Genomic DNA, 57523 nt, shown 5'->3' on the forward strand with positions numbered 1-57523 from the left:
GCCAAGACCATCGGCGATCGCAGCCTGACGGTGTTCGAGGGCGGCACGCTGTCGCCGCTGGCGCTTGCGGGCGCCGAGAACGCAGCGGCCAAGATGACCGTGAAGGTGCTGCGGGCCGATCTCTCCGTTCCGGGCGGCATCGTCCGCGCGCTCGATGCCAAGGGCTCACCGCTCGGCGAGGCGTCATTCAGCTTCGCCGCCGGCGCGCATGACGCGGAGGCGAGCTTCGACCTTCCGGTCGAGCTGCGCAACGACATCACCCGGCTCGAGATTGCGGGCGAGCACTCGGCCGGCGCCGTGCAGCTGCTCGACAAGCGCTGGCGCCGCCGCGCGGTCGGCATCGTCACCGGCGCCACCAGCGACACCGCACAGCCCCTGCTCGCGCCGACCTTCTATCTGACTCGCGCGCTGTCGCCGTTCGCCGATCTCCGGCTCGGTGACCGCGGCGCGCCGCAGCAGGTCATCACGCAGTTCCTCGATCAGAAAGTGCCGATGATCGTGATGGCCGACGTCGGCACCTTGTCGCCGGAGCTGCGCGACCGCCTCAATGGCTGGATCGAGAATGGCGGCGTACTGGTACGGTTCGCCGGTCCCCGGCTCGCCCAGGGCGATGACGACCTCGTGCCGGTGAAGCTGCGCCGGGGCGGCCGCACGCTCGGCGGCAGCCTGACCTGGGAGAAGCCGCAGCATCTGGCCGCTTTCGCGGCCGACGGTCCGTTCGCCGGCATCAGCGTGCCGAAGGACGTCACCGTCAATCGCCAGGTCCTCGCCGAGCCCGACGCCGTGCTGGCGACCAAGAGCTGGGCCTCGCTCGAGGACGGCACGCCGCTCGTCACCGGCGAGCATCGCGGCAAGGGCCTGATCGCGCTGTTCCATGTGAGCGCCGACATGCGCTGGTCCGATCTGCCGATGTCGGGCGCCATGGTCGAGATGCTCCGCCGCATCGTCGACATGTCCGGCTACACCTCGACGCCGGGGCCGGGCGCAGCGGGCGAGACCGCCAAGGCCACCTTGGCGCCGCTGCACATCCTCGACGGCTTCGGCGCCTTCGGACCGCCGCCTTCGACGGCCAAGCCACTGCCGGCCGACTACAACGACCGGGCATCGCTGGATCATCCACCCGGATTTTACGGCCCTGCCGAGGGACCCACCGCAGTGAACACGCTCAGCCCCGCCGATCGCATTCTGCAGCTCGACACATCCGCCCTGGTCGCCAAGCGCGCCAGCTACACGACGGCGGAGCCGCGCGATCTCCGGGGCATCCTGCTGTCGACTGCGCTGCTGCTGTTCCTGATCGACGCGGTCATCGTCGCCCTGCTCGGCGGCGCGCTGGCCGCGCTGGTGCGGCGGCGGCGTGCAGCATCTGCGGCGATCGCGATTGCCATGCTCGCCACCGGCGCCCTGCTCGCGATCGCGATGCCGACCGCCGCGCGCGCTGATGCGGCCAGCGATGATTTCGCGATGCGCGCGGTCTCGCAGACGCGGCTCGCCTACGTCGTGACCGGCAATGCCGACGTCGATTCCATCGTCAAGGCCGGCCTGACCGGGCTGACCTTGTTCCTGGCGCAGCGCACGGCGCTCGAGGCCGGCGATCCCGTCGGCATCGATCCCACCCATGACGAGCTGGCCTTCTTCCCGCTGATCTACTGGCCGATCGTGCCGGGTGCGCCGAAGCCGCCCCAGGACGCGATCAACAAGATCGACGCCTACATGAAGCAGGGCGGCACGGTCATTTTCGACACACGCGACGCCGTCGAGGCGCCGCCGGGCGACAATGGTGCCCAGCAGACCCCGGGCATGCAGTCGCTGCGCGAGATCCTGTCGTCGCTGGATGTGCCCGAGCTCGAGCCGGTGCCGCGCGAGCATGTGCTGACCAAGACGTTCTATCTGCTGCGCGACTTCCCCGGCCGCTTCACCGCGGGCCAGACCTGGGTCGAGGCGCTGCCGAAAGATGAGGACGAAGACAGCGCCTCGCGCCCGGCGCGCGGCGGCGACGGCGTGTCGCCGATCATCATCACCTCCAACGACTTGGCCGGTGCATGGGCGATCCGCCCCGATGGCCAGGCCATGCTGCCGATGGTCCCGGGCGAGCCACGCCAGCGCGAATTCGCCTTCCGCGCCGGCGTCAACATCGTGATGTACACGCTGACCGGCAACTACAAGGCCGACCAGGTGCACGCGCCGGCGCTGATCGAACGGCTCGGACAGTGATGATGCGCGTCGTCGGTCTCGATATCGCAACAACAATGGTCGTCATGGCCGGGCTTGACCCCTCTGCGCGGCCGAAGCCGCTTCGGCGCGGCGAAGGCCCGGCCATCCACGAGCAGCGACGCACGCCGTGCGACATGGATGCCCGGCACGAGGCCGGGCATGACGACAACTGCGAGTTTGCCTCATGAACTACGGCATCGCGTTCACGCCTCTGGTCCCGACGGTCGTGCTGTGGCTCGCGATCGGCGCCATCGTCGTCATCGCCGCATTGCTGCTGATCGGCCGCTCGCGCTCGGCCTGGATCCGCGTCACCGCGCTGGCTCTGATCGCGCTCGCACTCGCCAATCCGCAGTTCACGCGCGAGGACCGCGAGCCCCTGACCTCGGTCGCCGCCGTCGTCGTCGACAAGAGCCCGAGCCAGAATTTCGGCGACCGCAACAAGCAGACCCAGGCGGCCCAGGAGGCGCTGGTCGACGGCTTGAAGAAGATCAAGGGCCTCGAGGTCCGCGTGGTCGATGCCGGCCAGGCCGATGGCGAGACCGACGGCACGCATTTGTTCGGCGCGCTGACTTCGGCGCTGTCGGATGTCCCGGTCGACCGCGTTGCCGGTGCCTTCCTGATCACCGACGGCCGCGTGCACGACATTCCCGGCAACGTCGCCGCGCTCGGTTTCCAGGCACCGCTGCAGGCCCTGATCACCGGGCAGAAGGCCGAGCGCGACCGCCGTGTCGCAATCACCGCAGCCCCGCGCTTCGGCATCGTCGGCCAGCCGCAGACGATCAGCTTCCGCCTCGACGACCAGGGCGTCAGCGGCGCCAGCGCCAAGGTCGTGATCCGCCGCGACGGCGAGGTCATCAGCGAACGCACGCTGACCAGCGGTCAGGCCGCCAATGTCGACGTCGACATCAAGCACGAAGGCCAGAACATCGTCGAGATCGAGGCCTCGCCGCTCGACAACGAGCTGACCCTCGTCAACAACCGTGCCGTGGTCTCGATCGACGGCGTGCGCGACAAGCTGCGCGTGCTCTTGGTGTCGGGCGAGCCGCATTCCGGCGAGCGCACCTGGCGCAACCTCTTGAAGTCCGATGCCAGCATCGATCTCGTCCACTTCACCATCCTGCGTCCGCCGGAGAAGCAGGACGGCACGCCGATCAACGAGCTGTCGCTGATCGCGTTTCCGACCCGTGAGCTGTTCCAGCAGAAGATCAACGAATTCCAGCTGATCATCTTCGACCGCTATGCCCGCCAGGGCGTGCTGCCGATCGCCTATTTCGACAACATCGCGCGCTATGTCCGGAATGGCGGCGCGGTGCTGGTCTCGGCCGGGCCGGACTACGCCTCCAACACCAGCATCTGGCGCACCCCGCTCGACTCGGTGCTGCCCGCCGAGCCGGTCGGCGTCACCGAGAAACCGTTCTATGCGCACCTGTCGGACGCCGGCAAACGCCATCCGGTCACACGCGGGCTCGAAGGCTCGGCGTCGGAGCCGCCGCATTGGAGCCGCTTCTTCCGCACCGTCGAGACCCGCAATGCGGTCAGCCCGCCGGTGATGACCGGCGCCGACGGCAAGCCACTGCTGCTGCTGTCGCGCTTCGGCGCCGGCCGGGTCGCGCTGCTGCTGTCCGACCATATCTGGCTATGGGCGCGCGGCTATGAAGGCGGCGGCCCGCATCTCGACCTGCTCCGGCGGATGTCGCACTGGCTGATGCAGCAGCCTGATCTGGACGAGGAAGCGCTGCGGCTGCAGATCCAGGGCAAGGATCTCGCCGTCATCCGCCAGACCATGGGCGACACCGTGCCGCCGGTGACCGTCACCTCTCCGTCCGGCACCACGCGCGAGCTCACCCTCGCTCAAGGCGATCCCGGCGAATGGCGCGCGACCTTGCCGGCGAGCGAACTCGGCCTGTGGCAGGCCACCGACGGCACCTTGAAGGCGCTGATCAATGTCGGGCCGACAAATCCGAAGGAGTTCTCCGAGGTCACCTCGACCACCGAGACGCTGAAGCCGCTGGCGCAGGCGACCGGCGGCGACGCCCGCCGCATCGCGGACGGATCAAGTATCGACATGCCCCGCATCGTCCCTGTCCGGTCATCGACGCTGTTCAGCGGCGACGGCTGGATGGGCGTGCGGATGCGCGACGCCAGCGTCGTCAAGGGCGTCGGCGTGCTGCCGATGTTCGCCGGCGTGATCGGCCTGCTGCTGCTGCTCGGCGCGCTCGCCGCGACCTGGGTGCGCGAGGGGCGCTGAGCCGCACGACACGGACTCGCACCATACGGTGCGAGCGACGTGGCGCGAAGGGCACAACGGTCCTGATTTCACACGCTGCCGCAGCGCACTGATTGACAGCAGCGAAGCCCCCCTGCGATGTTACATTGTAACAAAGGCTGAGCCTCTCAGCCGAACGGGGTGGCCGATCGACATGAGCCAAAGCTGGCCATGAGCTGGTTTCGCGCGAACATCAAGGATGGCTCGCGGCTGGCGCTGTTCGCGCTGCTGCTGCAGTTCGCGCTCGCCTTCGGCCATGTGCATTGGCTCGCAGCGCAGCCTCAAGACGCCGCCGGTGTCACGGCGCAGCAGCTTAGCACCAGATCCTCACCCGCTGATCAGGATGGGGATCAGCAGCCGGCAGCGGATTATTGCGCCATCTGCGCCGTCATGGCGATGGCGCAATCGCTGCTGCTGTCGCCCGCGCCGGTTCTCACTCTTCCCGACGCGGTCGCATTTCGCCTGCCCGATGCGATCGCCGTCACCATGGCGGCTGTCGCCGTCAGCACGGCGTTCCAGCCGCGCGCCCCTCCCCTCGCCTGATCTGAGCCGCTCGACATGCTGAACCGCTGTGCTCACGCGCGCAGCGGCAGCGTTCAGGAATGGATCCGTCGCGAGCCGACGGCAGGCGCATCCCACCAGCAACGAAAGACGTGGGACGCCTGATCAGGATCAGGAATGGAATGATGTTGGCGAGAGCTTTGATGTCGGGCTGCAGCGTCGCAGCCATGTTGTGCGTTTTCAGCGCGTCCGCGCGCGCTGATGATCCGAAGCCGGCCGCGGAACTGCCCGAGGTCAACGTCACCGCGCCGAGCCCGATCCGCGCCCGCAAGCCGGTGGTGCCGCGGCCCAACCCCGGCCCGCGCGTCGCGCGCAGCGGGCCCCGTGCGCCGGCGCCGGCGCGCGAGGCGCAATCAGCACCGCCGCCCCCGCAGCAGGGCGTGACGCCGATCGTCACCGATCAGTTCGCGACCGTCACCGTGGTCCCGAACGAGGAGATCCGCCGCGCAGGCGCCGCCACGCTCGGCGACCTTCTGAATTCGAAGCCCGGCATCACCGGATCGAGCTTCGCGCCGGGCGCCTCGAGCCGGCCGATCATTCGCGGCCTCGACGTCAACCGCGTCGGCATCGTCGAGAACGGCATCGGCGGCGGCGGCGCCTCCGATCTCGGCGAGGATCACTTCGTGCCGATCGATCCGCTGACGAGCGACCAGATCGAGGTCGTCCGCGGCCCGGCGGCGCTGCGCTACGGCTCGACGTCGATCGGCGGCGTCGTCAGCGCCACCAACAATCGCATTCCGCAGGCGCTGCCAACCTGCTCGACCGCGCCGTTCCAGACCTATGGCTTGCCGGCGAGCGCGCCCGCCGCAGGCGGCGCGCCCTGCGTCACCGCGGAGACGCGCACCTCGTTCAACTCGGTCGATAGCGGCGTCGAAGGCGGCGTGCTGCTCGATGCCGGCGGCGGCAATTTTGCGCTTCACGCCGATGCCTATGGCCGCAAGACCGGCGACTATGCGATCCCCGGTTATCCCTATCTGTTCGATCAGACCCGCCCGGTGAATGGCCGCCAGCCCAACTCGGCGGTGCAGAATGATGGCGCCTCGATCGGCGGCAGCTATTTCTTCTCAGGCGGCTTCATCGGCGCTGCGATCACGCAGACCGACGCGCTCTACCACATCCCCGGCATCGACGGCGCCGACAGTCGGACGCGGATCGACGCGCACCAGACCAAGATCACCGCCAAAGGCGAGTATCGTCCTGACTCCGCGGCGATCGACGCCATCCGGTTCTGGGCCGGCGCCACCGACTATCGTCACAACGAGATCGGCCTTGCCGACACGGCCGATCCGACCACGGACGGCGTACGCCAGACCTTCACCAACCGCGAGCAGGAAGCGCGCGTCGAAATGCAGATGATGCCGGTCAATCTGCGCTTCGCGACGCTGACGACCGCCTACGGCGTGCAGGCCGGGCACCAGGAGCTGAATGCGCCGAGCCCCGATAATCCCGGCTCGGTGTTCAACGGCCTGTTCGGCCCCAACACCAACAACCGGGTCGCGGGCTACGTGTTCAACGAGTTCGCCTTCACACCGACGACCAAGGCGCAGATCGCCGGCCGCATCGAGCACGTGTCGCTGAATGGCTCGACGCCGAACTTCCCGGTCGACTACCTGCCGGACGGCACGCCGCAGGCGAACATCGCACGCAATCCGTCGTACACGCCGAAGAGCGCCAGCGTTGGCCTGTTGCAGAACCTGCCGGGCGACCTCGTTGCGAGCGTCACGGCGCAATATGTCGAGCGCGCCCCGAAGGCGGCCGAGCTGTTCTCGCGCGGCGGCCATGATGCGACGGCGACCTTCGACATCGGCAATCCGAACTTGACGCTCGAGACGGCCAAGACGGTGGAGGCCGGCCTGCGCAAGGCCACCGGTCCATTCCGCTTCGAGGCCACCGCCTACTACACGCAGTTCAGCAACTTCATCTATCGGCGGCTGACCGGCGTGATGTGCGATGGCGACTTCGCCTCTTGCGGCACCACCGGCACTGAGCTGAACCAGGCGGTCTACTCGCAGCGCAACGCGCTGTTCCGCGGCTTCGAGTTCCAGAGCCAGTACGACGTTGCCCAGCTCGGCAGCGGCATCTGGGGCATCGAGAACCAGTTCGACGTCGTGCGCGCCACCTTCCCCGACGGCACCAACGTGCCGCGCATTCCGCCGATGCGCGTCGGCGGCGGCCTGTTCTGGCGCGACGCCAACTGGCTCACCCGCATCAACCTGCTGCACGCCTTCGCGCAGAACGACATCGCACCGATCGCGGAGACGCCGACGCCGGGCTACAATCTGCTGAAGGCGGAGGTCAGCTACCGGACCAAGCTCGATCCGAACATGTTCGGCGCGCACGAGATGCTGGTCGGCATGGTCGGCAACAATCTGCTGAACGAGAAGATCCGCAACTCGGTATCCTATACCAAGGACGAGGTGCTGCTGCCCGGCATCGGCGTGCGGATCTTTGCCAACCTGAAGTTCTGATCGGAAACTCAGGACGCAGGAGGCCTCCTGCCTGCGTCCCCTCCTCAGTCGTTGCGAGGAGCGAAGCGACGAAGCAATCCAGACCTCCATCGGGACTCTGGATTGCTTCGCTTCGCTCGCAATGACGGAGAACTCTTAGGCCATGTAGCCCGGATGAGCGCAGCGACATCCGGGTTCACCGACACATCGCGTGAGACCCCGGATATCGCTGCGCTCATCCGGGCTACAAATCCGCAGTGACGGATGAGGTCAGCGCGCGTAATCCCAATCGGGCCGGATCTCACCCGAGACGCCTTCGAACGCGCCCTCGACCAGATCGTTCACCAGCAGGCGATTGTAATCGACCGGGCCCGGCATGGTCGCCCTGCCCTTCGGCACCGGCTTGAAGCCGACGCGCGCATAATAAGCGGCATCGCCGACCAGCAGGACGAAGCGGTGGCCTTGCGCCTTCGCATCCGCGACCGAGCGCTCCATCAGCATGCGGCCGATGCCGTGCTTGCGGAACGGCGGCTCGACGGTCAGCGGTCCCAGCATCAGCGCCTTGGTGTCGCCGACGCAGATCGGCAGTTGCCGCACCGAGCCGACCAGCAAGGTGCCGATATGCGCCGTGAACGACAATTCGAGCAGATGGTGGACGTGCTCGCGCAGCCGGTAGGCGCTCAGCACGAATCGGCCAGGGCCGAAGGTGCGCTCATGCAGCCGCTCGATCGCCTGCGCGTCGCCCGGCTTTTCCGCGGATATCGTAATGGAGAGGTCACTCATGTGGGGTGGCGGGATAGCATCCTGGAGCGGCGCGGTCCATGGCATGGCTCGCCCCGGTTCAAGAACCTCGTTCGCCCGTTTTGCCATGCTGAAATAATGAGCATCAGCCCGGCTTGACCGAAGATTGTGCTGAGATGTCAAGTTTCCCGAACTGACCTGAATTAACCTGCCCCCAGGTCACGAGCGCTGCAGTCGCCACCGCAGCCTTGCGGACCGCCCATAGGCAGCACGAGTGGCTAGGTCGAGCATGACGGGTGCGTTCAGGTCGCGCCATCGCGGCGAAACTCATGTATTCGGCGATCTCAAGACGCTGATGGCCTGTGCCTCCCCACGCCGCTCAGGCGATGAGCTGGCAGGTGTTGCAGCCGCCAGCGCGACACGGCGAGTGGCGGCGCGGATGGCGCTGGCCGACGTGCCGCTGCGGCGCTTTCTCGACGAGCCGCTGATTCCCTATGAGAGCGACGAGGTCACGCGCCTCATCCTCGACAGCCACGATGCTGCCGCATTCGCACCCGTCGCCGCGCTGACGGTCGGTGAGCTGCGCGAATGGCTGATGTCGTGGGAGGCCGATGCCGAGCGGCTGGCCGCGCTCGCCCCTGGCCTCACGCCGGAAATGGTGGCCGCGGTATCCAAGCTCTGCGGCAATGGCGACCTCATTGCGATTGCCGCCAAATGCCGGGTCGTGACGCGTTTCCGCTCCACCATCGGCCTGCACGGGCGGCTGGCGTCGCGGCTGCAGCCGAACGATCCGACCGACGATCCGCTGGCGATTGCGGCCGGCACGCTCGACGGGCTGCTGTACGGCATGGGCGATGCCGTGATCGGCATCAACCCGGCGACCGACAATGTCGACGCCTGCATCCGCCTGCTCACGATGCTCGATCAGCTCAGGCTGAAATTCGAGGTACCAACGCAGTCCTGCGTGCTGAGCCATGTCACGACCTCGATCCAGGCCATCGAGAAGGGCGCGCCACTCGATCTCGTGTTCCAGTCGATCGCCGGTACCGAGGCTGCCAATGCCGGCTTCGGCGTGACGCTCGCGGTGCTGGCGGAGGCGCAGGACGCTGCCTTGTCGCTGAAGCGCGGCACGGTCGGCAACAACGTGATGTATTTCGAGACCGGCCAGGGCGCGGCGCTGTCCGCGGACGCCCATCACGGCCTCGATCAGCAGACGGTCGAGGCGCGGGCCTATGCGGTGGCGCGCGCCTTCTCCCCGCTGCTGGTCAACACCGTGGTCGGATTCATCGGTCCGGAATATCTCTACGACGCGAAGGAGATCATCCGTGCGGGCCTCGAGGATCATTTCTGCGCCAAGCTGCTCGGCGTGCCCATGGGCTGCGACGTCTGCTACACCAACCACGCCGAGGCCGATCAGGACGACATGGACGATCTGGCGCTGCTGCTGGCAGTGGCCAACGTCAACTTCCTGATCGCGGTGCCCGGCGCCGACGACATCATGCTCAATTATCAGAGCCTGTCGCATCACGACGTGATGCGGCTGCGGCATGTACTCGGCCGCCGGCCCGCGCCGGAGTTCGAGGCCTGGCTGGCAGGCATGGGCCTGCTCGACGACAGCGGCCGCGTGCCGCCGCTGCCCGGCAGCGCACCGGCCGTGGCCCGGCTGATCGGCCAGGGAGCGCGCCCATGAGGGACGATGCGCTCGAGATGCTGCGCCGGATGACGCGCGCCCGCGTCGCGCTCGGCCGCTCCGGCGACGGGCTGCCGACCGCAGCGAAGCTCGAATTCCAGATGGCGCATGCGCTGGCGCGCGATGCCGTATGGGGCAAAGTCGATTTCGACGGCATCGCAGCCGCGCTCACGCCGCGCGAGGTGATCAAGGTCGCGAGCGCAGCGCCGGACCGTGCCAGCTATCTGCGCCGGCCCGACCTTGGCCGCCGCCTTGCCGCGGGCGAAGCGTCCAGGTTGCCACCGGGTCCGTTCGATCTCGTCTTCGTCATTGCCGACGGGCTCTCCGCCGATGCGGTCGAAGGCCATGCGGCTGACGTGGTGATCGCGACCGAGGCGCGGCTGTCGGGCCTGACGATCGGCCCGGTCGTGCTCGCCTCGCAGGCGCGCGTGGCGCTGGGCGACGATGTCGGTGCCGCCATGGGAGCCGGGCTGGTCGCGGTCATGATCGGCGAGCGTCCGGGGCTGTCGGCGGCCGACTCGCTTGGCGTCTATCTCTCGCTCGATCCAGCTCCCGGCCTGCGCGACAGCGCCCGCAACTGCATCTCCAACATTCACGGTCACGGCCTGTCCGCGGAGCGCGCCGCCGACAAGCTGGCCTGGCTGGTGCGCGAAGCGCTGCGCACCGGCGTCACCGGCATCGGACTCAAGGAGGCGGCGCCGGACGCCGCGCTCGCGACGACACAAGCGACGACACAGATCACCCATCACAAACCGACAGGAGCGCGTGACCATGAGTAGCGAGACCAAACCGACGCTTTCGAAGAGCCTGACCGGACTCCATCTCTGGGGCATCGCGGTCGGGCTCGTGATCTCCGGCGAGTATTTCGGCTGGAGCTATGGCTGGGACAAGGCCGGCACGCTCGGCTTCCTCGTCACCACGATCTTCATCGCGGTGATGTACACCACCTTCATCTTCTCCTTCACCGAGCTCACCACCGCGATCCCGCATGCCGGTGGTCCGTTCGCCTATTCCTATCGCGCCTTCGGTCCGCTCGGCGGCTTCGTCGCCGGCTTCGCGACGCTGATCGAGTTCGTATTCGCACCGCCCGCCATCGCACTCGCGATCGGCGCCTATCTCAACGTCCAGTTTCCAGCGCTGTCGCCGAAGACCGCCGCACTCGGCGCCTACCTGGTATTCATGGCCCTCAATATCGCCGGCGTGACCATCGCGGCGACCTTCGAGCTGTTCGTGACGATCCTGGCGATCATCGAGCTCTTCGTGTTCATGGGCGTGGTGACACCCGGCTTCTCCTTTGCCAACTTCGCCGCGAATGGCTGGGCCGGAGAGAATTCGTTTTCGATGGCGAGCATCGGCGGAATCATCGCGGCGATCCCGTTCGCGATCTGGTTCTTCCTGGCCATCGAGGGCGCTGCGATGGCGGCGGAAGAGACCAAGAATCCGACCCGAACCATTCCGCTCGCCTACATTGCCGGCATCCTGACTCTCGTCGTGCTCGCCTTCGGCACCATGATCATGGCCGGCGGCGTCGGCGACTGGTCGAAGCTGTCCAACATCAACGATCCCTTGCCACAGGCGATGAAGATCGTGGTCGGCGAGAATTCGGGTTGGCTGCACATGCTGGTGTGGATCGGCCTGTTCGGCCTGATCGCCTCGTTCCACGGCATCATCATGGGCTATTCGCGGCAGATCTTCGCGCTGTCGCGGGCCGGCTTCCTGCCGGCGAAGCTCGCCGCGCTGCATCCGACCTGCCGCACGCCACATTGGGCGATCCTTGCCGGCGGCGTGATCGGCATCGCCGCGATCTATTCCGACGAGCTGATCCAGTTCGCCGGGCAGACACTGACGGCCAACATCGTCACGATGAGCGTGTTCGGCGCGCTCGTGATGTACATCATGAGCATGGCCGCGCTGTTCCGCCTGCGCGCCACCGAGCCCAATCTTATCAGGCCGTTCAAGGCGCCACTCTACCCGGTGCTTCCGGCCGTGGCGCTGGTATGCGCGACGCTGTCGCTGCTCACGATGATCTGGTACAACCTGCAGGTGTTCGCAGCGTTCGTGGTGCTGTTCGCCGCCGGCCTGCTGCTCTATCGTCTGACGGCAGGCAAGCGCGGCAATGCAGCGAATGACAGTCTGCTCGATATCGCATTGACCGAGGCCCGCGCCATGGCCGACTGATCGGCCGGACCCGCGATACCAGATCGAGGCGAGCCCTCCGCGTCCCAACGCGGAGGGCTTCATCGATAGCCCGCTTCGCCAGGCACGTGACTTGCATAACTACGAGGTGTCAACCGACGGCATACGTCCTCAAAGGCGAGGATTTCATGGCACAGCCTCTTGCAGCCGAACGCGAGCATCCGCGAGACCGCAGCCGCAACATCCTGGCCGCTGCTGCGACCGGCGTCGCCGATTTCATCGCCCAGACGGGAGGGCGCCCCGAGGCGGTGTTCGAGCGGATCGGCATCGACGCAGACTGCCTCGGCCAGACCCGCCGCGCGCTCGACCTCGCCGACTATGTCGCGATGATGGAAGACGCCGCGCAGGAGACCGGCAACGACAATTTCGGCCTGTGGTTCGGCCAGCGCTACCAGCCGCAGATGCTTGGCCTGATCGGCGAGATCGCGCTGTCGGCGCCGACGCTCGGCTCGGCGATCGAACACCTCGCGCTGTGGTTTCCCTGGCATCAGCAGGCGACCGAGACCCGGCTCACACGCCGCGACGGTTTTCTCCGGCTCGAATATCGCATCCTCGATGGCTCGATCGTCGATCGCAGGCAGGATGCCGAGCTGACGATGGGCATGTTCGCCAACGTCTTCCGGGCCTGTCTCCCGTCAGGCTGGGCGCCGGAGATGGTGATATTCGAGCATGCGCGGCCCGCCACCTGGCGTGATCATGAAGCCGCGTTCGACGCCGACGTGGGATGGTCGCAGGGCACCAACGCGCTGGTGTTTCGCGATCAAGGCCTGGACCGCGCCATGCCAGGGGCCGATCTGTCACGCCTTCAGCGGCTGACGACCGATCTTGCCGGTGTCGCCGGCTCCTGCGGCACGCCGGCGTTCCTCGATCTCGTCCGCGGCGAGATCAGGCGACGGCTGTCGGCCGGCGCGCAGCATCTCGAGGAGGTTGCCGAGGCGCTGTCGATGACGCCCTGGACCCTGCAACGCCGCCTCGCCGAGCTTGGCGTCACCTTCTCCGATCTCGTCGAGACGACGCGTCTCGATCTCGCTCGCCACTATCTGCGCCAAACTCATCTGCCGCTCGGCGACGTCACCTTCCTGCTCGGCTATTCCGAAGCCTCGGCCTTCTCCCGCGCCTTCTCGCGCTGGACCGGCTGTAGCCCGCGTCAGTGGCGCCAACTCTCGCTGCGACCGACGGCCCGCGGCTGACGGCGCGAGGCCAAAGTCAGCCTGCCGGCATCGTCTTCTCGACCAGCCGCACCCAATAGGAGGCGCCGTGGCCGAGAATGTTGTCGTTGAAGCGATAGGCCGGATGGTGGCAGTCCTTGCCGTCGCCCATGCCGAGGAACACGAACGCGCCCGGGCGTGCCTGCAGCATGAAGGCGAAATCCTCGGCCCCCATCAGCGGCGGCGCGTTATCGACGACGCGCTCCACACCAACGACGTCGCGCGCGACATCGGCTGCGATCACGGCTTCCCGCGCGTGGTTCGTCGTGATCGGATAGAGCCGTGTGTATTTCGTCGTCGCGGTTCCGCCATAGGTGCGGGCGATGCCGTCGGCGACCTCGGCGATGCGGCGCTCGACCAGGTCCTGCACGTCGGCATCAAGCGTGCGCACGGTGCCCTTCAATTCGACGGTCTCGGGAATGACGTTCAAGGCCTTGCCGGCCTCGACCACGCAGATCGAAATGACCGCGGACTTGATCGGATCGACGTTGCGCGACACGATCGACTGCAGCGCGGTGATGATGTGCGCGGCGATCAGCACGCTGTCGACCGCCTTGTGAACGCCGGCGCCGGCGTGACCACCCTTGCCATGCACGGTGATCTCGAGCTCATCGGAAGCGGCCAGCATCGGGCCCGGCCGCAAGGCGAACACGCCTTCGGGCACGCCCGGTGCGTTGTGCAGGCCGTAGACCTCCTGGATGTCCCAGCGGCTCATCAGGCCGTCATCGACCATCGCCTTGCCGCCGGCACCCCCCTCCTCCGCCGGCTGGAAGATCAGAACCGCGGTGCCATCGAAATTGCGGGTCTCGGAGAGATGTTTTGCTGCCCCGAGCAGCATGGCGGTGTGGCCGTCATGGCCGCAGGCATGCATCAGCCCCGGCGTTTTCGACGCATAGGGGACGCCGGAGGCCTCCTCGATCGGCAGTGCATCCATGTCGGCGCGCAGGCCGATGGTGCGGCCGGAACTCGTCTGGCGGCCACGAATGACTCCGACCACTCCGGTGCGCCCGATGCCCGTCACGACCTCGTCGCAGCCGAAGTCGCGCAGCCGCTCGGCGACGATGCCGGCGGTGCGATGCACCTCGTACATCAGTTCGGGATGTTCGTGGAAATCGTGACGCCAGGCGGCCATGTCGTCCGCGAGCGCGGCGATGCTGTTGAGGATGGGCATGGAGGTGGTGTTCTCGTTCAGGACGTTGAGGCTTGGACCATGGCTGGAACGGCGGGCGGACACAAGCTTCGACCGGACGATGGCGGCATCTCGATCCGCAGGTCAGCTTCCGACGGGTGCCTGTGACAGATACGCCAGCAGCTTCATCTCGCGCCGGCCGCGGGTGACGGTGTCGAGCACCAGGCCCGAGGAGGCCGACAGCAGCGCCATGATCATCAGGCCCATCGACAGCACCGCGGTCGGCAGCCGCGGCACCAGCCCGGTCTCGATATAGGTGACCAGGATCGGAATCGCGAAGCCGATCGAGATCAACGCGAGGAAGATGCCGATCGCGGAGAAGAATCGCAGCGGCTTCTCCGAGCGGTAGAGCTTCAGGATCGTGCCCAGGATGCGGAAGCCGTCGCGCCAGGTGTTGAGCTTGGACACCGAGCCCTCCGGCCGTGCGTAGTACGGCGTCGCGATTTCGGCGACCGGCAATGCCAGCTCCAGTGCATGCACGGTGAGTTCGGTCTCGATCTCGAAGCCGTCGGAGAGGACGGGGAAGGATTTGACGAAGCGGCGCGAGAACACGCGGTAGCCGGACAGGATGTCCTTGAAGGCCTGGCCGAACACCTCGGCGAGGAAGCTCGTCAGCATCCAGTTGCCGGTGCGATGGCCCATGCGGTAGGCGGCCTGCTCCTGGTCGACCCGCAGCCCGACCACCATGTCGAGATGCTCGGTGACGAGACGCTCGATCATGCCAGGCACGCTCGGCGCGTCGTAGGTCGCATCGCCGTCGACCAGGACGTAGATGTCGGCATCGATATCGGCGAACATGCGCCGGACCACGTGACCCTTGCCCTGCCGCCGCTCGCTGCGCACCTCGGCGCCGGCGGCGCGCGCGACCTCGACCGTGCGATCCCTCGAATTGTTATCGTAGACGTAGACGACAGCCGTCGGCAGCGCCTGTTTGAAGTCCCTGACGACGGCGGCGACCGCTGCCTCCTCGTTGTAGCAGGGCACCAGCACCGCGATCCGCATCGATGGTGAATTCATTGACCCTTCTCCCACGGCCGGGAGACTGCCCTCTTTCGGTGCAGAATCTCATAATGCGCCGGCCCCAACGGGCTGTTCGGGCCGCCAGGTGGGAATGATCTTAACGCCGTCTAGCACCTCGCGCAGGCGCGACAGCGTGCCCAGCGTCGTCCCCTCCGGCAGCGCATCGGCAGCGAAGAATCCGGTCTCGACGATCTCGTGGTTGGGCTCCGGCGGCCGGTCCTGCGTGAACCTTTTGATAACGAACACCGCGACGTGGTCGCGCGGCGAGACGTGGCTGTTGAGGAAGATGCCGTGCAGCTCCGGCTCGCCGGAGAGCGCAATCCGCCCCTCCTCGAACAGCTCCCGGGTCAAGGCCTCCATGAAGGTCTCGCCGACCTCGACCCCGCCGCCCGGCAGGTGCCAGCCCGACACATAGCCATGCCGGACCAGGAACACGCGGTTGTCGCCGTCCAGCACCACGCCGCGGACGCCGAGGGTCATGCCGCGGGCGAAGCGCCAGTACATGTGGAAGCCGCGCCGGAGCACCGGCTCGAGCCGGATCCGCAATCTGCTGAGATGTGCCGCCATGAACTCCTTCGTCCCGGTTGTTCTTGCGCTCGACCGCCGGGCTTGCCATGAGAGCCTCCAGCATGAGGGATAGCACGACATGACCGCTTGGCGCGCTCGCATCCACCTTCGGCGCAGGGACGCCTGATGGCCGCCTTCACGCTCGCTCATCTGTCCGATCCGCATCTCGCCCCGCTGTCGCGGCCGCGTCTGGCCGAGCTCGCCGGCAAGCGGGCGCTCGCTTATCTCAACTGGACGCGGAACCGTTACAAGTATCACCGCCGTGACATTCTCGACCTGCTCATCTCCGACCTGCACACGCAGATGCCGGACCAGATTGCGGTCACCGGCGACCTGGTCAATTTCGCGCTCGAGGCCGAATTCCCCCTCGCTTTGGCCTGGCTGCGGACGGTGGGTCCGCCCGACAAGGTCACCGCGATCCCCGGCAATCACGACGCCTATGTGCGGTCGACGCGGCTGCGCTTCGCCGAGAGCTTTGCCGAGTATTTCGGCGGCGACGCCGAGGGACCGGCAACGTTTCCCTCGCTGCGCCGGAGGGGGCCGCTGGCGCTGATCAGCCTGTCGTCGGCCGTGCCCTCGGCACCCTTCATGGCGACCGGTCGGCTCGGCAGCGCACAGCTCGCCGCGCTGGAGCGGCTACTCGAATCGCTCGCGCACGAACAGCTGTTTCGCGTGCTGCTCGTGCATCATCCGCTGCGCTCGGCGCATCGGATGAAGCGGCTGACCGACGCCCGCGACCTGATCGCGCTGCTCGCCCGCCATGGCGTCGAGCTGGTCCTGCACGGCCACGACCACGTGCATTCGACGATCTGGATCGACGGTCCCGAGCGCAAGATCCCGGTGGTCGGCGTGCCCTCGGCGTCCTCGATCGCGCACGGCCATTATCCGGCCGCGGCCTACAACATCTTCGCCGTCAGCAGCGACGGCAATCACTGGCGCTGCGAGATGACCGTGCGCGCCGTCAACGAGGCGCTGCGCGTGCGCGAGATCCGCCAGATCCGGCTGCTCTGACGTCGCGGTCAGAAATACATCGGCTTCAGGCTCTCATAGAGCGCGACGCCGAACAGCGACAGCGCCCCGAGCACGAAGCCGAGCACGAACGGCCACACGCCGCCGCGCCGCCGCGGCGGCTCGATCACCTGGGCCTGCGCCTGCGCCACGCTGAAGGCGCGCTCGCGCTCGACCATGCGGCGCGCGACGTAGTCGGTGACGGCCTTCACGATGGCCGCGAGATCGTGCGACTCGGCGAGCACGATGCGACCATTGCGAGTATCCTGCACGAAGCGATACTGCCGCTTGTCGCGTCCCATCACGACGTGGGCGACGACGTCGATCCACAGCCGCGGCGTCTCGCCCTGGCTGATGCCGCGATCGAACAGGTCGATCTGACCAGGAATCTCGTCGAACAGCGGATCGAGCGCGTCGCTGAGGATTTCGAGCCGCGCCACCTCGGCATCGCGCAGATCGACCACCACGCCCGTTCGGTCTGCGGCCTCGATCCGGGCCTGGCGCAGCGCTTCGCGCAGGCGCACGGGGCGGGATTCTGTGCTGCTGTCGGCGGCCTCGGACATCGGTCACGCTTTCACGGTTTGGCCCTGGTTTCGCCAGGTTCCCACCCATTAACGTAGCAGTAACCCAGTATTCCGCAAACCCCTTTCATCTTCAATGGGTTATAAGCACGCTGCCGTAACCACGAAACGGACGTGGGCGGCCCCCTCCGGAATGACCCGGCTGAGACCGCCCCGTCCTTGGGCTCGTTCCTCGAGCTTATTCAAATACCCGGCAATGCATTCCTTGTCGGCGGTCAGGCCGCCGGAGCGCGTTGCGGCTCCTCGACGATCGAGAACCGCACGCCGGCCTTGTGGCGGTTCTCCTCGGAGACCTCGCGCCAGCAATCCTCGGCTTCCTTGCGCGACTTGAACGGACCCTTCACCTGGGCCGAGCCCTCCACCAGCTTGTGGAAATTCATCGAGCCGAATTCGCCGCCGATCACCCAGAAATTGCTGGTCATGAGACCCTCCTTCAACCGTCACAACTTTGACAGTGCATTGCGATTTGCGTGACAGGAGATAAACGCGAAACCGGCCACTTCGTATAGAGGCCTTGTTTTCGAATGGTGATGTTATGTAACATCATCACTTGTCATAAATGTCATTTTGTAAATTTTGTCACAAAAAGGCCCTTCGAGGAGATCGCTATGCGTGGTGAATCCGGAAAGAAGCTGTTCGTCGGCCCGCGCTTCCGCCGGATCCGCCAGCAACTGGGGCTGTCGCAGACCCAGCTCGCCGAGGGCCTCGGCATCTCGCCGAGCTACGTCAACCTGATCGAGCGCAACCAGCGTCCGGTCTCTGCCCAGATCCTGCTGCGGCTGGCGGAGACCTACGACCTCGATTTGCGCGACCTCGCCACAGCCGACGAGGACCGCTTCTTCGCCGAACTCAACGAGATCTTCTCCGATCCGCTGTTCCGGCAGATCGAGCTCCCCAAGCAGGAGATGCGCGACCTCGCCGAGCTGTGTCCCGGCGTCACCCATGCGCTGCAGCGGCTGTACGCGGCCTACACTGAGGCGCGCCGCGGCGAGACCCTCGTCGCCGCGCAGATGGCCGACCGCAACGAAGGCGCGCGCTTCGAGGCCAACCCGATCGAGCGGGTGCGCGACCTGATCGAGGCCAACCGCAATTATTTCGCCGAGCTCGAGCAGCAGGCCGAAGCCTTGCGCGACGCGCTCGACGTGCCCGCCGAAGGGCTGTACGCGGCGCTCGCAACGCGGTTGCGCGAAAAACATTCGGTGCAGACCCGGGTCATGCCGGTCGACGTCATGCGCGAGACGTTGCGCCGCTACGATCGCCACCGCCGCCAATTGCTGATTTCCGAACTCGTCGACGGGCCCGGCCGCACCTTCCAGCTCGCCGTCCAGCTCGGCATGGCCGAATGCCAGCAGCAGTTCGAGATCATCATCGGCCGCGCCGGCGCGCTCGACGACACCGCGCGCCGGCTCTATCGGATGACCCTGGCGAGCTACTTCGCCGCCGCCGTCATCATGCCCTATCCGGCGTTCCTCGCGGCCGCCGAAGCGCTGAGCTACGACATCAATGTGCTGGCGCAGCGCTTCAACGCCGGCTTCGAGCAGATCTGCCACCGTCTGACGACGCTGTCGCGCCCGAACGCGCGCGGCATTCCGTTCTTCATGCTGCGCGTCGACAATGCCGGCAACGTCTCCAAGCGCTTCTCGTCCGGCACCTTCCCGTTCTCCAAATTCGGCGGCACCTGCCCGTTGTGGAACGTGCACTCGACCTTCGACACGCCCGACCGGCTGCTAAAGCAGGTCATCGAGCTGCCGGATGGGTCGCGTTATTTCTCGATCGCTCAGATGGTGCGCCGCCCGGTGGCGCCGCATCCGCTGCCGCAGCCGCGCTTCGCCATCGGCCTGGGCTGCGAGATCCGCCACGCCTCGCGTTTGGTCTATGCCGCCGGCATGGACCTTGAGAAGACGGAGGGCACCCCGATCGGCGTCAACTGCCGGCTGTGCGAGCGCGAGAACTGCGCCCAGCGCGCCGAGCCGCCGATCACGCGGACGCTGATCTTGGATGAGACCACGCGGCGCGTCAGCTCGTTCGCGTTCAGCAATGCGAGGGAGTTGTAGGGCCACTACTCTCTCCCCCGTCATTCCGGGGCGCGCGCATCGCGAGCCCGGAATCCATCGCCCCGCGGGTTATGCTGCGAAATGGATTCCGGGCTCGCGCTGCGCGCGCCCCGGAATGACACTGAGTTTGTGACGACCACCCATCCACCGTCATTGCGAGCGAAGCGAAGCAATCCAGAGTCCAGCACGCGACTCTGGATTGCTTCGCTTCGCTCGCAATGACGGTGTGGAAGCATGCGCGATTCCCTTCTCGCGGCGCCTTCGCGTCCGAGCTTTGCTGATAGCCCGCCCCTTTGAACACAGAGGGCGCAGGGAAGACCGGGAGCTCGCCGCCCCCATGGCCCCCGTGCGAAAAAATGCACGGGGCAGGAACCACAGGTTCGGCTGGGACATCCCGGCCCTCCCTGCGCAATGGCTTTACGGCGTACTCCGCGCTCTCCCCAGGGACCGGCTGTCTTGCCCCTGTCATCAGCGCCATCATCGGCGCGAACTTGATCTCAGCACCGGGAGATCAGGACCACACGGCTTGGCCGTGCGCATCAAACTGTTCGTCGGCATGATCACTCACGCTGCAGCCCGACGCGCCCATCGCATCCCGCATCAACGCTCGTGACGACCGCGAAACGCCCCTCAGATCGAGGCGGGATGGGCGGAAGGATGGGATTGATTTGCCCGACACGACAAGCGGAAAATTTTTCCGAACACATCTGGACAGAGGTGATCGATTTGAAAGGACTACAAATTTCAGTTTTTCGGAGCAGACCATAGCCTCCCGACCATGCACACCAGGTCGGTGACGCATGCGCTCATTGATCCGGGGTGCCGTCGCCCTTCTCCGGCGGTAGCCGCGAGAAGCGGAAGTTGCAATGGCTCGCGCCGCCGGCGAGGGTTTGCGTCCGTTCCAGGTGGATGCCGCGCGTGGCGTAGGCGTCGAAATCGAGTCCACAGATATTCGGCAATATGTCCTGGTCACCGTGGCGGGCCGCGAATTTGCAGAAGCCGCACGCTTTGTAGTTGATGCCGAATTCGAATGGATCGCCTGGGCCGGGCTCGACGAAATCGTAGACGAAATCGTCCGGAAACGTCGTCTGATGGCTTTCGGACGAGCTCATCATCGCCTGCTCACGCAGCAAGGCCCGGTTCTCCGCGGACATGAATTGACGCCCCGCGGCAAGACGTTCGGCCTCGGGCTCGGTGAGCAGTTGGGCCTTGTAGGTGTGTCGCTCGATCTCGCCGATCACGGCCGTCGGCACGCCGTGTCGCCGCAGCACCCGGCTGATGGCCATGAAGCCGATCAGGCGCATGAAGAAGTCGCTCATGCGGCTGGCCGCGCCTCCGACATAGGGCATCTGGGTGAGCACGCGTTCGAATTCGTCCATCACCTCCTGCCTGATCCCATCGATATCGGAAAGGTTCGCACGATCGTTCAGCATCGGTTCTGCAAGGTCGAGGCGCTGCCGCATCGCCGCCTCCATTGCTCCGCGATGCTTCTCGTAGAACGGATGGACAATCTCAGACATGGTCACACCTCTCCAATCCTGCCGCATCAATAGTGACCGCAGGCTCGACGCACTCGAACTAACAAGCCTGGTTCGCGAACTTTTTCGGCGTGAGAAAGCACTGAACCAGCGAAAGCTGCGAACCGACCGTAGCCGGTCACGCCAAGTCCGCGCAAAGCAGACTTCCTTCGGTCGAGCACAAGAAAATCTATTGCAAGGGGGCCGCCTGACCGTGTCAAACTGAGCGCGATGACCTACGCCCTTCCACCCCTCAACGCGCTCCGCGCATTCGAAGCCGCCGCGCGGCATCTCAGCTTCAAGCTGGCTGCGCACGAATTGCACGTGACGCCCGCCGCTATTGGCCAGCAGGTGAAAGCACTGGAAGCGCGCCTCGGCGTCCGCCTGTTCGAGCGGCTGCATAAGCAGCTCATACTGACCCCGGCGGGCCAAGCCTATCTGCCCGGGATATCCGATGGCTTTCGGCGCATCGCAGACGCGACCTCACAATTGAAGCCGGCAGGCGCGGTCCTGCTGCAGTTGGGGCTCCATGGCGGCGTCGACCTGCGCCGCCTCGAACTGGCCGGGTTTCGCAGCGCGCATGCTGAGATCGGCCTGCGGGTGCTGCAGCCGGCGGGCCTGCACGAGCTGATCGAGGGCAAGGTCGACCTGCTGATCGAACGTAGCCTTGGCCACCATCCGGGCTATCGCTGCGACCGGATCGATGAGGGATCCGGCCTGGGGGATTGGCTGATCGGGCCTGAAGGCACCGCGGATTGCCCCGAGGTCGTCAGCCTTCGCGACTGGCTGCGCACCCGGGCCGTCAAGACCACGCAGGCCAACCATCGCCGCCCTCGCCTCGTCGGCACAGTCCAAAGCTGAGGCACGCTGCGGACGCCAAGGCTTCCCACAGCAAGGCTTCCCTCACATCGCGAGATGAACCTTAGTTCATCAATCTACGGCTGAGATCCAGGCACCATCTCGTCGGAAGGCTCCTGATCGGACGTCGCTCACCGAGCGTTCATGCCGCTTCGGACACGATGAACTCGCAGCACCGATTCGAATGGAACCGCACGGCTCCAGGATGGTTGCTTCGCAGTTCCACGCAGAAAAGTGAGAGTCAGTTGAACCGCCGTCAGTTCATTCAATCTGCGGCTGCAATCCCGGTCGCCGCATCGCTGGTGCGCAGCGCGGGAGCCGCAGCGCCTGCGAGCCAGCCGTTCAATGCGGCCTATGTGCGCGATCTCGCGCGCAATCTGGCTGCCAAGCCGTACGCCGCGCCGGACAACCAGCTGCCGGACGCGCTGGCGAAGCTCGATTACGACGCCTATCGTTCGATCCGCTTCCTGCCGGAGCATGCGCTGTGGCGCGACGAGAAGCTGCCGTTTCAGGCGCAGTTCTTCCACCGCGGCTCCATCTACAAGGACCGCGTCGACATCTACGAGGTGCTCGACGGACAGGCCAAGCCCGTGGCGTATCGTCCCGAGGAGTTCGCCTTCGGTCCGCAGGTCCCTGCGTTCCCGGCGGCCGATCTCGGCTTCGCTGGCTTTCGCATTCATGCGCCGATGAACCGGCCTGACTATTACGACGAGGTCTGCGTGTTTCTCGGCGCGAGCTATTTCCGCGCCGTTGCCAAGGGCGAGATCTACGGGCTCTCCGCGCGCGGACTTTCGATCGACACCGGCGAAGCGAAGGGCGAGGAGTTTCCCGTCTTCAAGGCGTTCTGGCTGGAGAAGCCGACGGGCGGTGCGACGGCGATGGTCGTGCATGCGCTGCTCGACAGCAAGAGCGCGACCGGCTCCTACCGCTTCACCATCCGTCCCGGCGACACCACGGTGTTCGACGTCGAGGCCTCGCTGTATCCGCGTGTCGAGATCGGCCATGCCGGGCTGGCGCCGATGACCAGCATGTTCTTCTTCGGGCCGAACGATCGCAACGAAACTGACGACTTCCGACCGGCGGTGCACGATTCCGACGGGCTCGCGATGTTCAACGGCAAGGGCGAGCAGCTCTGGCGGCCCCTGAGCAATCCGCGCGACCTGCAGGTCAGCGTGTTCAACGATCTCAACCCGCGCGGCTTCGGCCTGATGCAGCGCGAGCGGCAGTTCGCGGCCTATCAGGACCTCGAGTCGCGCTTCGAGCGGCGGCCGAGCCTGTGGATCGAGCCGATCGGCGATTGGGGTGAAGGCGCCGTGGTGCTGTTCGAGATTCCGACCAAGCAGGAGATCCACGACAACATCGCCGCATTCTGGCGGCCGAAGACGCCGCTCGCCGCCAAGGGCGAGCACAACATGACTTATCGCCTGCATTGGGGCCCGGACATGCCGAAGCCGCATGCGCTGGCGCGCTTCACCCGCACCGGCGTCGGCGCCCGCGGCGAGGCACGGCTGTTCGTCCTCGAACTCGCGGGCGACGTGCTGAAGGGCCTGGATCCGGGCACACTGAAGGGCGTGGTCAGTGCCGACAAGTCCGACGTGACCGACGTCGTCGCACAGCCCAATCCCGAGACCGGAGGATGGCGGCTGAGCTTCCAGTGTGCCGCCAAGGATGCGCCGGTCGAGCTGAGGGCCGAGCTGTTCGCCAGTGACAAGCTGATCTCAGAGACCTGGATCTACCGATGGACGCCATGACCGCAAGGCTGCCGCGCCCGCCTCACGAGGGACCGGGCTCGGACTTTCTCCCCGCCGAGGCGCCGCGTGAGATGGTGCCCGCGCCGCTCGGTCAGCCCGTGCCGGCCAGGCGCGCGCTCAGCAGCGGGATCGGCATCACGCTCCGGCGCGGTCTCATCCTGGTCGCCACCGCAGCGCTGACGCTCGCGGGCTGCGCCAAGATGTACCAGGTCGTCGAAGTCGGCGGCGTGACCGTGCTGGAAGGCATGGTGCTCGTGCTATTTTCGATTCTGCTGGCCTGGATCGCCTTTGCGTTCGTCACGGCGCTGGCCGGCTTCGGCGTGATGCTGGCGCGGCCCAGGGAGGCGATTCCGATCGCGGTGGACGGTCCGCTGCCGACGCTCTCCAGCCGTACGGCCATGCTGCTGCCGACCTACAATGAAGACCCCGACGCGGTGATGATCCGGCTGCGCGCGATGATCGAGTCGATTGCGGACACTGGCCAGGCGGCGCAGTTCGACTGGTTCCTGCTCAGCGATACCACCGATCCCGACATCTGGATCGGCGAGGAGGCTGCATTTCTCGCGCTGCGCCAGGCCTGCGGCGGCGCCCGCGTGTTCTACCGGCACCGCACCGACAATGTCGCGCGCAAGTCCGGCAACATCGCCGAGTGGGTGCGACGCTTCGGCGCCGCCTATGAGCACATGATCATCCTCGATGCCGACAGCCTGATGAGCGGCACCACCGTGGTGCGGCTGGCGCATGCCATGGAGCAGGCGCCGCAGGCCGGCCTGATCCAGACGCTTCCCGTGATCGTCAACGGCACCAGCCTGTTCGCGCGGCTGCAGCAATTCGCCGGCCGGCTCTACGGGCCCGTCATCGCGGCCGGCAATGCCTGGTGGTACGGCTCGGAAGGCAACTACTGGGGCCACAATGCCATCATTCGCGTGGCGGCGTTCGCGCAGGACGCTGCGCTCCCCGAGCTGCGCGGGCGAAAGCCGTTCGGCGGACATATCCTCAGCCACGATTTCATCGAGGCCGCGCTGATGCGCCGCGCCGGCTGGGGGATCTACATGACGGTGAATCTCGGCGGCAGCTTCGAGGAGGTGCCGCCCTCGCTGATCGACTACGCCGCGCGCGACCGCCGCTGGTGCCAGGGCAATCTGCAGCATCTGGCCGTGCTGCCGGCGCGCGGTCTGCACTGGGCGTCGCGGCTGCATCTGTTGATCGGGATCGGCGCCTATGTCACCGCACCGCTGTGGCTCGCCTTCCTCGTGCTCGGCATCCTGATCTCGCTGCAGGCCAACTTCGTTCGGCCCGAATATTTTCCCAAGGGCTTTGCGCTGTTTCCGAGCTGGCCGGCGCAGGATCCGGTGCTCGCCGCCCAGGTGTTCGGCGCGACCATCGGCCTGCTGATGATTCCGAAGCTGCTCGCCTGTCTGGCGACGTTGGTGACGGCAACCAGGCGACGCGGCTTTGGTGGCGGCGTGCGGCTCTGCGCCGCGGTGCTGACCGAGACGTTGCTCTCTGCGCTGATCGCGCCGTCGATGATGATCTTCCAGTCGGTCGCGGTGATCGAAATCCTGCTCGGCCGCGATGCCGGCTGGCAGGTGCAGCGCCGCAGCGACGGCGGCGTGAGCCGGCAGGAGATCGTCAGCAAGTTCGCGCTGCCGACCGTGTGCGGTCTGGTCATGGCCGCCAGCGCCACTGCGGTGTCGGTCCCGCTGCTGGCCTGGATGTCGCCCGTCATTGCCGGCCTCGTGCTCGCCATTCCGATCGGCCTGCTCACCGCCAGCCCTCGGGGCGGCGCCCGCCTGTTCACGACTCCGGAGGACCGCGTCCCGCCGCCGGTGCTGGTTCGTGCCAAAGAGCTCGCAGAGGAGAAGCGGCCCGCGCGCGGGCCTGCGCTGGCCGAGCTGCTACAGAACCGCGAACTCCGCCGCCGGCACGTCGAGGCGCTGCCGGCGCCGCAACGGCGCCAGCCCGGCGATATCGATGTCGACCTCGCCACCGCGAGAGCGCGGATCACCGAGGCCGGCTCGTTCGCGCAGGCGACCGGCTTCCTCTCACGCCGTGAAACGCTCGCCGTGCTCAAGGACGGCACGACCCTCGAGCAGCTCGTCGCGCTGCCTGCATAGGACGTGGACGACCTGCCCTACTTCGTCAGATGCGCCGAGGCGATGGCCTGCTGGAACAGCGCCGTCAGGGCCGAGCCGATGCTGCCGCTGGAGTCGACCTCGTAGTAGTAGCCGGGGCTGGCGCAGGACTTCATGATGTCGCCGATCGAGCTGCGCCACGGCGCGATGTAGGTCGTGTACCAGCTGTTGTTGGTGATCGCGAGATAGGTGGTGTAGAGCACCGCGATCTTGATGCCGCGCGCCTTCAAGGCGGTGCAGGTCGTCGTGTTCAAGGGCTCCTGGCAGCGGCCGCCGGAGAGCACGGTCTTGCTGCAGGTCGTCGGATAGGAGTAGTCGGCGACGCCGTCGGCGACGAAGAACAGCCATTTCTGCGGGCTCGTCGACGATCCGTTGCCCTGCGTGGGGATCACGCCGTTCATGGCGGAGAGGGTGCCGTCGTAATCGGTACACATGTCGTTGTTGTAGCCGCTATAGGGGATCGTCATCAGGTCGAGCGATCCGACCGACGACTTCACCGACGACATGCTCGACGACAGGCTGGCGATGGTGCTCAATCCCAGCGAGCCGCAGTCGCTGCCCAGGCTGTAGACCGCCATGCGGTACTGGTTGCTGACGACCTGGCTGGCGGTCGCGGTGTCCGTCAGCGACTGCGTCGCGGACCTGACGACGTCGATCCGCATCGTCACGCCCTTGTTCTTGGCGATCTGATAGTAGCTGTTGGTCTGCAGCGTCTTCTTCGAGCTCGACGTGTAGGTGTCGTGGCAGGCGAACGCGCATTTGTCGGAGGTCGCATTCTGCAGCAGCGTCATGTCGGCCGTGGTCGCGCCGAGGCCCTGCGACGGCGAATTGTCGACCAGAACGTAGAAATCCATGTAGGTCGGGAACGATGCCGAGGCCGACGAGGAGGCCTGGACCGTCATGGTCGGATAGCCGAACATGTACATGAACGCGGTCTTGACCACCACGGTGGCGGTGCCCGTCACGGTTCGTGCGGTCACACTGTCGGCGATGTCGATGTTCAGCGAGTTCGATGCCAGATTGTGCGCCGACATCTGACCATTGAACATGTTGGTCGCGGCCGTCTTGGCATCCGATGCAGTTCCGCGCATCGCGGTGTAGCCGGTCGCGGCCAGCATCGCGGCGTCGATCGACGCGGACAGCTTGGACTTGGCGCGCACCGCCAACGAATAGTCGATGGCCGAGCCGACGAAAGTGAGGATCGGCAACAAGGCGAGCGCGAAGATGATCGCGATATTACCGCTCTCGTCGCGCCGGAACCGAGATGAAAGCCCGAGGTATTTGTTTCCGGCGGACACGTCCAGAACTCCAATCAAATGAGGTTGCTGGAGTGATGTTGCCGACCAACCCTTTCGTTGGAATTGATGCGATTGCAGAGATTAGGTTACGACGTGTTTCTGATTGCCGTAAGCGCCCATCGAGCGGTGCCGCTGCACCATTGACCGTCGCATGACTGATATGCGGACGGTCCCGCTGCCCCATCGGGCTGGCCGGCGGGCGGCGCGGCCGGCCGTTTACCGGCATGGCGCCCCTCCTCTGGTACCCCAATTGCAAAGCGCAGGCTGCGATAGCATAGTCCGCGCGCTTCAGGGCGCCAGGGGCGCTGATTCTCGGGGAGTTTGGGGACGACGATGGCGGATGCCGATCTTGATGCCGTGATCCGGCAACTGGCCAAGCAGCAGAACAAGGCGATCCTTTCGGCCGCGAAGAAGCGGCGCGACCGCTTCAACGGCATGGCCGTCAAGGCCAAGGACAAGGACGCCAAGGAACGCTTCAAGATGCTCGCGCGCGAAGCGGTCGAGCAGGCCAATGCGGCTGCGCGCCGGCTGCTGATCTCGGCCGACAACGTCGCCGACAGCTACGCCCGCGCGATGCGGCAGGCCGCCGCGGCCGAGTTGCCCAAGGCGCCCGAGAAGAAGGCGGAGAAAAAGGACGAGGCGGCGCCCGCCAAGGCGGCCAAGAAGCCGGTCAAGAAGGCGGCAACGAAGGCCGGCGCGAAGTCCAAGAAGGCGGGCTGACGCGACACGGTGAGCGATCCCGAAATCGAGCATGAGCGGGACGCGATCATCCGAGTCACGAGCTGCGCGATCTGCGGCTCCGACCTGCATCTGTTCCACAACTACATCCCGGCGATGATGCCAGGCGACATCATGGGCCACGAGACCATGGGCGAGGTCGTCGAGGTCGGTTCCGGCGTCAACGGCAAGCTCAAGAAGGGCGACCGCATCGTCGTCCCCTTCACGATCATCTGCGGCGAATGCGAGCAGTGCCGGCGCGGCAATTTCTCGGTCTGCGAGACCACCAACCGCAACCGGCATCTGGCCGAGAAGGTGTTCGGGCACACCACGGCAGGCCTGTTCGGCTACACGCATCTGACCGGCGGCTATCCCGGCGGCCAGGCGGATTATCTGCGCGTGCCGTTCGCGGATGCGACCCACATCAAGGTCCCCGACAGCCTGACCGACGAGCAGGCGCTGTTTCTCAGCGACATCTTCCCGACCGGATGGCAGGCGGCGGCGCAATGCGACATCGAGCCTGACGATACGGTCGCGGTGTGGGGCTGCGGACCGGTCGGACAGATGGCGATCCGCAGCGCCATCCTGCTGGGAGCCAAGCAGGTGATCGCGATCGACCGCATTCCCGAACGGCTGGCGATGGCGGAGGCCGGCGGCGCCATCACCATCAATTTCGACAGTGAGAGCGTGGTCGGACGGCTGAACGAGCTGACCGACAACAAGGGTCCGGAGAAGTGCATCGATTGCGTCGGGTTCGAGAGCCATGTCAGCATGGCGCAGCCCGACAGCGTGCTCGACCGCGCCAAGCAGATGTTCATGCTCGAGAACGACCGGCCGCATGCGCTGCGTGAGATCATCTATGCCTGCCGTCCCGGCGGCATCGTCTCGATCCCCGGCGTCTATAGCGGCTTCTCCGACATGGTGCCGATGGGCGCGCTGATGAACAAGGGGCTGACGATCCGCACCGGCCAGACCCACGTCAACCGCTGGACCGACGAGCTGGTCCGGCGCATCGAGGACGGCCAGATCGACCCGTCCTTCGTGATCACCCACACCGTTCCGCTGGCGCAGGGACCTGAGATGTATCGCGCATTCCGCGACAAGCAGGACAGCTGCGTCAAGGTCGTGTTGAAGCCATAAGGGATCCCCGCATGTTTCATTTCTCGAACCTCGTCAGGTCCAAGAGCGACCCGAAGATCATCTCGACCGGCCCGAGCTCGCTGACCTCGGCCGACCGGCTGGCGCGCGGCCTCGGCTGGTTCTCGATCGCGCTCGGTACGCTCGAGCTGCTGGCGCCGCATCGTGTCACGTACGCGCTTGGCATGGACGGCCGCGAGGGACTGGTGCGGGCCTATGGCGTGCGCGAGCTGCTCGCGGGCGTGCTGACGCTGTCGGTGGAAAAGCGCGCGGGTCTGTTGAGCCGCGTGGCGGGCGACGGGCTCGACATGGCGACGCTGCTCGGTGAGCTCAGGCCGAGCAATCCGCGCGCGGGCACCGTGCTGGCAGCGCTCGTGATGGTCGGCGGCATCGCATTGCTGGACTATACGGCGGCCCAGGACGTGGCGGCGCAGCATGACGCGAGGCGCGGGCGCAAGCGGCTCTACAATGACCGCAGCGGCTTCCCCAAGGGCATCGCCGCCGCCCGGGGCGCGGCGCTGCCGCGGCCGGCGCGCAGCACGGCGCTGAGTTGAGCCCGCTGCTGACTCAGCTCGCCGTTACGGCTTCGGCAGCATGACCGAGAACAGGCGGAAGCCCTCGATCTTCGGGAACGCTTCCGCAGCCTCGGGCGACGCCAAGGCGACGACAGCGGCCACCACCTCGCCATTGGTGAGCCGGGTGATCGCGGTCGCCTGTCCCTCCAGCAGCAGCACCTCGGAGGCGCCGGCCGCGGACATGGCGGCGGTGATCTTGGAATTGGATTTGGCGTAGCGCTCGTCGATGGCGATCACCTTGCCGCTGAGATCGGAGATCGCGCGCACCGCAGGGCGCGCCAGAACCACCGCGACCAGATGCGTGTCGGCCGGTGCCTGCGGGACGCGCAGCGCGGTCATGCGCTCGGCCAGCTCGGCTGCCACCGTGACCGCCGCCACCATGACCTCGCGCTGGACCTTGGCGGGGTTGGGAGGCGTGTCCGTCGACGTGGACGGGATCTTGCCCGCCAGCGCAGGCGGTGCGGCAGGCGACGGAGCCGGATCCGGCCGCGAGGTTTGCACCGGCGGCATCTCGCTCGGCTTGGCAACCGGCTTCTCGATCGGCTTTTCGGTCGGCTTCATGGCGGCACGTTGAGCCGCGGCCCGCCGCCTTGCCTCGCGGGCGTGCTTGCGCTGCAGGGCCGCGCGACGCGCAACCGCGGCGGCTTTGCGGCTCTCCTTGACGGCCTGCTCGGAGGAGGCCGGCGGCGTGGGCTGGGCCGCGGATGGATTGTCCGCGCAGGGCCTTCCGCTCAGATCCACACAGGGCACCGCGACTTGCGGCACGACCGGACGGCTGCAGCCCGCCAACCCCAAAGCTGACACCAGGGCCAATGCGCCGAAACTAAGCGCTCTCACTGTTCCGCTCCTGACGGCTCTCCTGCGCGATACGCGCGTGTTCAATGCCCGCCCATCTCAACGGCCATGCGTTAAACTCAGACTTAAATGCCGCTCCCGAACGGTCGTCGCAGCGTGGCGTGGTTAATGTCCCGCGCATGAAGCGGCAGATCGTGCCGGGCACAGCAGCTCTGGCCGCGATCGACGACCTGATCCAACTCAACTGGCGAGAAAGGGCGAGACAGGCGCGCCCTTTCCGGTAGTAATGTCACATTCATCATTGGGCTGGGGACACGCCGATGAAACCATCACGTCGCGCCTGCGCTGCAGGGCTTGCGCTCGGCCTGCTGACGGCCTCCGGCACGGCGCGCGCCGACACCATCGCCCGCTACGACTGCACGATCGTCGGCACTGTTGGCATTGAGCCGATCGGCGACCGTCCCGGTCACATGCTGGTCAGCCTGCAATATTCCTGCATCGGCATCGACGGGCTGATGAAGGGCGCGACCTACACCGCCAACGTCTCCTCGGAATGGGAGAACCAGAAGGGGACCTATCTGTACGGCGCCGGCATTCATCGCATGACGGACGGCTATGCCGTCGCCGTGCTGAGCGACGGCACCGGCTCGGTCGTGATGAAGGACGGAGCGCCCGCCATTTCGGAAGCCACCGGCAAGGTCGTGTTCAAGCTGGCGTCCGGACGGTTCGCGGCGCTGGCCGGCAGGACGGCGAATTTCACCGCCAGGCTGGTCGGCCCCGGGCACCTCGTTTACGAGCTGACGGATTGAGATCGCGAGCGAGGCAACGCTTCCAGCGCCGGCACGAATTCCGTTGATCGGATCACCGCACGCCGCCATGTTGGGCAGCATGTCCGTCGCGACGCCCCCTCCTCCGCCCCCTTCGCCGGGGCGGAACGAACCGCCGCCGCCGATGTTTTTCGAACTTGCGAAGGATGCTCCATGGCCAAGACAGACCCCGCCGCCGGCAAGCCGATCGCCAATGCCGCGCTCGCCAACATTCCGCGGCTGATCACGGCCTATTATGCGCTGAAGCCTGACCCGCACGTGCCGACCCAGCGCGTCGCGTTCGGCACCTCGGGCCATCGCGGCTCGTCGCTGAAGACCGGCTTCAACGAGAATCACATTCTCGCCACCACCCAGGCGCTCTGCGACTACCGGCGCCAGCAGGGACTCGACGGCCCGCTGTTCGTCGGCATCGACACCCATGCCCTGGCCGAGCCGGCGCTCGCCAGCGCGCTGGAGGTGTTCGGCGCCAACGGCGTCGAGGTGATGGTCGACAAGGACGGCGGCTACACGCCGACGCCGGTGATCTCGCACGCGATCATTTCCTACAACAAGGGCCGCACCGCCCACCTCGCCGACGGCATCGTCATCACGCCGTCGCACAATCCGCCTGACGATGGCGGCTACAAATACAATCCGCCGCATGGCGGCCCGGCCGATACCGACGCGACCGCCGAGATCGAGCGGCAGGCCAACGTCTATCTCGCCAACGACCTCGATGGCGTGTCGCGCATCAGCTACAGTCAAGCCAGACAGCGCGGCTCGGTTCATCCCTACGACTACATCACGCCTTACGTCGCCGATCTCGCCAACACCGTCGACCTCGATGCAGTGAAGTCGGCGGGGATCAAGATCGGTATCGATCCGCTCGGCGGCGCGGCCGTCGCCTATTGGGCGCCGATCATCGAGCGCTACGGCCTCAACGCCGAGATCGTCAACGACGTCGTCGATCCGACCTTCCGCTTCATGACCGCGGACTGGGACGGCAAGATCCGCATGGACTGCTCGTCGCCCTACGCGATGGCGAGCCTGATCGGCATGCGCGAGCGCTTCGACGTCGCCTTCGCCAACGACACCGACGCCGACCGCCACGGCATCGTCACCCGCTCGGGCGGACTGATGAATCCGAACCACTATCTCGCGACCGCGATTTCCTATCTGTTCGCGCACCGGCCCGACTGGCGGGCGGACGCCGCCATCGGCAAGACCATCGTGTCGAGCTCCATGATCGACCGCGTCGCGCGCAAGCTCGGCCGCAAGCTGGTCGAGACCCCCGTCGGGTTCAAATGGTTCGTCGAGGGGTTGAGCTCCGGCGGCTTCGGCTTCGCCGGCGAGGAGAGCGCCGGCGCCTCCTTCCTCAAGCGCGACGGCACGGTGTGGACCACCGACAAGGACGGCCTGATCCTCGGCCTGCTCGCCGCCGAGATCATGGCCAGGCGTGGCCGCGATCCGAGCGAGCTCTACAAGGAGCTGACGGCAGAGCTCGGCGCGCCGGTCTATGAGCGCATCGACGTTCCGGCGAGCCCGCCGGCCAAGGCCGCGTTGAAGGCGCTGACGCCGGAGACCCTGAACCTCAAGGAACTCGCCGGCGATCCCGTCCGTGTCGTGCACACGAAGGCGCCGGGCAACGGCCAGTCGTTCGGCGGCATCAAGGTCGAGACCGACTACGGCTGGTTCGCGGCGCGCCCTTCCGGCACCGAAGACGTCAACAAGCTCTATGCGGAAAGTTTTCGCGATGCCGAGCATCTCAAGCGCATCCAGAGCGAGGCCCAGGCGGCGCTGGCGAAGGTGGGGTGAGGAGGGCGAGCAGCGAATCGCAAATAGCGAGTAGCAAGGCCTTCATTCGCTACTCGCCATTCGCCCCCTTCCCTCCCTGCCCCATCATCGGATATCGATGGTCCTACAAGCCATTAGCCAACCATCGGTGAGACCGGATGCGAAGCTCTTCGACTGCCTTGCGCGTCACCTTCAGCGTGCTCGCAACCTCGTTCATGCTGGTTGTCAGCGCGTCGGCGCAAATGGCCCCGGAGGCCGCCGCACCGCGGCCAAAGCCGGCGCCATCGATGCGCGCCGCGGCCTGCCATAACGGCCAGAGCTTCGACCGCTTTCTCGCCGAGCTGAAGCAGCGCGCCGTCGCAGACGGCGTGTCGCAGCGCGCGATCGCGGCCGCCTCGCCCTACCTCACCTATGACCAGGGCATCGTCAACCGCGACCGCGGCCAGCGGGTGTTCGGCCAGCTGTTCACCGAGTTCGCCGGCCGCATGGCAGCAAGCTACCGGATGCAGAACGGCCAGCAGCACATCAAGGCACATGCGGCCGCCTTTGCGCGCGCCGAGAAGGAGTATGGCGTGCCGCCGGCGGTGATCGCCGCATTCTGGGGCCTGGAGAGCGACTTCGGCGCCAACATGGGCAATTTGCCGGTGCTGCCCTCGCTGGTGTCGCTGGCCTATGACTGCCGCCGCAGCGAGCGCTTCCAGAACGAGACCATCGCCGCCTTGAAGGTCATCGACCGCGGCGACCTCGCGCCGGACGAGATGATCGGCTCCTGGGCGGGCGAGCTCGGCCAGACCCAGTTCCTGCCGACGCATTACGTCACCTACGCCGTCGACTATGACGGCGACGGCCGCCGCAACCTGCTGCGCAGCGCCCCGGACGTCATCGGCTCGACCGCGAACTACATCGCGACGGGGCTGAAATGGCGCCGCGGCGAGCCGTGGCTGGAGGAGATCCGCGTGCCGCAGAGCTTCCCCTGGGAGCAGGCCGATCTCACGGTCAAGGCGCCGCGCAGCAAATGGGCGGGCCTCGGCGTCAGCTACGCCGACGGCCGGCCACTGCCGAACGATGCGCTCGAAGCCTCGGTGCTGCTGCCGATGGGGCGCAACGGCCCGGCGTTCCTGGCCTATGCCAATTTCGCCGCCTACACCGAGTGGAACAATTCGCTGATCTATTCGACCACGGCCGGCTATCTGGCCACCCGCATAGCCGGCGCGCCGCCGATGCGCAAGGCCAGCGGCCCGGTCGCGCAGCTGCCATTCAACGAGATCAAGGAGCTGCAGCAGCTGCTGGTGAAGGCCGGCTTCGACGTCGGCAAGGTCGACGGCGTGCTGGGACAACAGAGCCGGATCGCGGTCAAGACCATGCAGCTGCGGCTGGGGCTGCCGGCCGACTCCTGGCCGACTGCGGAGTTGCTCGTGCGCATGCGCGGTACGCCGCGGGCGCAGGCCGCGCCGGCTTCAGCAACCGCGACACGCTAGCTGAGCCCCCATCGACGCGACGCCCGCGCGTCGCTCAAGAAGAGCCGAAGCGCCGGACATCAGTCGTGCCGCAGAAGGTCCTTGCGGACGGCTTATTGCGCTCCGGTGCGCAGACGGGTCGGCCAGCCGACACGGACCAGCGTTTCATCCGGATCAGATAACGCAAATTCGTACATCCCCCACGGCTTGTCTTCTGGCGATTGCTGAAATTCGCGCGCCGCAGCGTCGACGTTCTCGAGATAAAGATAAAGTCCAAACGGATTTCGGCCCGGCGTCAGCCAGCCTTCGACCGCGTCCGTCAGGTGCAAACATCCACGTTCTGGGTTCGACAGCATGCGATAGGTGTCGGGTTCACCTGGAGCAGGCTTTTCGCTATCGGGGCGCCTGAAGCCTAGTAGATTGTAGAACCGCTCCGACGCATCGAGGTCACTACACGGCAGGATGGCTATCAAAGATCCGGAAGGAACCATTCGCGCACCCCGACATCAGGCAAGCATCTCATCCGTCTTCTCGAGCCAAGATGTTTGACCTTGAAATTAGCACAGCCAGATGATCGCTCCGGACCAAAGCGGACAATTGGAGATCCGCAGCACCATGTGGATGTCGATCTTAGCAGCGCGTATTGGGACCTGCCCACGGGGAACCTGATGGCTGCGCTTTTTTCTCCGCGAGACGCGCCTGCTCCTTCTTTCTAAAATACGATGGAGCGGCCCATGCTGCGATGATCGACACCAAGCCCGCCGCTAGAACGAGCAAGTTCTTCAAAACTGCGGCCACAAACAGTCCCGGCGCTTGGTCGTACGACGTGTAAACGCCATCGCTGTACTTGGCTGGAAAATAGAGGTTACCGGTCGAGTACCAATGGTAAAAATTGGAGCCAGCGATGACAAGGAGGAACACGCCGAGCAGGCTGAACACCAACACGAACGGGATCGTACCTTTAGCCAGGGAGACATTTTGAATCATATCGAGCGGTCCTCAACGACATTTCAGATAGCTATGCTCCCACCGTTGCAGTTGGATCATATGCAACGATCCGATCGCCTCGTAATACGGAAGTACTCAATTCCAGATGAAGCGATGCGAATTCCGAAAGGTCAAGCTCGGCGGTTGGCCTTGCCGACGGCCGACTTCCATTTTGGCCTAGTGGAGCAACAACGGATCGGGAGCGCCAAACGGACGATGCCGGTCGTGACCGCTTGCTTGCCACGATTTCAAAAAGCATCGGCATGGATTGAAAATGTCGAAGGGCAGTCGGCCGCACGGGGCGATCCGCCGCGCCTAGGGCGGGAGCAACCCGGCTGCCGGCCCACGCAGCAGATCGCGTGGCCATCGATATCAACGACGCCGCCAACGTAAATCGCACGACGGCTGCAAAACGGCAGAAAGATGCAGTTGCATTCTCTTGAACGCCGCCCCATCTCGGGAACACGCATCGTTTGCGCCGTCTCCTCCCTCAGCGAGAGCATCACATGTCCTTTTACGATTCGACCGTGCCGGCCTACCTTCAGATCCTCGGCAGTCTGTCCGGCCTGCTCAGCAAGGCGGAAGCCTATTGCGAGGCCAAGAAGATCGCTCCGGAGGTGCTGCTCGGGGCACGCCTGTATCCGGACATGCTGCCGCTCTCCAAGCAGATCCAGCTCGCCTGCGACTTCGCCGCCAAAGGCTGTGCGCGGCTGTCGCACAGCGAGGTCCCGAGCACACCCGACACCGAGACGAGCTTTGCCGAGCTGCGCCAGCGCCTCGCCAAGACCGTCGATTACCTGAAGACCTTCACGCCGGCGCAGTTCGAGGGCGCCGATAGCCGCGACGTCACGTTCCCCGCCGCGGCGGGCGCCACCATGACTCTGAAGGGTCAGGAGTTCGTCAACCGGGTCTCGTTTCCGAATTTCTATTTCCACGCCGCGATCGCGCACGGCATTCTGCGACATCATGGCGTGGAGATCGGAAAGCGGGATTTTCTCGGGGTCGCCTGAGCTCCGCGGCGGCCGAGGCCACGTTCTCGGATGGACGACTCCCCGCCACATGATCCGTTCAGCGCATCTCCTCCTGCCCGGTCCGGCAGGAGGGAACGAAATGCCTGACGAGGAGCTTGGGATCGGGCGCCTCGATCCCAAGCGCCCTGAGGAAAGCCCTCCGAATGAATAAGCGCAAATCGAAAAAGGCCCGCATCATTCCTACCGCGATGCCCGACCTCGCCCGGTCCACCGAGACCGCCGAGCGCACAGTTCTGGCCGCCGACTTGGCGGGCCGGGAGGGCGAGCAGCTGCATGCCCGGTTAGAGACGGAAACGAGGCTGTCGGAACTGCTCGGGCAGGAGACCGAAGCGAAACTGCCGCCGATCCCACCTTCGGAACTGGATGTCAGGCCGGCGCTCCTGCTTCAACCCGCTCACCCGTCGTCCGGCGTCACGCCGCCCATCGAAGCTCCGGCGGACGTCAAGGAATCGGCCCACACAATGGGCGAGGCAAGGACGAACGATCGCTTGCTGGAGAGCGACGGACCTCGGCCGGCAATCGCGGGGTTGGAGGCTTGTCAGGCGCTGCTCACGGAGATCGCGAGGGACAATCTCGATTTCGCCGCGCGCCTTGCCTCGATGCGCTCGCCTCTTGAGATCGTGGGCATCGCGACGGAGTTCGCCAGTAGCCAGATCGGGACGTACGGCCGGTTCTCGAAAGCTGTCGCCGACATTGCATCTGGACGCCCCGTCCGGTGGCCTGACTAACAAGCTGCGGTACGCGCTCCGGATCAGGCCCGGAGCGACACTCAGCGTGCCGTTTCAGCGCCGCTCGCCGCAGTGATGACCGCCACGATGACGAGGCCGGTCAGCACCAAGCGTACACCGGCGCTGACGCCGAACGTATTGAGCATGGTCAGCAGTAGCACCAGGAACAGTGCCGCGCCGAACAGGCCGGGAATATTGGCCTTGCCACCGGCGACCGACGTGCCGCCGATCACGACCACCGCGATCGAGGCCAGCAGATATTCGTTGCCGATGTCGACATTGGCGCCGCGGAAGTAGCCGGCGAGCAGCGCGCCGTCGATGCCGCCGAGCGTGCCCGACAGCACGTAGGTGGCAAAGCGCACCCGGTTGACGGGGATGCCGGCCAGTCGTGCGGCCCGCATGTTCTGTCCGATCGCCAGCACGGACCGTCCGAACACAGTCCGTTGCAGCACGACATTCGCACCGATCATGAACAGCACGGTCAGCATCGCCAGCAACGGGATGCCGAACAGCTGGATGTTGGTGAATTCGGCAAAGCCCGGCGGCGGCTTGATCTGGAGCCCGCGACCATAGCTGATGTCGATCGACTGGATCACGAAGCTCGCCGACAGCGTCGCGATGATCGGGGGAATCCGCAGGGCCCAGATCAGCAGATAGTTCGCTGTCCCGACCGCAGCACCGCACGCGAGAGCGGCGAGCAGTCCGAGCGCAATGCGCTGGTCGTCGCCGGCCATCACGGTCATTGCCACCGCGCTCGCAAGACCGATATTGGCCGGCAGCGACAGGTCGACATTGCCCGGGCCGAGCGTGATCACGAACATCTGGCCGACCCCGACCACGACCGTGAACACGGCGAGCGAGAGCGCCGCGCTCAGCATGCCGCCGGCGCCGTAGCCGCCGGTGAAGACGATCGCCGCCAGCCATACGGCGAGCGCGCCGATGAAGGACCAGATCCATGGCTTGGCGAACGTGCTTCCGAGGGCGACCTTCATCGTGCCGCGTCCTTCCTGCTGATCAGCACACGGGCGGCGAGCACCACGATCAGGATCGCGCCATTGGCTGCGACCTGCCAGTCCGGCGGAATGCGCATGAAGGTGAGGAGCGGCGACGCCGCCAAGGCCAGGGTCAAGGCGCCGATGACCGCGCCGATCGGTGAGACCCGGCCGCCGACAAACTCTCCGCCGCCGAGGATGACCCCGGCGATGGACAACAGCGTGTAGCCGTTGCCGATGTTGGCGTCGCCCGAGGTCGTGGTGCCGATCAGCGCCAGGCCCGACAGCACGCCGAACAGGCCGGTGCAGGCAAACAGCGTCATCTTCGCCTTGAGCAGCGACCAGCCGGCCCGGCTGATCGCGAGTGAATTTCCGCCGCAGCCGCGCAGAACGGCGCCATAGGACGTGCGCATAAGTCCGACATGGGCGACCACGGCGATCAAAGCCGCAGCCAGGACCGGGAACGGCACGAATGGCGGCTTGACCGCCATGATCGTCAGCAGCCAGTCCGGCGCCTTGCCGCCGGGCTTCGGCAGCATCAGGATGGCAAGGCCCTGCCAGACGAAGCTCATGCCCAGGGTGACGACGATCGAAGGCAGGTTGCGCAGATGGATCAGTGCGCCGAGGCCCGCATAGGCAGCGATGCAGCCGAGCAGCGTGACGATCCCCAGCAGCGGGGTTTCGCGCAGCCAGGTCGCGGTGACGCAGCCGACGAAGCCGACGAATGCCCCGATCGACAAATCGAGGTCGTTGCCCGCGATCACGAACATCTGCGCCACGGTTGCCAGCGCAATCGGCACCGCGAGATTGAGCATCAAGGTGAAGCCGAAATAGCTGATGGCGCGCGGGTTGAGCCAGGCGATGCCGATCAGCACCAGCGCCAGCGACAGCGCCGGCAGCAGCGCCCGCAGCAACCGCGGCAGGTTGCGCGCGCCGAGCATGGGCAAGGCCTGTTTCGCGACCGCGTTCAACGACGCCATGCCATCAGCCTGCTTCTGCGAACGAGGACTGGATGACCTTCTGCTCGGTCAGCTCGTCGCGGGTCAGATCGGCCACGATCGCATCGTTGCGAAAGACATAGACATGGTCGCATTGCTTCAACTCGTCGGTCTCCGTGGTGTACCACAGGAACGTGCGGCCATTGTCCGCCTCCGCGCGAATGAGCGCGTAGACCTCAAGCTTGGTGCCGACGTCGACCCCGCGCATCGGATCGTCCATCAGCACGATGCGCGCGTCCGAGCCGAGCGCACGGGCGAACAGCACCTTTTGCTGATTGCCGCCCGACAAGGAGAGAATGTTGTTGTGGACATCGGGCGTGCGAATCCCGATCCTGTCGCGCCACTCCATCGCCAGCGCATGCTCCCGCGCAGGAGAGATCAGCAGGCCCCGGCGCAGTCGGGACAACGAGCGGACGCCGATGTTTTCGGCAATCGACCACAGCGGAAACACGCCATCCGACTGACGATCGCCGGCCACAAGCGCCACGCTCGCCATGACCTCTACGCCGCTCACCGTGCCTGTCGCGGCTGCGAACACGGTAAGCAGCAGCTCAGTCTGGCCATGCCCTGCGAGACCGGCGAGACCGATGACCTCGCCCTCATGGGCCACCAGCTCTTGGACCACCGGATCTTGAGCCCTGTTCTGGCGCTTCAGGCGCGCACGCACCCGCAAGGGCGATCGCCCGCGCGCCTGCCCATGGCTGGCGGCGGCGTCGCGCATGTGAGCCTCCACATCGCCCATCGCGCCGACCAGGCTGTCGCGATCGAACGCCGTTGCAGGCGCATCGGCAACGGTCCGGCCATCCCGCATCACTACGATACGATCGCAATTCGCAAGCACCTCACCCAGCACATGTGAAATGAAGATGCAGCTGACGCCTTCGGCGATCACTCGGCGCATGAAGCCAAGCAGCTGTCCGGAGGTGTGGGCATCGAGCGACGAGGTCGGCTCATCGAGGATGACCAACCGCACCGGCTGGTCCGTCACCGTGAAGGCGCGCGCGACCTCCACCATCTGACGTCGCCCGATCGGAAGGTCCTCGACAAGATCGGACGCAGCAATGCCGTGGCCGGGGAAGATGGCGTCGAGCTTGTCGAGGATCAGCCGTCCTGCCTTCCGTCGCCAGGCGAAGCCTGTCAGCGAAGGATGGAAAACGCGGGCATTCTCGGCGACCGTCAGATTCGGGCACAACGACAGTTCCTGGAACACGCAGCGTACGCCCAGCTCCTTGGCGAGATCCGGTGAATAGCCGACCGGCTTCACGCCGCCGATCGCGAGATGTCCGCGATCGGCAGCCGCAGTGCCGGCAAGGATGTGCATCAGCGTCGACTTGCCTGCACCATTGTGTCCGACGAGCCCAAGGCATTCGCCTGAAGCAAGCGCGAGGTCGACGCCGCCAAGAGCGCGGACGGCGCCGAAATGCTTTTCGATGCCGTCCAGTCTGACCAGCTCAGGGCACGTGACGGTCATTCGGCCCCTGCATCTGCGAACCGCGCGTCCGTTTGGCCATCACTTCATGTTGGCCTTGATCGCCGCGATCGCTTCCGCCTGCGTGTATTCGTGGCTGGCGACGCTGCCCTTCGGAATGTTGGGCAGCTCAGCCTCGAAATTGTCCTGGGTGAACGCGAGGTAGGGCACCAGCAGATCGTGGGGAATGTTCTTGTTGCCGTCGAGCACCTGCTGGGCGACCCAGAACGCCAGGGTCGATACGCCGGGTGCGATCGAGGCCGACCACGTGGTGTAGCCGTCCTTTGCCTTCTGCTCCTTCCACCACTGCAACTCGTCCTGACGGTTGCCCATGATGATGGTGGGGCGCGGCTTGCCGGCGGCGGCAAAGGCCTGGGCTGCGCCATAGCCGTCACCGCCCTGGTCGACCACGCCCACGATCTCGGGCAGCGACGGCAGCACGGTCGCGACCGCCTTCTGCGCCGTCGTCTGATCCCAGTCGCCGGTGACCGAGCCGACGATCTTGAACTGCGGGTGCGCCTTCACGCCTTCGAGGATTCCGGCGTGGATGGCATCGTCGATCGACGTGCCGGCAAGCCCGCGGATTTCGAGCAGGTTGCCGCCCTTGGGCTGGAATTTCGCCATCTGCTCGACCTCCTGCATCCCCATCGCCTTGAAGTCGACGACGACACGGTAGGCGCAGGGCTCGGTGACGACGCCGTCGAACGACACCACGATGATGCCGGCACTGCAGGCCTGCTTGACCGCGCCGTTCAAGGCATCGGGAGAAGAGGCGTTGATGACGATGGCGTCGTAGCCCTGCAGGATCAGATTCTGGATCTGCGCGGCCTGGGTCGGCACCTCCTTGTCGGCGGTCGTGAAGATATCTGCGGCAGCGACGACCTTGTCGGTCACGGCCTTCTTGGTGACGATCTCATAGCTCTTGAGCATCGCCTGACGCCAGGAATTGCCCGCATAGTTGTTTGAAAACGCGATCTTCTTGCCGCTGGTGTCGGCATGCGCCGACCCGCCGACGATGATGCTGACGGCGGCGCAAACGGCCGCGATCCCGATGCCGGACTTCATGGACAGACCTCCCCCCGCGGCCATGCGGACCGCAGTCTTTTCAGCGTCTCGATGGCGCTGGTGTCACGATATCGCTGCGCCTTTCGTTCGACAAGCTGGCACGCCCGCCGCGTACAATTCTGTTTGCCTTCTCTCTCTCAAGATCGAGAGGCCAGCGGATCAGTCCCGCGCTGTTTCGCCGACCCCCACCCGCATTTTTCGAATGGCTCGGTCCATTGCGCCGTTCGCGGCAATGCACAATTGACCCAGACCTGTCCTCTCAATGGGAACGCCGATGAGCACCTCCAAGCTGTTCGAGCCCTATAAGCTCGGCCCGATCACCCTTGCGAACCGCGTCGTGATGGCGCCGCTGACACGCAATCGCGCGGTGGAGGGCCTGGTGCCGAGCCCGCTGGCCACCGAGTACTATGGTCAGCGCGCCAGCGCGGGGCTCCTGATCACCGAGGCGAGCCAGGTCTCGCAACAGGGCCAGGGCTACCAGGACACGCCCGGCATCTATTCCAAGGAACAGATCGCCGGCTGGCGCGAGGTCACCGACGCCGTGCACGCCAAGGGCGGCCGCATCTTCATCCAGCTCTGGCATGTCGGCCGCATCTCGCACGTCTCGCTGCAGCCGAACGGCGGCGCGCCGGTCGCGCCCTCGGCCATTGCCGCCAAGACCAAGACCTTCGTCGGCGGCACCTTCACCGACGTGTCCACGCCCCGCGCGCTGGAGCCGAGCGAGATCCCGGGCATCGTCGAGGCCTTCAGGCAGGCCGCGCTCAATGCGATCGAGGCCGGCTTCGACGGCGTAGAGATTCATGGCGCCAATGGCTACCTGCTCGACCAGTTCGCCAAGGACGGCGCCAACAAGCGCACCGATGCCTATGGCGGGTCGATCGAGAACCGGGCCCGGCTGATGCTCGAAGTGGCAAAGGCGGTCTCCGGCGCGATCGGCGCCGACAAGACCGGCATCCGCCTGTCGCCGGTGACGCCGGCCAACGACATCAGCGATTCCAATCCCCAGGCCTTGTTCGACTACATCGTCGATCGGCTCGCTGCCCTCAATCTCGTCTTCATCCACGTCATCGAGGGCGCGACCGGCGGACCGCGCGACAACGCACCGTTCGACTACGCGTCCCTGCGCAAGCGCTTCAAGGGCGCCTACATCGCCAACAACGGCTACGATCTCGCACTCGCCAACAAGGTGCTCGACGCCGACGCCGCCGACCTGATCGCCTTCGGCAAGCTCTTCATCGCCAACCCCGATCTGGTCGAGCGGCTCAAGACCGGCGCCCCGCTCAACGAGCTCGACCGCGCCACGCTCTATGGCGGCGGCGAGAAGGGCTACACGGACTATCCGACGCTGAAGGCCGCGCAGGCGGCGGAGTAGTCGCCATCACGTAGGGTGGGCAAAGCAGCCGCCCGCAAGGGCGGTCGCGTGCCCACCGTGCATCCGCGCAAGCAGAGGGAATGGTGGGCACGGCGCGCGAGAGACCGCAGACGACGTAGCATCTCGCCCGCTCGCCTTTGCCCACCCTGCCCTCGCGCCCCCCGGACATCCCTATCGTCCTCCCATCTACGTCATGCTGCCCGGCAGGAAGCAACGCACATCGATGCGAAGGCCGGTATTGAGCTCGCGATAGTAGACCGGCCACACCATCGTCCTGCCGGCGCGATTGGGCTCGGTGACCACAGCCTCTTCCGGAACGGTCCACCACTGGCCTTCGATGCGCACGCGGTAGCGGCCGTCCTTCATGTCCCAATCGATGTCCGAGAGCGCGGTACCATCCGCGTCCGAGCAACATGGCCCCTTGCGTGACCGCAAATTCTCGAACCAGCCCTTGAGCGGCGAGTTGGCGTAGCGTCCATCGAGATCACGCGCGGTCGCATCGCCGAGCAGCAGGGAATGCGCGCCCAGGCCGCCGGCGAGAGTCACGACGGAGATTATCGCTCGCGCCCGATGAAGAAAGCAGAGCTGGCGAGCGGCCCCCACGACTGACGAGATGATCGATACAAACCTTAGAGATCCGCGGCTCATGTGCACCACCTCGTTGCGCGATATGATGCGCAATAGCTGGTCGCGTTCTGTGGCGGAAGTTCGTAGTTGACGACAATCGACGACAACTAATCGTAATGCGTCGCAAATTCCAAGAGCAAGCCGCGATCTCGTTGACGAAGTCCGCGGGACAATTGCCCGAGACCGCTTGTGATGAGCCTCTTCGACGATCCAGACCGGCTGCGTAGGTAGGCAAAACAGCCGCCCGCAGGGCAGTCGCGTGCCCACCGTGCATCCGCGCAGGCGGTGGGAATGGTGGGCACGGCGCGCGATGGAGCTGAGCACGTGACATGCAGTGTCGCTCGCCCGCGCCGCCCACCCTACGGTGGCGGAGACGCATCGCCTCGATCGTTCTGACAATCCAGCAACGAAAAGGCCGGGATTGCTCCCGGCCCTTTTTGCGTCGTGCTTCGCCCATCCAACCGACCGCTGGCGCCTCAAAACTCCGCGCGCACCTTCAGCACGGCCGACTGCTCGAGATACTGACTGCCCATCACGGCGTTGTAGCCCAGTGAGACCGACTGACGCTCGCCGAACGCCACCAGCTTGAGCGCGGCGCCGAGCTCGGCCAGGTTGCGCTCGGGCGACGGGCCGGCGGCAAAGAAGGTTGCACCGCCGCCGGCGAAGGCCGCCGTCACGTTCTGCGCGGTGTTGCCGAACTCGTGCCGCCACGCCGCCAGCGTCTCCAGCCCGAAGCCGTAGGTCGACGTAACCAGCAGCGGGACGGTCGAACGGAGACCGAGGTTCGAGCGCACCGAGTTGGTGGTCTGCTTGGCGATCGTGAGCGCGGCGCCGGCGGCGCTCGCCTCGGTATAGGCCTGCTGGTCGAGGCGGCCGTAGGTCACGCCGGCAAACGGCGTCAGCACGGCCCGGTCGACCTTCACCGGCATGCCGAACTCGCCCCGCGCAAGGGTCAGCCATCCCTTGTGGCTGCCCGAGACCGTGTCGGTGAAGCCCGCGAAGTTGATGCGGCGCGTGGTGGTGTAGTCGACCAGCGCGATCCCGGCGGAACCGTTGACGTACCAGGACGGCTGGGCATAGGCGCCGTACACCGTGCCTTGATAGTGCTGCATGCCGACCGCATCGCCGGCTGCGGTCCGATCGTCCATCGCGCTGGTAGCGTAGCCGAACGCCGCGCCGACGCGGAACGCACTGTCGATCCGCTGGTCGATGCCGGCCACCAGGCCGCCGGTGTTGCCGCTGTAACCCGCGACACCCGCCACGTCATGCTGCGAGGTATTGGTGCCGATCAGGCTGCCCCAGACAGTGCGCTCCGGCTCGGGCGCTATGGCCGGAGCCAGCGGTGCCTTCACCGTCGGACGGGCCTTGGTCGAATTGAAGGCCATCAGCATCGATGTGAGCGGATCGGTGTCGTCGGCGAAAGCCGAGGCAACGCGCGAGTTGGGGGACGCGGCTGCGGCCGTCAGCCGGTTGTCGATCTGGTTCTGGAACAGCGATGCGGTGCTGAGCGGCACCTGGACCTGTGCGCCGTTCACGAACGGACGCAACTGATCGCCGGCGTTGCGCACCTCACGATCGGTGCCGAGACTCTGCACGGCGCCGCCGAGCGCCTGCACCTGCGCGCTGCTGCCGTTGTAGCCGAACAGGCCGTTCAGCGCAGCAAGGCTGCTCGGCGATATCCCGGCGATGGTCGCAGGCGAGCGGACGGACGCGTTCAACAGCAGAGCCCCCGTGGAGGTATCGGCCGTGAAGCCGACCAGCGCGCTGGCGAAATCGACGTCGAGCGGCGTTGCCGACACCGAGGTCGCGATCCGGTAGACGTCGCCATTGCGCACGATGCCCTGAAGCGTCGGCGCAACCGTTCCGGCGCCCGCGAAAGTCACGGTGCCCGTGATGTTGCCGATCCTGGTCGAGGGCGCAGCAGCGGTGCCACCGGGTCCAAAGATCGTCGTCCGCAGCACAGCGCCATCGACGAGTTGCACGCCGGCCCCGCCGCTCACGGTGACCTGCGACTTCATCAAATCGAGCATGCCGAAATTGACGATGCTGGCGAGGCTGGTCACGCCATCGAGGGTCAGCGAATTGCTGCCGAGGCCGTTTTGCGCGACGACGTTGCCACTGAAGCCGGCGCCCTTGAGCAGGATGGTGTTGGTAGCGCCGTCCTGGTCGTTGATGGTGATGTCGCCGCCGAGGGTGCCGGTGTTGACCAGATTGAAGGTGCGGGCGCCAAAGAACGTCGCCGCCTGGTTGGTGCTGGCAGCGCAGAGCGGGTCGGTGGTGTTGGCGCCGGCGGTCGGACAGGCATTGCCGTTGGCGTCGGTGCCTGAGCCCGAGCTGCTATACGTGCCGGCGACGGTGCCGGCCGTCGCCTTCGCAAACGATCCGCGCGAAGCGCTCTGGTCGACCGAGATCGATCCCGCGATCGTGCCATTGTTGCTGACGTCGTGCTGGCCCGAGCCGAGATAGATGTTGCCCTGGATCAGGCCGGCGTTGGCGACGATGCTGTCGCGCGGGCCCGAGTTCGAGCCGCTGCCGGTCAGCGGGAACGACGATCCGGCGGCCAGACCGGCGGCCGTGGTCAGCGGGTTGGTGTCCAGCGCCAGGATGTCGCCCTTGATGACGCCGCCGGCGTTGTTGGTCAGCGTCAGCGCCTTGGTTTCGGTCACCGTGACGTTGCCGCTGGCATCGAACTTGTAGAGCGGCGAATCCGGATTGCTGCCGGGGATCGTATCGAACTCCGCACCGGCAAAGGCACCGACCGCCCAGTGACCGTCAGAGAACCGGCTCGCTGCCGTCCAGCTGGTGTTGGCGATGGTTCCGGAGTTGGTGATCGTGGTGTCGGCGCGCCCGTAATAGGCGGCCGCATAGTTGCCGGTTGCCGAAATCGTGCCGCCGGCCCGGTTGTTCACCACGAAGCTGTTGGTGTTATCGTCGGAATACAGCGCCGAGATGATGGCGAGATTGGTGCCGTTATAGCGCCCCGTCGCAGTGGCGCCGATCGAGACGCTCAGCTTGGTCGAATCGAACGTGCCGAAGAAATTCTGGGCGACGGCCAGGGTGCCGGTGTTGTTGACGGTGAACCTGTTGACCTGGCTGTCGGCGACGATGACGTGCAGCCGGCCGGCGCTGAGCTGGCTGGTGGTGAGGCTGAGCCAGCCGGCATTGTTGATGACGACGTTGTTGACGGCCGGATCTTCGGCATTGGAGAAGTTGGCCGCGATCATGCCACGGTCAGCCAGGCCGGCCTGGGTGTTGGTGGTGAGATTACGGACGGCAGTGGAATCCAGCGTGACGATCGTCGTCGGCGGGTTGGGATTGTAGCCGGTCGCCGGAAAGGCCGGGTTTGCCGGCGTATAGGAATTGCTGCCGCTCGAAGGCGTCGCCGTCCCCGCCGCGGCGTCGTACACCGCGACCGCAGAGGTAATGCTCCCACTGCAGGTGACGGTGAGGCCGGGCGTCGTACATTCGGCCCTTGCCTCGCCGGTGACCATCCACGTCGACAACAGCACGACACTCGCGGCAGCCGCTTCGCTGCGCTTTCTGTTTTTTGATTTCACCTGACGCCCCGGCTTACGCAATACACACGTTTCTAGTTGGTGGCTGATTGTATCGAAACATGGGTATCAGCAAGCAAGGCGAAAGTTTCTCGAACGCCAAGGGACAAATTCCAACTAACAACGGAATTAGTCCCCAAATACTCGAGCGATCACTACCGCTCGTAGATGACGCCGAATCTGCTCTCGCCAGATGCGAATGCGGCCTCAAGGTCGAAGCGAGCAGAGAGAGCAGCGGATGCATTACCAGTCGCCCGCAAGGGCACCACGCGACGACAAACGAGGCGCGAACAAGCTACACGCAAACGAGAAGGCCGGGATCTCTCCCGGCCTTCTTGCCACGGTGGGGGGCTGCCGTGGCACGGCGCGGATGCGCCTATGGTCGTCGGTACGCGAAGCTCAGAACTTCGCCCGGATGCCGGCATAGGCCGCGAGCGGCATGCCCGGCACCATGCTGCGTGGATCGTTCAAGGCAAAGGCCGTTCCGCCGCCGGCGGTGTTGAAGCCGGCCGGATCGAACACGGTGCCCGCCGAATAATAGCGCTGGTTGAACAGGTTCTGCACCAGCCCGAACACCTCGACATTCTTGGTCACCTGATAGGACGTGTTGACGTTCACGACCCAATAGGCCGGGACCTTCGGATAGACGTTGGTCTCGTCGTGCAACAGATATTGGCTGCCGACATAGTTGACGCTGGCGCCGACCTTCCAGTCATCGGTCACGGCATATTCGGCGCCGAGCTTCAGGCGGTGCGCCGGAATGCCGGGGATGTGGTTGCCGGAGACGACGCCGACGGGCACGCCCAGGAACGGATCGTTGACGTCGAACGCGCTGCGGAAAGTGGCGTCGATGAAGGTGTAGTTGGCGTAGGCCGTCCACCGGTTCCAGGCGAGGTCGAGCTTGGCTTCCACACCCTGGCGCAGGGTGTTGCCGGCGTTCTTGAAATAGCCGCGCACGGGGTTGGCCGGATCGACGACCTGGATGATGTCGTCGGAATTCTCGGTGCGGAACAAGCTAAGGCCCCAGCGCAGCCGCCAGCCGTCATCGACGGCCGCTGCCTTGACCGGCGCCTTACGATAGGGCGGGGGCGCCGCGGCATAGGCCGAGCCGCCACCCGAGATTTCCCCGCGCAGGCCGCCTTCGACGGTGCGCGACACCACCTGCTTGAGCGGCGGATCCGCGATCAGGAAGTTGTCGATCAGGCATGGATTGGCCGGATCGGAGCAGCCCAGCTCAAGCGGCGTCGGCGCGCGGTTGGCTTCGGAGTAGCCGGCATAGGCGGTCATGTTCGGCGTGATCTTGTAGGTCAGACCGACCACCGGATTGAAGCGCTGGAAGTTGTTGTCGCTGTTCAGCAGTGGGGCGAAGCCGGTCTGGTCGCGCAGATTGATCTGGGCCCAGTTGAAACGGCCGCCGGCCGTCAAGGCCAGCTGCGAGGTGATGTCGAAGGTGTTGGTCGCGTAGACGCCGAGATAGGTGTTCTTGGCGTTCAGGTTGACCGGGGCGAGGCCGGCGTTGGGCTGATCGATATAGACGCCGAGGCCGGTGACGAACAGGTTGTTGTCGATGGTGCCGAGCTCGGACGTCGCCTGGAAGTTGGTGTTGCCGTGGTCGACGCTGGCGCCGACGACGAAATGGTTGTCATGGCCGAACAACTGCGTCGTCGAGGTCGCCTGCAGCGAGCCGCCATAGCTGTCGGTCTTTACGGTGTTGCGATCGATCTGGCCGAGCGCAGCGTCGCCGGCCAGCGTGTTGGCGACCGGGCCATTGCGGTTGATGCCCCATGGGGTGCCGGCAGCGTCCTGGAGGACGAAGAAGCCGCCGCCATCGTCCTGCACCTCGGTGCCGTTGCCGTCGATGCGCGACGACTTGTAGTTGCGGTAGTAGCCGTTGGCCTGGACCGACAGCGTGTCGGTCGGCGCCCACTTCAGGCTGGCCTGCACCATCTGCATCTGCAGGCGCAGCGACTGCGGCCAAGTGTAGACGCTGGACCAGCGCTGGTTCAGCATCTCGATGGGCGTCGCCGCCACCGAGCCGAGCTTGTTGTCAGCGCCGGTGAAGGACAGATGGAATTCGGCGGTGTCGCCGCGCGCGCCGAAATCGGCATACATGCGCCGGATCTGCGAGGCCGACGAGTAGTCGCGCCAGCCGCGGTCATAGGCGCCTTCCGCCGCGATATAGGCCGAATAGGTGCCGTTGTTCCAACCGTATTGCGCGCCCGACTGGAGCCGGCCGAACGAGCCCCCGAACAGCTGCGTTTCTGCGCCCTGATAGGTAAAGCCGTTCTTCATCTCGATCGAGAGCGCGCCGCCGGTGGCGTTGAGGCCGAACAGCGGATTGTTCGGCATCAGGGTCATGCGCGCGATCGCCATCTCCGGGATCAGGTCCCAGTTCACGACGTCGCCGAAGGCCTCGTTGATGCGGGTGCCGTTCTGGTAGACGGCGATGCCCTGCGGCGTGCCGAGCACCGGCGAGGCGGTCTGGCCGCGATAGTTGAGGTCGCGCTGGAACGCGTTGCCGGTCTGGTCGCTGAGGGAGACGCCGGGCACCGACTGCAGAATGCCGTCGAGCAGCGACGGCGCGCGGCTGTGGTCGAGCTCCCGGGCTCCGATGGTCTCGACGTTGGACGGAATCTTGTCCTTCGCGATCTCGCTGCCTTGCACCGGCGAGACGCCGACCACCTCGATGGTCTGCAATGTCTGCTGCGCGAAGGCAGCCGTAGGCAGCAACGCACACGTCGCGAGAAGTGCGCTCTTCAGCGCCGACAGTCTGGTCAAGACGTCCCCCAGTTTCTTGTCGACCGATCCAGCAACAGCTCACGCCCCTGAGCCCCACCCGCGCCGAATCCAGCCGATTTACCCATTTTACGAACGTTAACATTCGTAAACAGCAGCAAAGTTCGCCGCAACGGGTAATATTCTTCGCCCCCTAGGGACAATCTTCCCGAATCCGGAAAGAGGCAATCAATTCGTCGGCCTCTTTCCCCGGCTCGGTCGCATTGTTGCACTCGGTCCTGGTTTGCAAAGGGAACTCGCGCGATAAGCGATGATAAGCGCCGCGGAGCGCAAAGAAACGAGATCTGATTAGGATGTACCGCGTTCTGCTCGTCGACGACCACCCGGTCGTGATCACGGCCTGCCGCTGGTTGCTGAACGAAGCCGGCATTGCCACGCTGATCGAGGCGCATGACGCAGAGAGCGGTTACGACGCCTTTGTCCGCGATAGGCCCGATGCCGCCGTCATCGATCTGCGCCTGCAGGGCGATGAGTTCGGCGGGATCAGGCTGATCGAGCGCATGCGGTCGCATGACCCGCGCGCCAGAATCCTGGTCTTCAGCATGCTGACTGATCCGCGCATCGTTCGCTCCGCCATCGATGCCGGCGCGAGCGGCTACCTGCTCAAGGATGCCCCGCCGCACGAATTGCCAAAGGCGCTGGAGCAGGTTCGGACGGGCGGTACCTATCTCGCCCCGGAGCTCGCCACCCGGATCGCGCTGTTGCGCAACGAGTCCGACGGAAACCTGCCGACGTCCCTGACGCCCCGCGAGCGTCAGGCCCTGGCCTTGCTGGCCGAAGCGAAATCCTACCAGGCGATCGCCGACCAGCTCGGGATCAGCTACAAGACGGTCATCAACCTGACCTACCGGCTGCGGCAGAAGCTCGGCGCGCGCAGCCTGCCCGACCTCGTCCGCCTGGCGGTGGAGATGGCGCGCCCGGGTCTGTGAGCGCTGGTGGGTTCCACTCAAGAAAAAGGCCCGCGACACTTTCCCGTCGCAGGCCCAGATCATTCGAATTGCCGGTCCGTCCCGGACCGCGTCCTACTTCAGCAGCTTGGCCACCGACTTCAGCTCTTTCGCATCGAGCGTGCCGTCATTGTCCGGATCGGCTGCTTTGAAGCGGCCGGCGACGAGCGCAAGGTACTCGTCCTTGGTCAGCGTGCCGTCATTGTCGGGATCAGCCGCCTTGAGGTCCTTCGCCGAGACGCGGCCGCGCAACTCCTTGGCGTCGAGCGTGCCGTCATGGTCGCGATCGAGCTTGTCGAACAGCGCGCCGGCTGCAGCCCGGACCTCGTTCATATCGGCGGTGCCATCCTTGTCAGGGTCGATCGAGGTCAGCAGCTTCGAAGCCGCCGGCGCGCTCGCCGCCATCGTCGAGGTGCCGACGATCGCGGCCATGCCCAGGGCGGCCGCCGTCGTCATCAGTTTCCAATTCATCGAAATGATCCTTTGTCTCCGCCGTCCGACGGGCCGGCGATGAAGGCTGCGTACCAACGTATGCGAGCGTCGCCGGTTTCCCCTGGCAACGCGCTACGCGCCATTTGGAACTAAGGGAGGTCCTGCCTTTTCGCAAGTGCAAGAAGGGAACGATCGGGAAATTCCCGAGGGGATCGCCGGGACTAAAACCTGGGACCATGCAGGAAATATCTCCCGGGACGGTCGTGGCGGGGTGTCCTCGCCGCATCGGAGTCGGCGCTTTGCCGTGCCTCGGCTCGGGCGTTCGCCGTGACGTTTCGTGCGCGCTTGACGATCGGGTAGGCCGCGCCGCGAGAGCGCGCGACCTTGTCGCGGCTGCAGCCCGTCTCAGCGGCCACGGCGCATGTCTTCCTGGTCGCGCTCTTCCCAGCTTGCGTCTCGTTCCACCACGCTTCCAGCTCTTCTCGCTGCAGCCTGTCGCGCGCGAAACTGGGTGTGGCCAGCGCCATCAACGCGCACAACGCCACGCTGAACATCACAGCCAGCGCAGCGAACCGGGCGGCGGTGCGGTGACGATGGTCGTTGGCTCGAGTCACGGGCGCGTCCGATCTCTGGCTGATCCAGCTGCCACAGGGCAGGTTGCACATGCCTGTCTTCCATCGGTGTGTGACATCAATGTGTTTGCCGCGCGCCACTTTCATCGCGAGATGAGATCGATTCGCGATTCGTCTGCCACAATGCTCCGGTCAAAATATCCCTATTGGCTTGCCAAAACCTCCCTGTTCTCGACGAAGACGAAACGGCGGCTCATCAATTGAGGCAATGGGCAACTGATCGTTTCCCGATCGCGTCACGTTTCAGCCGACACCGCCGCATGTTTTTGCCGCGCGCGCTCGTTAGCTCGTTTGATGAGGGAGCGTGGGGACATGCAGCGGACAAGCATCGGTCGACGACAACAAACACGCTCGCGATGGTGCATGGCTGCCGGCGCCTTCCTGCTCGCACCGTTCGGTGCAGCCGCCGAGGAGATCCAGGGTAACGATCCGGCATCGCCCGGACATTTCCAGGTCGAGCAGCGCTTCGGCTATCTGACAACCTTCAATCCGCAGCAGAACGGCGGACGCCGCGTGCCGCAGCGTGCGGTTACCGGCGAGACCGAGATCGGCTACTCGCCGACCGAGTGGTACGAGATCGCGCTGACCTCGCCCTACGCTTTCGCACGCACCAACGTGCCGATGGCGCTGGGCAATGTGATGGACAATGGCGTGCCCGGCTACTCATTCCAGTCCGGCGGCGTCACCATTCGCCAGACCTTCATCCAGGGCGACCGGCTCGAACGCACGGTGTTCGTCGGCCTGGTCTCGCGCACCATCCTGGCGCCGCAGGGCGGCCTGACGCCGGATCTGTGGGTTGCCAACAAGGCCGGCGCCGGCCAGCCGGGCGCACCGCGCTTCGTGCAGGAGGCCACGCCGCGGGTGGCGCAGATGTTCACGCCGATCATCGGCGTCAATCTGCCCAACGATTATCAGTTGATCTTCAACGCCAACATGACCTTCGGCATCGATGGCGCGGGCTCGGCCTTCGAGCCCTCGGTCCGCTTCGTCAAACGCCTCAGCGACCGCTGGACCGTCGGCATCGAGCATTTCTCCAACCTCGGACCGTTCGGCTACATCCTGCCCTGGAATCAGCAGATGCAGACGCTCTACGCGGTCGCCGACACGAAATTCAAAGGCTTCGAGTTCAGCTTCGGCGTCGGCTATGGCCTCACCAACGCCTCGCGCGGCCTCGCGCTGAAGACAAGCATCGGCAAGGATTTCTGATCCACGCGGTCGCCACGCTCACCTCAGCTCAATCCAAGGAAAAGGACCCGTCATGCGTCGCCTCGTCACCGCCTGTGCCGTTCTCCTGCTGGCCGGCTCCGCTGCCTCGGCAGAAGACGGACCGCGCTTTCTCAACCGCACCGGCCAGACCATCGTGAAGATGTATCTGGCGGCCGCCGGCACCAAGAACTGGGGCGTCGATCAGTGCAAGAACGACGACGAAGGCATGGTCGACCACAACGAGCGGATGACCCTGGTTGGCGTGAAATCAGGCCGCTACGACATCAAGCTGTCCGAACAAGGCGGCCGCACCTGCCTCGCCAAGAACATCGAGCTCAAGGAAGGCGCGCAGTTCGTCGTGCGTGACACCGATCTCACCGAATGCTCGAAATGATCTTCGCGCTTGCGGCCGCTCAGCGCGGCCGGAGGCGCAATGGCACGGTTCGCGACACCTGCGCCATGGTCATCACCGGCGGAAAGCGCGGGAACGGCTGAGCCCGTTCGATGATGGACAGCGCCGCGCGATCAAGCGCCGGCGAGCCCGAGCTGCCGGCCAGCCGCCGCGACAACAAGCGGCCATTGCGGTCGATGACGACGCTGATCGCAACCGTGCCGGTGACGCCGTTGCCGTCCGACGGATACGCGCCCGCGGCGGCACGACCGATCTGTGCTTCGACCTGATGGTTCCACGCGGCCTGCCCCTCGCGCGCTCCGACGCTGTCCTCGCCCGGATTGGGTGCCGACGCGACACGTGAGGGCCGGCTCGCGGGCGCCGCAGCCGGCTTCGCTGGCGCGGGCTTCTTCTCGGCCCTCTCCTTCGCCTCTTTCTTTTCCGCCGGCTTGTGCTCGACGCGCTCGGGCACAGGAGCCGGCTTCGCCTCCGGCGGCTTGGCTTCGATCGGCTTCGGCGGAGTCGGTGGCGGCAGCACGACGTCGTCAGCGCGCGGCGGCTCGGGCGCGAGCGTGACCTGCGGAGCGGGCTCGGGCGACAGCATGACTTCCGGCACGGGTTCGGCGACGGCTTCACGCACAGCGGGCTCGTCCTTGACCGGCTCTTCCTTCGGCGGCTCGACCGGCGGGGTCGGCTCGGCCGGCGGCGCATCCTGGATCGCGGGCGCCGGCTCGCTCACCACCGCTGGCGTGAACACGACGTCGAACGCAGGCGCCTCGGCGCGTCCCTCCGGTGCGGGACGCAGCAATAGATAGCCAACTGCGAGCCCGACATGCAGTCCGGCCACCAGCAGCGCGGCGACGGTCCACAGCGTCCGCTCACGGCGCTCCTCCTGGTCGAACGGATCGAGCGTCAGGACGCTCACTGCGCGCCCCGGTCTTCCAATGCGACCAGCGCCACCTTCACATAGCCGGCACGGCGCAGCGTGTTCATCAGCGCCATCACCTCGCCATAGGGCAGCGTCTGATCGGCGCGCAGCAGCACGCGCTGCCCATGATCGGACCTGGTCGCGGCATCGAGGGACGCTGCGATGTCAGCCTGTTCGACACTGTGGTCGCCGACGGCGAGCGAACGATCGGCTTTGAACGTGACGAAGATCGGCGTCTCGGCGCGCGGCTGCGGCTCGGCCGAGATCGCTGGCAGGTTGACCGGGATGTCGACGGTCGCGAGCGGCGCCGCGACCATGAAGATGATGAGCAGCACCAGCATGACGTCGATGAACGGCGTCACGTTGATGTCGTGCGTCTCCTCGAATTCGTCGGTGCGCCGGGCGAGCTTGACGGCCATGGCTCACTCCGCCGGATTGGCGATCGACAACAGCGGTGCATCGACCGCGCGGATCGCGCTGCGCCGCGCCTCGGCTGGACCTGCGTGCTGGCGGTCGAGATCGCGGCTGATCAGGCGCATCACGGCGACGGATGCATCGGCGATGACGGCGCGATAGCCGCCGGTGGCGCGCGCGAACAGATTGTAGATCACCACCGCGGGGATCGCCGCGGCGAGGCCGAAGGCGGTGGCGAGCAGCGCCTCCGCGATGCCCGGCGCGACCACGGCGAGGTTGGTCGTATGCGCATGGGAAATGCCGATGAAGCTGTTCATGATGCCCCAGACGGTGCCGAACAGGCCGACGAAGGGGGCAACGGCGCCGACGGTGGCGAGAATGCCGATGCCGCGGCCGATGCGCGCGACAGCCGCCGCCTCGATCCGCTCGAACTGCCAGGAGACGCGCTCCTTGATGCCGTCGGCGGGAAGGCCGCGCGACTTGTCGATCTCGTCTTCGGCGGTCGCAAGCAGGCGCCCTACGACGCCGTCCTCGGCTGAAACGCGCCCTGTCGCGTCCGACAAGGAGCGTGCCGCAACCGTAATACTCAGCGCGCCGCGTCCCTTGCGGAGCGCCGAGCGCAGCTGGATCGTCTTGACGACGAGGACGGTCCAGGTCGCCACCGATGCCAGCACCAGCCCGATCATGACGGCCTGCACGACGATGTCGGCCTTCATGAACATGGTCCAGGGCGACAATGCTTCCGGCAGTGGGCTCACGAGACTGGCGATGTTGGCCTGGTCCATTGTCGTACTCCCTCGTGGCCCCGTGAGCTTGGTGATCGCGATTCCCGGCGCTATCGCGTCCCGCCCCCCGCGCTTCAGGCGATGCGCGCGCGGTCGGCCGAAGAGCGTCGTGGAATCGTGTCGAGGCCTTGTTGTTTCGTGTCCTTGGGGCAAAGTCACGGCGACGGTCGCAACAATGCCGGTCACGAAAGAGTGCCGCCTGTCGGCATCGGCTTCAAGGCACTTGGCGCGTGGAATATGTCCCATGCGCATCGGGAAAAAATCCCGAAGCGAGCAGGAACAGCCTCGCCGCCAACGATGGTGGCGGCATTCGGCAGACGCCAATTCCCCCGCGTCAGGGAACGCGATAACGTCATCGCATGACGTCCACGCCCGAAGACATCGTGCGTCGTGCCGCAGCCAGCTACAACGCCGGCCACATCGACGAGGCGCGCCGGCTGTGCGAGCAGGAGCTTGCGCGCAGCCCCGGCGAGCCAATGCTCAGTCACCTGCTGGCTGCGGTGCTGCTTTCGCGGCAGGAGATCGCCGCTGCACGCTCCCACGTCGCGGCGAGCCTCGCGAGGCGCCCCGACAACGCCGCCGCGCAACTGCTCGCTGCGCGCATCGCCCGCGCCGACAAGGATTACGCCGCCGCCCTCGACCATGTCGATCGTGCGTTGGCGTTGGCGCCGCAGCGCGAAGCCTTCGTCGAGAAGGCGCGCATCCTCGACCAGGCCGGCCATCGCGCCCAGGCCCGCAGCGCATGGCAGGCGATCCTCAAGGTCGTGCCTGATCATGGCGAAGCCGCCGCGCGGCTCGGCCGGTTCGCATTCGAGGAGAGCGATCTCGCGGGCGCCGCTTCTTATCTGGAGCAGGCGACGTCGGGCGACGCTCCCGCCTCCGTCTGGTTCGATCTAGGACTGGTCCGCCAGGATCGGCGTGACCACAGCGGTGCGGCAGTCGCCTACAGGAAAGCATTGGCACTCAATCCCGGTCACGCCGAGGCCGCGCTCAATCTGGGCATCGCGCTGCAGGAAAGCGGTGATGCAGACGCGGCGATGCCGTTCTATCGAACGGCCTACCGGCTGCGGCCACAGATGTTCGGCGCGATCGCGATGGCGTTGACCTCCGCCGCGCATGGCAAACTGTGGCTCGACGAAGCCGCACTGCGGTTGGCCTTAGCTCGTTAACCGGCCACGCCGGGCGCGAAACCGCTTGCGATAGACGTTCGGTGCCGCCAGCACCTGCGCAACCGTCTCGGAATACGCGATTCCGTGATCCGCATCGAACGGCTCGTACACCAGCTCCAACGCTTCGCGGGGCACTGGAAAACATTGCGCGACCGGCGTGCCCTTCGGCACCACGCCGCAATAATCGGGCGCGATCCAGAGGGCTGGAAAGTTGATGCCGCCGTCGTGGAAGCGATCGGCATCGACGAGACCGGTCACAGTCCGAAACGGCAGATCGTCGCGATTGACCGGGTGCGTCGCAAACAGCGACCAGCCCTCGGGACATTCGATGGTCCAGAAGCTGTTGAACTTGATTGCCGACTGCCGGTCGTGCGCGAATGGAGCGCCTTCGAATTGCGCGGCGACGTGGAAACTGAGGGGTG

At 65.9% G+C, this 57523-nt stretch carries 51 protein-coding genes (2 of these 51 running past the window's edge); 27 read left to right on the forward strand and 24 right to left on the reverse strand.

What is annotated here, in order from left to right; genetic code table 11:
- From S58_RS27405 to S58_RS27425, 5 genes are all read left to right on the forward strand, one after another.
- Window positions 1–2211: the 3' portion of a DUF4159 domain-containing protein gene (locus tag S58_RS27405; protein WP_015668660.1), read on the forward strand. 612 nt of this gene lie to the left of the window's left edge; only the last 2211 of its 2823 coding nucleotides appear in the window; its start codon lies beyond the left edge, outside the window; it ends in the stop codon at window positions 2209–2211.
- 2 nt (window positions 2212–2213) lie between these two features.
- Window positions 2214–2399, forward strand: coding sequence for a hypothetical protein (locus tag S58_RS27410; RefSeq protein WP_144058402.1), 186 nt, complete (start codon window positions 2214–2216; stop codon window positions 2397–2399).
- On the forward strand, window positions 2396–4459 hold the full coding sequence (locus S58_RS27415; protein ID WP_015668661.1) for a hypothetical protein: 2064 nt from the start codon (window positions 2396–2398) through the stop codon (window positions 4457–4459). The genes S58_RS27410 and S58_RS27415 overlap by 4 nt, the downstream gene beginning before the upstream one ends.
- A gap of 189 nt (window positions 4460–4648) precedes the next feature.
- Entirely contained in the window at window positions 4649–5020 is a 372-nt protein-coding gene (locus tag S58_RS27420; protein WP_015668662.1) for a DUF2946 family protein, read from the forward strand.
- A 161-nt stretch (window positions 5021–5181) separates the two neighbouring features.
- Window positions 5182–7506 (forward strand): TonB-dependent receptor domain-containing protein, encoded by a 2325-nt coding sequence (locus S58_RS27425; RefSeq protein ID WP_015668663.1) that lies wholly within the window; start codon window positions 5182–5184, stop codon window positions 7504–7506.
- A gap of 249 nt (window positions 7507–7755) precedes the next feature.
- On the opposite strand, the gene S58_RS27430 is transcribed toward S58_RS27425, so the two are convergent.
- Window positions 7756–8268 (reverse strand): GNAT family N-acetyltransferase, encoded by a 513-nt coding sequence (locus S58_RS27430; RefSeq protein WP_015668664.1) that lies wholly within the window; start codon window positions 8266–8268, stop codon window positions 7756–7758.
- A 247-nt stretch (window positions 8269–8515) separates the two neighbouring features.
- Between S58_RS27430 and S58_RS27435 the strand changes: the two genes are divergently transcribed.
- From S58_RS27435 to qhpR, 4 genes are all read left to right on the forward strand, one after another.
- Window positions 8516–9916: an ethanolamine ammonia-lyase subunit EutB gene (locus S58_RS27435; protein ID WP_042340259.1), complete on the forward strand. Its 1401-nt coding sequence runs from the start codon at window positions 8516–8518 to the stop codon at window positions 9914–9916.
- Window positions 9913–10695, forward strand: coding sequence for an ethanolamine ammonia-lyase subunit EutC (gene eutC, locus S58_RS27440; RefSeq protein ID WP_015668666.1), 783 nt, complete (start codon window positions 9913–9915; stop codon window positions 10693–10695). Before S58_RS27435 ends, eutC begins: the two co-directional genes overlap by 4 nt.
- Entirely contained in the window at window positions 10688–12094 is a 1407-nt protein-coding gene (gene eat, locus S58_RS27445; RefSeq protein ID WP_015668667.1) for an ethanolamine permease, read from the forward strand. The genes eutC and eat overlap by 8 nt, the downstream gene beginning before the upstream one ends.
- Window positions 12095–12240: 146 nt before the next feature.
- A complete protein-coding gene (gene qhpR / locus S58_RS27450; protein ID WP_015668668.1) occupies window positions 12241–13302 on the forward strand; it encodes an AraC-like transcriptional regulator QhpR in 1062 nt (353 codons plus the stop codon).
- Between the two features lie 16 nt (window positions 13303–13318).
- Here the strand turns inward: qhpR and S58_RS27455 are convergent, their stop codons facing one another.
- The 3 genes from S58_RS27455 to S58_RS27465 all read right to left on the reverse strand — a co-directional run bounded on the left by S58_RS27455 (window position 13319) and on the right by S58_RS27465 (window position 16096).
- Window positions 13319–14491 carry a M20 aminoacylase family protein gene (locus S58_RS27455; protein WP_015668669.1) on the reverse strand — a complete coding sequence of 391 codons (1173 nt, stop codon included), beginning with the start codon at window positions 14489–14491 and terminating at the stop codon, window positions 13319–13321.
- 102 nt (window positions 14492–14593) lie between these two features.
- Window positions 14594–15526: a glycosyltransferase family 2 protein gene (locus S58_RS27460; protein ID WP_015668670.1), complete on the reverse strand. Its 933-nt coding sequence runs from the start codon at window positions 15524–15526 to the stop codon at window positions 14594–14596.
- Window positions 15527–15574: 48 nt separating this feature from the next.
- Window positions 15575–16096 (reverse strand): NUDIX domain-containing protein, encoded by a 522-nt coding sequence (locus tag S58_RS27465; protein WP_015668671.1) that lies wholly within the window; start codon window positions 16094–16096, stop codon window positions 15575–15577.
- Between the two features lie 126 nt (window positions 16097–16222).
- Between S58_RS27465 and S58_RS27470 the strand changes: the two genes are divergently transcribed.
- Window positions 16223–17107, forward strand: a complete 885-nt coding sequence (locus tag S58_RS27470) for a metallophosphoesterase family protein (protein WP_015668672.1) — start codon at window positions 16223–16225, stop codon at window positions 17105–17107.
- 8 nt (window positions 17108–17115) lie between these two features.
- On the opposite strand, the gene S58_RS27475 is transcribed toward S58_RS27470, so the two are convergent.
- Window positions 17116–17667, reverse strand: a complete 552-nt coding sequence (locus S58_RS27475) for a hypothetical protein (RefSeq protein WP_015668673.1) — start codon at window positions 17665–17667, stop codon at window positions 17116–17118.
- Between the two features lie 233 nt (window positions 17668–17900).
- A complete protein-coding gene (locus S58_RS27480; protein WP_006612464.1) occupies window positions 17901–18107 on the reverse strand; it encodes a DUF4170 domain-containing protein in 207 nt (68 codons plus the stop codon).
- A 186-nt stretch (window positions 18108–18293) separates the two neighbouring features.
- Here S58_RS27480 and S58_RS27485 point away from each other — a divergent pair, with 186 nt between their 5' ends.
- On the forward strand, window positions 18294–19739 hold the full coding sequence (locus tag S58_RS27485) for a helix-turn-helix domain-containing protein (protein WP_015668674.1): 1446 nt from the start codon (window positions 18294–18296) through the stop codon (window positions 19737–19739).
- An 806-nt stretch (window positions 19740–20545) separates the two neighbouring features.
- Here the strand turns inward: S58_RS27485 and S58_RS27490 are convergent.
- Window positions 20546–21259 (reverse strand): L-2-amino-thiazoline-4-carboxylic acid hydrolase, encoded by a 714-nt coding sequence (locus S58_RS27490; protein ID WP_015668675.1) that lies wholly within the window; start codon window positions 21257–21259, stop codon window positions 20546–20548.
- Between the two features lie 228 nt (window positions 21260–21487).
- Between S58_RS27490 and S58_RS27495 the strand changes: the two genes are divergently transcribed.
- From S58_RS27495 to mdoH, 3 genes are all read left to right on the forward strand, one after another.
- Window positions 21488–22117, forward strand: a complete 630-nt coding sequence (locus S58_RS27495; protein WP_015668676.1) for a LysR family transcriptional regulator — start codon at window positions 21488–21490, stop codon at window positions 22115–22117.
- A 242-nt stretch (window positions 22118–22359) separates the two neighbouring features.
- Window positions 22360–23865 carry a glucan biosynthesis protein G gene (locus tag S58_RS27500; protein ID WP_015668677.1) on the forward strand — a complete coding sequence of 502 codons (1506 nt, stop codon included), beginning with the start codon at window positions 22360–22362 and terminating at the stop codon, window positions 23863–23865.
- Complete coding sequence (mdoH, locus tag S58_RS27505) at window positions 23862–25982, forward strand: glucans biosynthesis glucosyltransferase MdoH (protein WP_042340969.1); 2121 nt, start codon at window positions 23862–23864, stop codon at window positions 25980–25982. Before S58_RS27500 ends, mdoH begins: the two co-directional genes overlap by 4 nt.
- A 17-nt stretch (window positions 25983–25999) precedes the next feature.
- On the opposite strand, the gene S58_RS27510 is transcribed toward mdoH, so the two are convergent.
- Window positions 26000–27298 (reverse strand): TadE/TadG family type IV pilus assembly protein, encoded by a 1299-nt coding sequence (locus S58_RS27510; RefSeq protein ID WP_015668679.1) that lies wholly within the window; start codon window positions 27296–27298, stop codon window positions 26000–26002.
- A gap of 333 nt (window positions 27299–27631) precedes the next feature.
- Here S58_RS27510 and S58_RS27515 point away from each other — a divergent pair, with 333 nt between their 5' ends.
- The 3 genes from S58_RS27515 to S58_RS27525 are packed head-to-tail and all read left to right on the forward strand — an operon-like array spanning window position 27632 to window position 29706.
- A complete protein-coding gene (locus tag S58_RS27515; protein ID WP_015668680.1) occupies window positions 27632–28018 on the forward strand; it encodes a hypothetical protein in 387 nt (128 codons plus the stop codon).
- A gap of 9 nt (window positions 28019–28027) precedes the next feature.
- Entirely contained in the window at window positions 28028–29155 is a 1128-nt protein-coding gene (locus S58_RS27520) for a zinc-dependent alcohol dehydrogenase (protein WP_015668681.1), read from the forward strand.
- An 11-nt stretch (window positions 29156–29166) separates the two neighbouring features.
- Window positions 29167–29706 carry a hypothetical protein gene (locus tag S58_RS27525; protein ID WP_015668682.1) on the forward strand — a complete coding sequence of 180 codons (540 nt, stop codon included), beginning with the start codon at window positions 29167–29169 and terminating at the stop codon, window positions 29704–29706.
- Window positions 29707–29730: 24 nt separating this feature from the next.
- On the opposite strand, the gene S58_RS27530 is transcribed toward S58_RS27525, so the two are convergent.
- Window positions 29731–30564, reverse strand: coding sequence for a hypothetical protein (locus tag S58_RS27530; RefSeq protein ID WP_015668683.1), 834 nt, complete (start codon window positions 30562–30564; stop codon window positions 29731–29733).
- 278 nt (window positions 30565–30842) lie between these two features.
- On the opposite strand from S58_RS27530, the gene S58_RS27535 reads away from it, so the two are divergent.
- From S58_RS27535 to S58_RS27545, 3 genes are all read left to right on the forward strand, one after another.
- Window positions 30843–31331, forward strand: coding sequence for a hypothetical protein (locus S58_RS27535; protein WP_015668684.1), 489 nt, complete (start codon window positions 30843–30845; stop codon window positions 31329–31331).
- A gap of 171 nt (window positions 31332–31502) precedes the next feature.
- Window positions 31503–33143, forward strand: coding sequence for a phosphoglucomutase (alpha-D-glucose-1,6-bisphosphate-dependent) (gene pgm, locus S58_RS27540; RefSeq protein ID WP_015668685.1), 1641 nt, complete (start codon window positions 31503–31505; stop codon window positions 33141–33143).
- 221 nt (window positions 33144–33364) lie between these two features.
- Window positions 33365–34600, forward strand: coding sequence for a lytic murein transglycosylase (locus S58_RS27545; protein ID WP_042340970.1), 1236 nt, complete (start codon window positions 33365–33367; stop codon window positions 34598–34600).
- Window positions 34601–34692: 92 nt separating this feature from the next.
- Here S58_RS27545 and S58_RS27550 read toward each other — a convergent pair whose 3' ends face one another.
- Both S58_RS27550 and S58_RS27555 read right to left on the reverse strand, forming a co-directional pair.
- A complete protein-coding gene (locus S58_RS27550; RefSeq protein WP_015668687.1) occupies window positions 34693–35070 on the reverse strand; it encodes a VOC family protein in 378 nt (125 codons plus the stop codon).
- Window positions 35071–35209: 139 nt separating this feature from the next.
- A complete protein-coding gene (locus S58_RS27555) occupies window positions 35210–35566 on the reverse strand; it encodes a hypothetical protein (protein WP_015668688.1) in 357 nt (118 codons plus the stop codon).
- 506 nt (window positions 35567–36072) lie between these two features.
- On the opposite strand from S58_RS27555, the gene S58_RS27560 reads away from it, so the two are divergent.
- Entirely contained in the window at window positions 36073–36576 is a 504-nt protein-coding gene (locus tag S58_RS27560) for a DUF1993 domain-containing protein (RefSeq protein WP_015668689.1), read from the forward strand.
- A gap of 164 nt (window positions 36577–36740) precedes the next feature.
- On the forward strand, window positions 36741–37325 hold the full coding sequence (locus S58_RS27565) for a hypothetical protein (protein ID WP_015668691.1): 585 nt from the start codon (window positions 36741–36743) through the stop codon (window positions 37323–37325).
- 41 nt (window positions 37326–37366) lie between these two features.
- On the opposite strand, the gene S58_RS27570 is transcribed toward S58_RS27565, so the two are convergent.
- Genes S58_RS27570 through S58_RS27585 form a run of 4 tightly spaced genes read right to left on the reverse strand, consistent with a single transcriptional unit; the run spans window position 37367 to window position 41848 of the window.
- Window positions 37367–38317, reverse strand: a complete 951-nt coding sequence (locus S58_RS27570) for an ABC transporter permease (RefSeq protein ID WP_015668692.1) — start codon at window positions 38315–38317, stop codon at window positions 37367–37369.
- Window positions 38314–39297: an ABC transporter permease gene (locus tag S58_RS27575; protein WP_015668693.1), complete on the reverse strand. Its 984-nt coding sequence runs from the start codon at window positions 39295–39297 to the stop codon at window positions 38314–38316. The genes S58_RS27570 and S58_RS27575 overlap by 4 nt, the downstream gene beginning before the upstream one ends.
- Window positions 39298–39301: 4 nt before the next feature.
- Window positions 39302–40786, reverse strand: coding sequence for a sugar ABC transporter ATP-binding protein (locus S58_RS27580; RefSeq protein ID WP_015668694.1), 1485 nt, complete (start codon window positions 40784–40786; stop codon window positions 39302–39304).
- A gap of 39 nt (window positions 40787–40825) precedes the next feature.
- A complete protein-coding gene (locus S58_RS27585) occupies window positions 40826–41848 on the reverse strand; it encodes a substrate-binding domain-containing protein (RefSeq protein ID WP_015668695.1) in 1023 nt (340 codons plus the stop codon).
- Between the two features lie 274 nt (window positions 41849–42122).
- Between S58_RS27585 and S58_RS27590 the strand changes: the two genes are divergently transcribed.
- The gene (locus tag S58_RS27590) at window positions 42123–43220 is read left to right on the forward strand and encodes an alkene reductase (RefSeq protein WP_042340262.1); all 1098 of its coding nucleotides are present in this window, start codon (window positions 42123–42125) and stop codon (window positions 43218–43220) included.
- 186 nt (window positions 43221–43406) lie between these two features.
- Here S58_RS27590 and S58_RS27595 read toward each other — a convergent pair whose 3' ends face one another.
- The 3 genes from S58_RS27595 to S58_RS27605 form a co-directional block, all read right to left on the reverse strand.
- Window positions 43407–43766 (reverse strand): hypothetical protein, encoded by a 360-nt coding sequence (locus tag S58_RS27595; RefSeq protein WP_015668697.1) that lies wholly within the window; start codon window positions 43764–43766, stop codon window positions 43407–43409.
- Window positions 43767–44323: 557 nt separating this feature from the next.
- Window positions 44324–47404: an autotransporter family protein gene (locus tag S58_RS39385; RefSeq protein WP_042340263.1), complete on the reverse strand. Its 3081-nt coding sequence runs from the start codon at window positions 47402–47404 to the stop codon at window positions 44324–44326.
- A 396-nt stretch (window positions 47405–47800) separates the two neighbouring features.
- Window positions 47801–50179, reverse strand: coding sequence for a TonB-dependent receptor (locus S58_RS27605; RefSeq protein ID WP_015668699.1), 2379 nt, complete (start codon window positions 50177–50179; stop codon window positions 47801–47803).
- 311 nt (window positions 50180–50490) lie between these two features.
- On the opposite strand from S58_RS27605, the gene S58_RS27610 reads away from it, so the two are divergent.
- The gene (locus S58_RS27610) at window positions 50491–51126 is read left to right on the forward strand and encodes a response regulator transcription factor (protein WP_015668700.1); all 636 of its coding nucleotides are present in this window, start codon (window positions 50491–50493) and stop codon (window positions 51124–51126) included.
- Window positions 51127–51219: 93 nt separating this feature from the next.
- Here S58_RS27610 and S58_RS27615 read toward each other — a convergent pair whose 3' ends face one another.
- Both S58_RS27615 and S58_RS27620 read right to left on the reverse strand, forming a co-directional pair.
- The gene (locus tag S58_RS27615) at window positions 51220–51576 is read right to left on the reverse strand and encodes an EF-hand domain-containing protein (RefSeq protein ID WP_083938834.1); all 357 of its coding nucleotides are present in this window, start codon (window positions 51574–51576) and stop codon (window positions 51220–51222) included.
- A 221-nt stretch (window positions 51577–51797) separates the two neighbouring features.
- Window positions 51798–52241 carry a hypothetical protein gene (locus S58_RS27620; protein ID WP_042340264.1) on the reverse strand — a complete coding sequence of 148 codons (444 nt, stop codon included), beginning with the start codon at window positions 52239–52241 and terminating at the stop codon, window positions 51798–51800.
- A 330-nt stretch (window positions 52242–52571) separates the two neighbouring features.
- On the opposite strand from S58_RS27620, the gene S58_RS27625 reads away from it, so the two are divergent.
- On the forward strand, window positions 52572–53414 hold the full coding sequence (locus S58_RS27625; protein ID WP_015668703.1) for a hypothetical protein: 843 nt from the start codon (window positions 52572–52574) through the stop codon (window positions 53412–53414).
- Between the two features lie 52 nt (window positions 53415–53466).
- Window positions 53467–53808 (forward strand): hypothetical protein, encoded by a 342-nt coding sequence (locus S58_RS27630; RefSeq protein WP_015668704.1) that lies wholly within the window; start codon window positions 53467–53469, stop codon window positions 53806–53808.
- A 19-nt stretch (window positions 53809–53827) separates the two neighbouring features.
- On the opposite strand, the gene S58_RS27635 is transcribed toward S58_RS27630, so the two are convergent.
- Genes S58_RS27635 through exbB form a run of 3 tightly spaced genes read right to left on the reverse strand, consistent with a single transcriptional unit; the run spans window position 53828 to window position 55932 of the window.
- The gene (locus S58_RS27635; RefSeq protein WP_015668705.1) at window positions 53828–54730 is read right to left on the reverse strand and encodes a TonB family protein; all 903 of its coding nucleotides are present in this window, start codon (window positions 54728–54730) and stop codon (window positions 53828–53830) included.
- The gene (gene exbD / locus S58_RS27640; protein ID WP_015668706.1) at window positions 54727–55152 is read right to left on the reverse strand and encodes a TonB system transport protein ExbD; all 426 of its coding nucleotides are present in this window, start codon (window positions 55150–55152) and stop codon (window positions 54727–54729) included. The genes S58_RS27635 and exbD overlap by 4 nt, the downstream gene beginning before the upstream one ends.
- Before the next feature lie 3 nt (window positions 55153–55155).
- Entirely contained in the window at window positions 55156–55932 is a 777-nt protein-coding gene (gene exbB / locus S58_RS27645) for a tonB-system energizer ExbB (RefSeq protein WP_015668707.1), read from the reverse strand.
- Between the two features lie 359 nt (window positions 55933–56291).
- Between exbB and S58_RS27650 the strand changes: the two genes are divergently transcribed.
- The gene (locus S58_RS27650; RefSeq protein WP_015668708.1) at window positions 56292–57101 is read left to right on the forward strand and encodes a tetratricopeptide repeat protein; all 810 of its coding nucleotides are present in this window, start codon (window positions 56292–56294) and stop codon (window positions 57099–57101) included.
- Here the strand turns inward: S58_RS27650 and S58_RS27655 are convergent.
- Window positions 57090–57523, reverse strand: the 3' portion of a protein-coding gene (locus tag S58_RS27655) for a hypothetical protein (RefSeq protein WP_015668709.1). It continues 280 nt past the right edge of the window; 434 of the gene's 714 nt are visible here — the last part of the coding sequence; the start codon falls outside the window, past its right edge — the gene reads right to left on this strand; it ends in the stop codon at window positions 57090–57092. The genes S58_RS27650 and S58_RS27655 overlap by 12 nt on opposite strands.

It is taken from the genome of Bradyrhizobium oligotrophicum S58 (assembly GCF_000344805.1).
GTDB classification, from domain to species: Bacteria; Pseudomonadota; Alphaproteobacteria; order Rhizobiales; family Xanthobacteraceae; genus Bradyrhizobium; species Bradyrhizobium oligotrophicum.

Coding starts and splice junctions, on each gene's coding strand:
- S58_RS27545 (WP_042340970.1), top strand. CDS start 33,365: ATGGCCCCGGAGGCCGCCGCACCGCGGCCAAAGCCGGCGCCATCGATG.
- S58_RS27570 (WP_015668692.1), bottom strand. CDS start 38,317: ATGAAGGTCGCCCTCGGAAGCACGTTCGCCAAGCCATGGATCTGGTCC.
- S58_RS27580 (WP_015668694.1), bottom strand. CDS start 40,786: ATGACCGTCACGTGCCCTGAGCTGGTCAGACTGGACGGCATCGAAAAG.
- S58_RS27535 (WP_015668684.1), top strand. CDS start 30,843: ATGAAACCATCACGTCGCGCCTGCGCTGCAGGGCTTGCGCTCGGCCTG.
- S58_RS27410 (WP_144058402.1), top strand. CDS start 2,214: ATGCGCGTCGTCGGTCTCGATATCGCAACAACAATGGTCGTCATGGCC.
- exbB (WP_015668707.1), bottom strand. CDS start 55,932: ATGGACCAGGCCAACATCGCCAGTCTCGTGAGCCCACTGCCGGAAGCA.
- pgm (WP_015668685.1), top strand. CDS start 31,503: ATGGCCAAGACAGACCCCGCCGCCGGCAAGCCGATCGCCAATGCCGCG.
- S58_RS27465 (WP_015668671.1), bottom strand. CDS start 16,096: ATGGCGGCACATCTCAGCAGATTGCGGATCCGGCTCGAGCCGGTGCTC.
- S58_RS27590 (WP_042340262.1), top strand. CDS start 42,123: ATGAGCACCTCCAAGCTGTTCGAGCCCTATAAGCTCGGCCCGATCACC.
- S58_RS27475 (WP_015668673.1), bottom strand. CDS start 17,667: ATGTCCGAGGCCGCCGACAGCAGCACAGAATCCCGCCCCGTGCGCCTG.
- eutC (WP_015668666.1), top strand. CDS start 9,913: ATGAGGGACGATGCGCTCGAGATGCTGCGCCGGATGACGCGCGCCCGC.
- S58_RS27415 (WP_015668661.1), top strand. CDS start 2,396: ATGAACTACGGCATCGCGTTCACGCCTCTGGTCCCGACGGTCGTGCTG.
- S58_RS27565 (WP_015668691.1), top strand. CDS start 36,741: ATGAATAAGCGCAAATCGAAAAAGGCCCGCATCATTCCTACCGCGATG.
- S58_RS27625 (WP_015668703.1), top strand. CDS start 52,572: ATGGCTGCCGGCGCCTTCCTGCTCGCACCGTTCGGTGCAGCCGCCGAG.
- S58_RS27620 (WP_042340264.1), bottom strand. CDS start 52,241: ATGTGCAACCTGCCCTGTGGCAGCTGGATCAGCCAGAGATCGGACGCG.
- S58_RS27575 (WP_015668693.1), bottom strand. CDS start 39,297: ATGGCGTCGTTGAACGCGGTCGCGAAACAGGCCTTGCCCATGCTCGGC.
- S58_RS27585 (WP_015668695.1), bottom strand. CDS start 41,848: ATGAAGTCCGGCATCGGGATCGCGGCCGTTTGCGCCGCCGTCAGCATC.
- S58_RS27555 (WP_015668688.1), bottom strand. CDS start 35,566: ATGATTCAAAATGTCTCCCTGGCTAAAGGTACGATCCCGTTCGTGTTG.
- exbD (WP_015668706.1), bottom strand. CDS start 55,152: ATGGCCGTCAAGCTCGCCCGGCGCACCGACGAATTCGAGGAGACGCAC.
- S58_RS27485 (WP_015668674.1), top strand. CDS start 18,294: ATGCGTGGTGAATCCGGAAAGAAGCTGTTCGTCGGCCCGCGCTTCCGC.
- S58_RS27425 (WP_015668663.1), top strand. CDS start 5,182: ATGTCGGGCTGCAGCGTCGCAGCCATGTTGTGCGTTTTCAGCGCGTCC.
- mdoH (WP_042340969.1), top strand. CDS start 23,862: ATGACCGCAAGGCTGCCGCGCCCGCCTCACGAGGGACCGGGCTCGGAC.
- S58_RS27430 (WP_015668664.1), bottom strand. CDS start 8,268: ATGAGTGACCTCTCCATTACGATATCCGCGGAAAAGCCGGGCGACGCG.
- S58_RS27560 (WP_015668689.1), top strand. CDS start 36,073: ATGTCCTTTTACGATTCGACCGTGCCGGCCTACCTTCAGATCCTCGGC.
- S58_RS27480 (WP_006612464.1), bottom strand. CDS start 18,107: ATGACCAGCAATTTCTGGGTGATCGGCGGCGAATTCGGCTCGATGAAT.
- S58_RS27650 (WP_015668708.1), top strand. CDS start 56,292: ATGACGTCCACGCCCGAAGACATCGTGCGTCGTGCCGCAGCCAGCTAC.
- qhpR (WP_015668668.1), top strand. CDS start 12,241: ATGGCACAGCCTCTTGCAGCCGAACGCGAGCATCCGCGAGACCGCAGC.
- S58_RS27470 (WP_015668672.1), top strand. CDS start 16,223: ATGGCCGCCTTCACGCTCGCTCATCTGTCCGATCCGCATCTCGCCCCG.
- S58_RS27610 (WP_015668700.1), top strand. CDS start 50,491: ATGTACCGCGTTCTGCTCGTCGACGACCACCCGGTCGTGATCACGGCC.
- S58_RS27630 (WP_015668704.1), top strand. CDS start 53,467: ATGCGTCGCCTCGTCACCGCCTGTGCCGTTCTCCTGCTGGCCGGCTCC.
- eat (WP_015668667.1), top strand. CDS start 10,688: ATGAGTAGCGAGACCAAACCGACGCTTTCGAAGAGCCTGACCGGACTC.
- S58_RS27460 (WP_015668670.1), bottom strand. CDS start 15,526: ATGAATTCACCATCGATGCGGATCGCGGTGCTGGTGCCCTGCTACAAC.
- S58_RS27615 (WP_083938834.1), bottom strand. CDS start 51,576: ATGGCCGCGATCGTCGGCACCTCGACGATGGCGGCGAGCGCGCCGGCG.
- S58_RS27525 (WP_015668682.1), top strand. CDS start 29,167: ATGTTTCATTTCTCGAACCTCGTCAGGTCCAAGAGCGACCCGAAGATC.
- S58_RS27455 (WP_015668669.1), bottom strand. CDS start 14,491: ATGCCCATCCTCAACAGCATCGCCGCGCTCGCGGACGACATGGCCGCC.
- S58_RS27550 (WP_015668687.1), bottom strand. CDS start 35,070: ATGGTTCCTTCCGGATCTTTGATAGCCATCCTGCCGTGTAGTGACCTC.
- S58_RS27515 (WP_015668680.1), top strand. CDS start 27,632: ATGGCGGATGCCGATCTTGATGCCGTGATCCGGCAACTGGCCAAGCAG.
- S58_RS27495 (WP_015668676.1), top strand. CDS start 21,488: ATGACCTACGCCCTTCCACCCCTCAACGCGCTCCGCGCATTCGAAGCC.
- S58_RS27490 (WP_015668675.1), bottom strand. CDS start 21,259: ATGTCTGAGATTGTCCATCCGTTCTACGAGAAGCATCGCGGAGCAATG.
- S58_RS27435 (WP_042340259.1), top strand. CDS start 8,516: ATGACGGGTGCGTTCAGGTCGCGCCATCGCGGCGAAACTCATGTATTC.
- S58_RS27420 (WP_015668662.1), top strand. CDS start 4,649: ATGAGCTGGTTTCGCGCGAACATCAAGGATGGCTCGCGGCTGGCGCTG.